The sequence below is a fragment of the Sporomusa rhizae genome (assembly GCF_041428845.1).
Taxonomy (GTDB): Bacteria; Bacillota; Negativicutes; order Sporomusales; family Sporomusaceae; genus Sporomusa; species Sporomusa rhizae.
In genome coordinates this window covers 2,493,872-2,551,542 of sequence record NZ_CP156925.1, presented here as the reverse complement: position 1 = coordinate 2,551,542, position 57,671 = coordinate 2,493,872, and the positions used below count along the sequence as shown (strand labels likewise).

At 40.8% G+C, this 57,671-nt stretch carries 66 protein-coding genes (2 of these 66 running past the window's edge); 1 reads left to right on the top strand and 65 read right to left on the bottom strand.

The window, feature by feature from the left end:
* The 53 genes from frr to folP all read right to left on the bottom strand — a co-directional run.
* Positions 1-328: the 5' portion of a ribosome recycling factor gene (gene frr / locus SRRS_RS11850; RefSeq protein WP_371369036.1), read on the bottom strand. 233 nt of this gene lie to the left of the window's left edge; 328 of the gene's 561 nt are visible here — the first part of the coding sequence; the start codon lies at positions 326-328; the stop codon falls past the left edge of the window.
* Complete coding sequence (gene pyrH / locus SRRS_RS11845; RefSeq protein WP_371369034.1) at positions 325-1,053, bottom strand: UMP kinase; 729 nt, start codon at positions 1,051-1,053, stop codon at positions 325-327. The genes frr and pyrH overlap by 4 nt, the downstream gene beginning before the upstream one ends.
* 98 nt (positions 1,054-1,151) lie before the next feature.
* A complete protein-coding gene (gene tsf, locus SRRS_RS11840) occupies positions 1,152-1,799 on the bottom strand; it encodes a translation elongation factor Ts (protein WP_371369032.1) in 648 nt (215 codons plus the stop codon).
* Positions 1,800-1,869: 70 nt separating this feature from the next.
* Positions 1,870-2,568, bottom strand: coding sequence for a 30S ribosomal protein S2 (rpsB, locus tag SRRS_RS11835; protein ID WP_371369030.1), 699 nt, complete (start codon positions 2,566-2,568; stop codon positions 1,870-1,872).
* Between the two features lie 186 nt (positions 2,569-2,754).
* Positions 2,755-3,330, bottom strand: a complete 576-nt coding sequence (locus SRRS_RS11830) for a DUF6115 domain-containing protein (RefSeq protein WP_371369028.1) — start codon at positions 3,328-3,330, stop codon at positions 2,755-2,757.
* Positions 3,331-3,347: 17 nt separating this feature from the next.
* Positions 3,348-3,692, bottom strand: a complete 345-nt coding sequence (locus tag SRRS_RS11825) for a hypothetical protein (RefSeq protein WP_371369026.1) — start codon at positions 3,690-3,692, stop codon at positions 3,348-3,350.
* A gap of 41 nt (positions 3,693-3,733) precedes the next feature.
* Positions 3,734-5,356: a DUF342 domain-containing protein gene (locus SRRS_RS11820; RefSeq protein ID WP_371369024.1), complete on the bottom strand. Its 1,623-nt coding sequence runs from the start codon at positions 5,354-5,356 to the stop codon at positions 3,734-3,736.
* Between the two features lie 47 nt (positions 5,357-5,403).
* Positions 5,404-6,165 carry a FliA/WhiG family RNA polymerase sigma factor gene (locus tag SRRS_RS11815; RefSeq protein ID WP_371369021.1) on the bottom strand — a complete coding sequence of 254 codons (762 nt, stop codon included), beginning with the start codon at positions 6,163-6,165 and terminating at the stop codon, positions 5,404-5,406.
* 20 nt (positions 6,166-6,185) lie between these two features.
* On the bottom strand, positions 6,186-6,506 hold the full coding sequence (locus tag SRRS_RS11810; protein WP_371369019.1) for a hypothetical protein: 321 nt from the start codon (positions 6,504-6,506) through the stop codon (positions 6,186-6,188).
* A 15-nt stretch (positions 6,507-6,521) separates the two neighbouring features.
* A complete protein-coding gene (locus SRRS_RS11805) occupies positions 6,522-7,007 on the bottom strand; it encodes a chemotaxis protein CheD (protein ID WP_371369017.1) in 486 nt (161 codons plus the stop codon).
* Positions 7,007-7,627: a chemotaxis protein CheC gene (locus SRRS_RS11800; protein ID WP_371369014.1), complete on the bottom strand. Its 621-nt coding sequence runs from the start codon at positions 7,625-7,627 to the stop codon at positions 7,007-7,009. Before SRRS_RS11800 ends, SRRS_RS11805 begins: the two co-directional genes overlap by 1 nt.
* 31 nt (positions 7,628-7,658) lie before the next feature.
* A complete protein-coding gene (locus SRRS_RS11795; RefSeq protein WP_371369012.1) occupies positions 7,659-8,123 on the bottom strand; it encodes a chemotaxis protein CheW in 465 nt (154 codons plus the stop codon).
* A 15-nt stretch (positions 8,124-8,138) separates the two neighbouring features.
* Positions 8,139-10,211 (bottom strand): chemotaxis protein CheW, encoded by a 2,073-nt coding sequence (locus SRRS_RS11790; RefSeq protein WP_371369010.1) that lies wholly within the window; start codon positions 10,209-10,211, stop codon positions 8,139-8,141.
* A 29-nt stretch (positions 10,212-10,240) separates the two neighbouring features.
* The gene (locus SRRS_RS11785; RefSeq protein WP_371369009.1) at positions 10,241-11,290 is read right to left on the bottom strand and encodes a chemotaxis response regulator protein-glutamate methylesterase; all 1,050 of its coding nucleotides are present in this window, start codon (positions 11,288-11,290) and stop codon (positions 10,241-10,243) included.
* A 23-nt stretch (positions 11,291-11,313) separates the two neighbouring features.
* Positions 11,314-11,958, bottom strand: a complete 645-nt coding sequence (locus SRRS_RS11780; protein ID WP_371369806.1) for a flagellar brake protein — start codon at positions 11,956-11,958, stop codon at positions 11,314-11,316.
* 47 nt (positions 11,959-12,005) lie between these two features.
* A complete protein-coding gene (locus SRRS_RS11775) occupies positions 12,006-12,887 on the bottom strand; it encodes a MinD/ParA family protein (protein ID WP_371369008.1) in 882 nt (293 codons plus the stop codon).
* A 2-nt stretch (positions 12,888-12,889) separates the two neighbouring features.
* The gene (gene flhF / locus SRRS_RS11770; protein ID WP_371369006.1) at positions 12,890-13,981 is read right to left on the bottom strand and encodes a flagellar biosynthesis protein FlhF; all 1,092 of its coding nucleotides are present in this window, start codon (positions 13,979-13,981) and stop codon (positions 12,890-12,892) included.
* 1 nt (position 13,982) lies between these two features.
* The gene (gene flhA, locus SRRS_RS11765; RefSeq protein ID WP_371369004.1) at positions 13,983-16,049 is read right to left on the bottom strand and encodes a flagellar biosynthesis protein FlhA; all 2,067 of its coding nucleotides are present in this window, start codon (positions 16,047-16,049) and stop codon (positions 13,983-13,985) included.
* Between the two features lie 18 nt (positions 16,050-16,067).
* The gene (gene flhB, locus SRRS_RS11760; protein ID WP_371369002.1) at positions 16,068-17,213 is read right to left on the bottom strand and encodes a flagellar biosynthesis protein FlhB; all 1,146 of its coding nucleotides are present in this window, start codon (positions 17,211-17,213) and stop codon (positions 16,068-16,070) included.
* On the bottom strand, positions 17,161-17,949 hold the full coding sequence (gene fliR, locus SRRS_RS11755) for a flagellar biosynthetic protein FliR (protein WP_371368999.1): 789 nt from the start codon (positions 17,947-17,949) through the stop codon (positions 17,161-17,163). Before fliR ends, flhB begins: the two co-directional genes overlap by 53 nt.
* Before the next feature lie 133 nt (positions 17,950-18,082).
* The gene (gene fliQ, locus SRRS_RS11750) at positions 18,083-18,352 is read right to left on the bottom strand and encodes a flagellar biosynthesis protein FliQ (RefSeq protein WP_371368997.1); all 270 of its coding nucleotides are present in this window, start codon (positions 18,350-18,352) and stop codon (positions 18,083-18,085) included.
* Between the two features lie 11 nt (positions 18,353-18,363).
* Positions 18,364-19,131, bottom strand: coding sequence for a flagellar type III secretion system pore protein FliP (gene fliP, locus SRRS_RS11745; RefSeq protein ID WP_371368996.1), 768 nt, complete (start codon positions 19,129-19,131; stop codon positions 18,364-18,366).
* 17 nt (positions 19,132-19,148) lie between these two features.
* A complete protein-coding gene (gene fliO, locus SRRS_RS11740; protein WP_371368994.1) occupies positions 19,149-19,718 on the bottom strand; it encodes a flagellar biosynthetic protein FliO in 570 nt (189 codons plus the stop codon).
* Between the two features lie 17 nt (positions 19,719-19,735).
* Positions 19,736-20,098 carry a response regulator gene (locus tag SRRS_RS11735; RefSeq protein WP_371368992.1) on the bottom strand — a complete coding sequence of 121 codons (363 nt, stop codon included), beginning with the start codon at positions 20,096-20,098 and terminating at the stop codon, positions 19,736-19,738.
* Positions 20,099-20,137: 39 nt separating this feature from the next.
* Positions 20,138-21,241, bottom strand: coding sequence for a flagellar motor switch phosphatase FliY (gene fliY / locus SRRS_RS11730; RefSeq protein WP_371369804.1), 1,104 nt, complete (start codon positions 21,239-21,241; stop codon positions 20,138-20,140).
* Entirely contained in the window at positions 21,234-22,238 is a 1,005-nt protein-coding gene (gene fliM, locus SRRS_RS11725) for a flagellar motor switch protein FliM (protein ID WP_371368991.1), read from the bottom strand. The genes fliY and fliM overlap by 8 nt, the downstream gene beginning before the upstream one ends.
* 76 nt (positions 22,239-22,314) lie before the next feature.
* Positions 22,315-22,791 carry a flagellar basal body-associated protein FliL gene (gene fliL, locus SRRS_RS11720; protein ID WP_371368989.1) on the bottom strand — a complete coding sequence of 159 codons (477 nt, stop codon included), beginning with the start codon at positions 22,789-22,791 and terminating at the stop codon, positions 22,315-22,317.
* 62 nt (positions 22,792-22,853) lie between these two features.
* The gene (locus SRRS_RS11715; RefSeq protein WP_371368987.1) at positions 22,854-23,051 is read right to left on the bottom strand and encodes a flagellar FlbD family protein; all 198 of its coding nucleotides are present in this window, start codon (positions 23,049-23,051) and stop codon (positions 22,854-22,856) included.
* A 75-nt stretch (positions 23,052-23,126) separates the two neighbouring features.
* Positions 23,127-25,076 (bottom strand): flagellar hook protein FlgE, encoded by a 1,950-nt coding sequence (locus tag SRRS_RS11710; protein WP_371368984.1) that lies wholly within the window; start codon positions 25,074-25,076, stop codon positions 23,127-23,129.
* 92 nt (positions 25,077-25,168) lie between these two features.
* Positions 25,169-25,567: a TIGR02530 family flagellar biosynthesis protein gene (locus SRRS_RS11705; RefSeq protein WP_371368982.1), complete on the bottom strand. Its 399-nt coding sequence runs from the start codon at positions 25,565-25,567 to the stop codon at positions 25,169-25,171.
* Positions 25,568-25,569: 2 nt separating this feature from the next.
* The gene (locus tag SRRS_RS11700) at positions 25,570-26,184 is read right to left on the bottom strand and encodes a flagellar hook capping FlgD N-terminal domain-containing protein (protein WP_371368980.1); all 615 of its coding nucleotides are present in this window, start codon (positions 26,182-26,184) and stop codon (positions 25,570-25,572) included.
* A 17-nt stretch (positions 26,185-26,201) separates the two neighbouring features.
* Positions 26,202-27,641, bottom strand: coding sequence for a flagellar hook-length control protein FliK (locus SRRS_RS11695; protein WP_371368979.1), 1,440 nt, complete (start codon positions 27,639-27,641; stop codon positions 26,202-26,204).
* A gap of 30 nt (positions 27,642-27,671) precedes the next feature.
* Positions 27,672-28,331, bottom strand: a complete 660-nt coding sequence (locus tag SRRS_RS11690; RefSeq protein ID WP_371368977.1) for a MotE family protein — start codon at positions 28,329-28,331, stop codon at positions 27,672-27,674.
* 18 nt (positions 28,332-28,349) lie between these two features.
* Entirely contained in the window at positions 28,350-28,892 is a 543-nt protein-coding gene (locus SRRS_RS11685; RefSeq protein WP_371368975.1) for a lytic transglycosylase domain-containing protein, read from the bottom strand.
* A 2-nt stretch (positions 28,893-28,894) separates the two neighbouring features.
* Positions 28,895-29,347, bottom strand: a complete 453-nt coding sequence (fliJ, locus tag SRRS_RS11680) for a flagellar export protein FliJ (protein ID WP_371368973.1) — start codon at positions 29,345-29,347, stop codon at positions 28,895-28,897.
* A gap of 21 nt (positions 29,348-29,368) precedes the next feature.
* Positions 29,369-30,685 (bottom strand): flagellar protein export ATPase FliI, encoded by a 1,317-nt coding sequence (fliI, locus tag SRRS_RS11675; protein WP_371368971.1) that lies wholly within the window; start codon positions 30,683-30,685, stop codon positions 29,369-29,371.
* The gene (locus SRRS_RS11670) at positions 30,682-31,455 is read right to left on the bottom strand and encodes a FliH/SctL family protein (protein WP_371368970.1); all 774 of its coding nucleotides are present in this window, start codon (positions 31,453-31,455) and stop codon (positions 30,682-30,684) included. The genes fliI and SRRS_RS11670 overlap by 4 nt, the downstream gene beginning before the upstream one ends.
* On the bottom strand, positions 31,448-32,458 hold the full coding sequence (gene fliG, locus SRRS_RS11665) for a flagellar motor switch protein FliG (RefSeq protein WP_371368968.1): 1,011 nt from the start codon (positions 32,456-32,458) through the stop codon (positions 31,448-31,450). Before fliG ends, SRRS_RS11670 begins: the two co-directional genes overlap by 8 nt.
* 16 nt (positions 32,459-32,474) lie before the next feature.
* On the bottom strand, positions 32,475-34,031 hold the full coding sequence (gene fliF / locus SRRS_RS11660; RefSeq protein WP_371368967.1) for a flagellar basal-body MS-ring/collar protein FliF: 1,557 nt from the start codon (positions 34,029-34,031) through the stop codon (positions 32,475-32,477).
* A gap of 93 nt (positions 34,032-34,124) precedes the next feature.
* On the bottom strand, positions 34,125-34,427 hold the full coding sequence (fliE, locus tag SRRS_RS11655) for a flagellar hook-basal body complex protein FliE (protein WP_371368965.1): 303 nt from the start codon (positions 34,425-34,427) through the stop codon (positions 34,125-34,127).
* Between the two features lie 12 nt (positions 34,428-34,439).
* A complete protein-coding gene (flgC, locus tag SRRS_RS11650; RefSeq protein ID WP_371368963.1) occupies positions 34,440-34,877 on the bottom strand; it encodes a flagellar basal body rod protein FlgC in 438 nt (145 codons plus the stop codon).
* A gap of 2 nt (positions 34,878-34,879) precedes the next feature.
* Positions 34,880-35,299 (bottom strand): flagellar basal body rod protein FlgB, encoded by a 420-nt coding sequence (gene flgB, locus SRRS_RS11645; protein WP_371368961.1) that lies wholly within the window; start codon positions 35,297-35,299, stop codon positions 34,880-34,882.
* A gap of 190 nt (positions 35,300-35,489) precedes the next feature.
* Entirely contained in the window at positions 35,490-36,266 is a 777-nt protein-coding gene (gene codY, locus SRRS_RS11640; protein WP_371369802.1) for a GTP-sensing pleiotropic transcriptional regulator CodY, read from the bottom strand.
* A 35-nt stretch (positions 36,267-36,301) separates the two neighbouring features.
* On the bottom strand, positions 36,302-37,702 hold the full coding sequence (hslU, locus tag SRRS_RS11635) for an ATP-dependent protease ATPase subunit HslU (RefSeq protein ID WP_371368959.1): 1,401 nt from the start codon (positions 37,700-37,702) through the stop codon (positions 36,302-36,304).
* A gap of 14 nt (positions 37,703-37,716) precedes the next feature.
* The gene (gene hslV / locus SRRS_RS11630; protein ID WP_371368957.1) at positions 37,717-38,247 is read right to left on the bottom strand and encodes an ATP-dependent protease subunit HslV; all 531 of its coding nucleotides are present in this window, start codon (positions 38,245-38,247) and stop codon (positions 37,717-37,719) included.
* A gap of 20 nt (positions 38,248-38,267) precedes the next feature.
* A complete protein-coding gene (xerC, locus tag SRRS_RS11625) occupies positions 38,268-39,212 on the bottom strand; it encodes a tyrosine recombinase XerC (RefSeq protein WP_371368956.1) in 945 nt (314 codons plus the stop codon).
* Between the two features lie 105 nt (positions 39,213-39,317).
* Positions 39,318-40,613, bottom strand: coding sequence for a methylenetetrahydrofolate--tRNA-(uracil(54)-C(5))-methyltransferase (FADH(2)-oxidizing) TrmFO (trmFO, locus tag SRRS_RS11620; RefSeq protein WP_371368955.1), 1,296 nt, complete (start codon positions 40,611-40,613; stop codon positions 39,318-39,320).
* Entirely contained in the window at positions 40,606-42,804 is a 2,199-nt protein-coding gene (gene topA, locus SRRS_RS11615) for a type I DNA topoisomerase (RefSeq protein ID WP_371368953.1), read from the bottom strand. The genes trmFO and topA overlap by 8 nt, the downstream gene beginning before the upstream one ends.
* A complete protein-coding gene (gene dprA, locus SRRS_RS11610) occupies positions 42,804-43,886 on the bottom strand; it encodes a DNA-processing protein DprA (protein WP_371368952.1) in 1,083 nt (360 codons plus the stop codon). Before dprA ends, topA begins: the two co-directional genes overlap by 1 nt.
* Before the next feature lie 160 nt (positions 43,887-44,046).
* The gene (locus tag SRRS_RS11605; protein WP_371368950.1) at positions 44,047-45,171 is read right to left on the bottom strand and encodes a glycosyltransferase; all 1,125 of its coding nucleotides are present in this window, start codon (positions 45,169-45,171) and stop codon (positions 44,047-44,049) included.
* Between the two features lie 14 nt (positions 45,172-45,185).
* Positions 45,186-45,686 carry a 2-amino-4-hydroxy-6-hydroxymethyldihydropteridine diphosphokinase gene (gene folK, locus SRRS_RS11600; protein WP_371368948.1) on the bottom strand — a complete coding sequence of 167 codons (501 nt, stop codon included), beginning with the start codon at positions 45,684-45,686 and terminating at the stop codon, positions 45,186-45,188.
* Positions 45,686-46,051, bottom strand: coding sequence for a dihydroneopterin aldolase (gene folB / locus SRRS_RS11595; protein ID WP_371368946.1), 366 nt, complete (start codon positions 46,049-46,051; stop codon positions 45,686-45,688). Before folB ends, folK begins: the two co-directional genes overlap by 1 nt.
* A 17-nt stretch (positions 46,052-46,068) precedes the next feature.
* Entirely contained in the window at positions 46,069-47,271 is a 1,203-nt protein-coding gene (gene folP / locus SRRS_RS11590) for a dihydropteroate synthase (protein ID WP_371368944.1), read from the bottom strand.
* 123 nt (positions 47,272-47,394) lie between these two features.
* Between folP and SRRS_RS11585 the strand changes: the two genes are divergently transcribed.
* The gene (locus SRRS_RS11585; protein ID WP_371368942.1) at positions 47,395-48,447 is read left to right on the top strand and encodes a nicotinate phosphoribosyltransferase; all 1,053 of its coding nucleotides are present in this window, start codon (positions 47,395-47,397) and stop codon (positions 48,445-48,447) included.
* A 55-nt stretch (positions 48,448-48,502) separates the two neighbouring features.
* Here the strand turns inward: SRRS_RS11585 and SRRS_RS11580 are convergent, their stop codons facing one another.
* From SRRS_RS11580 to trmD, 12 genes are all read right to left on the bottom strand, one after another.
* Positions 48,503-49,267, bottom strand: coding sequence for a YgcG family protein (locus tag SRRS_RS11580; RefSeq protein ID WP_371368940.1), 765 nt, complete (start codon positions 49,265-49,267; stop codon positions 48,503-48,505).
* A gap of 23 nt (positions 49,268-49,290) precedes the next feature.
* Positions 49,291-49,845, bottom strand: a complete 555-nt coding sequence (locus tag SRRS_RS11575; protein WP_371368938.1) for a LemA family protein — start codon at positions 49,843-49,845, stop codon at positions 49,291-49,293.
* 76 nt (positions 49,846-49,921) lie between these two features.
* Positions 49,922-51,451: a YifB family Mg chelatase-like AAA ATPase gene (locus SRRS_RS11570; protein ID WP_371368937.1), complete on the bottom strand. Its 1,530-nt coding sequence runs from the start codon at positions 51,449-51,451 to the stop codon at positions 49,922-49,924.
* A 16-nt stretch (positions 51,452-51,467) separates the two neighbouring features.
* On the bottom strand, positions 51,468-51,830 hold the full coding sequence (locus SRRS_RS11565; protein WP_371368935.1) for a YraN family protein: 363 nt from the start codon (positions 51,828-51,830) through the stop codon (positions 51,468-51,470).
* Between the two features lie 20 nt (positions 51,831-51,850).
* Entirely contained in the window at positions 51,851-52,141 is a 291-nt protein-coding gene (locus SRRS_RS11560; RefSeq protein WP_371368934.1) for an EscU/YscU/HrcU family type III secretion system export apparatus switch protein, read from the bottom strand.
* A 25-nt stretch (positions 52,142-52,166) separates the two neighbouring features.
* The gene (locus SRRS_RS11555; RefSeq protein WP_371368932.1) at positions 52,167-52,961 is read right to left on the bottom strand and encodes a ribonuclease HII; all 795 of its coding nucleotides are present in this window, start codon (positions 52,959-52,961) and stop codon (positions 52,167-52,169) included.
* A 445-nt stretch (positions 52,962-53,406) separates the two neighbouring features.
* Entirely contained in the window at positions 53,407-54,783 is a 1,377-nt protein-coding gene (locus SRRS_RS11550; protein ID WP_371366954.1) for an IS110 family transposase, read from the bottom strand.
* Between the two features lie 223 nt (positions 54,784-55,006).
* The gene (ylqF, locus tag SRRS_RS11545) at positions 55,007-55,867 is read right to left on the bottom strand and encodes a ribosome biogenesis GTPase YlqF (RefSeq protein WP_371368930.1); all 861 of its coding nucleotides are present in this window, start codon (positions 55,865-55,867) and stop codon (positions 55,007-55,009) included.
* Positions 55,868-55,910: 43 nt separating this feature from the next.
* Complete coding sequence (gene lepB / locus SRRS_RS11540) at positions 55,911-56,438, bottom strand: signal peptidase I (protein WP_371368927.1); 528 nt, start codon at positions 56,436-56,438, stop codon at positions 55,911-55,913.
* A gap of 91 nt (positions 56,439-56,529) precedes the next feature.
* The gene (rplS, locus tag SRRS_RS11535; protein WP_371368925.1) at positions 56,530-56,871 is read right to left on the bottom strand and encodes a 50S ribosomal protein L19; all 342 of its coding nucleotides are present in this window, start codon (positions 56,869-56,871) and stop codon (positions 56,530-56,532) included.
* 133 nt (positions 56,872-57,004) lie between these two features.
* Positions 57,005-57,580, bottom strand: a complete 576-nt coding sequence (locus SRRS_RS11530; protein ID WP_371368923.1) for an RNA methyltransferase — start codon at positions 57,578-57,580, stop codon at positions 57,005-57,007.
* Between the two features lie 2 nt (positions 57,581-57,582).
* Positions 57,583-57,671 carry the end of a tRNA (guanosine(37)-N1)-methyltransferase TrmD gene (gene trmD / locus SRRS_RS11525; protein ID WP_371368921.1) on the bottom strand. 658 nt of this gene lie beyond the right edge of the window, so only the last 89 of its 747 coding nucleotides appear in the window; the start codon falls outside the window, past its right edge; the stop codon is at positions 57,583-57,585.

Below are 57,671 nucleotides of genomic sequence, written 5' to 3'. Positions count from 1 at the left end.
GTTCTTGAGTAAGCTGCGGAATTGTCAACCTAATAACCGAACCGTCATTGTTAGGCATTAATCCCAAATCGGATTTTTGAATCGCTTTATCAATCGCGTTCAGCATTGCTTTTTCCCAAGGCTGAATCACAATCATTCTAGGCTCTGGCACAGAAACATTTGCGACCTGGTTAACTGGTGTTGGTGATCCGTAATAATCAACCATAACCTTTTCCAAAAGTGAAGGCGTTGCTCTACCTGCACGCAAACTGCCATACTCTTTCCGCAAAACTTCTAAAGCCTTTTTCATTTTGTCTTCATGGGCAGAATAAATCTCTTTAACGGTCATTTCTTTTCTCCCCCAACGATAGTTCCTATATCTTTGCCTAAAGCGGCTTTTAAGATATTGCCAGGCTCATCGATACTAAATACCACAATTGGAATTTTATTATCCATACAGAGTGAAGTAGCAGTGGAGTCCATTACTCCTAATCCGCGCTGCAAAACTTCGATGTATTCAAGTTCTTTAAACTTTTTAGCGTCCGGATTGTGACGGGGGTCAGAGTCGTACACCCCGTCGGCATTCTTCTTCGCCATTAAAATTACATCTGCTTCGATTTCAGCAGCTCTTAATGCAGCTGTCGTATCTGTGGAGAAATAAGGATTTCCCGTACCGGCGGCAAATATAACTACGCGTCCCTTTTCCATATGCCGTATAGCCCGGCGCCGGATATATGGTTCTGCAACCTGCTGCATATTGATAGCGCTCTGAACCCGGGAGTCAACTCCACAATGTTCTAGTGCATCTTGTAAAGCAAGTGAATTCATAACCGTTGCCAACATCCCCATATAATCAGCAGTTGCACGGTCCATTCCCTTAGCACTGCCAGCAAGGCCACGCCAAATATTACCACCGCCAACTACAATAGCAACATCTAAATTACTTGCCTTAATTTCTTTAACTTCTCTGGCAATAGAGTCTACAACAACAGGGTCTATGCCATAACCTTTATTACCAGCTAATGCTTCGCCACTTAGTTTTAAAATAACGCGTTTATATTTTCCAGCCACCAACAGGGAGAGCCTCCTTTGATTGTATTTCTACAAATACTGTACAAATCCTTTATTTGGATATAACTTTTTTTAGAAAAAAGAGAACACGAAGTGTTCTCTTATTTTTTAACAGCCGCCATTACTTCAGCCGCAAAATCATTAGACTTTTTCTCAATGCCTTCACCTAATTGATATCTGGTAAAGCGGCGAACTGAGATATTTTCACCAATCTTAGCTATACTTTCAGTAATTAGCTGAGTGATTGTTTTATCTGGATCTTTAATAAAAGTCTGCTCCAACAAACAATTTTCTTTATAGTATTTTTCCAGACGGCCTTCAATCATTTTTTCAACGATATGAGCCGGCTTGCCTTCGTTAAGTGCTTGAGCCCGAAGTATTTCTCTCTCATGGTTGAGTATTTCTTCCGGTACTTCCTGACGAGCAACATAGCTTGGGTTAGCTGCTGCTATTTGCATAGCTACATCACGAACTAATCCTTTAAATCCATCTGTTTTGGCAACAAAGTCAGTTTCGCAGTTCACTTCAAGCAACACACCGATGCGTCCGCCACCATGTATGTAAGACTCAACAAGACCCTCAGAAGCTACGCGGCTAGCTTTTTTTGCGGCAGCGGCCAATCCCTTTTCCCGCAAAAGATCAATAGCTTTTTCCATATCTCCATTGGTTTCACCCAGTGCTTTTTTGCAATCCATCATGCCTGCACCAGTACGTTCCCGTAGTTCTTTAACCATTTCAGCCGTTATCATTTCTAATCCTCCTACCTATTATTAAAGGTAAGAGGGCTAAAGCCCCTTACCTTTATTTTGCAATAGTAGTTTACTCTGCCATCTGTTCGCCTTGGCGGCCTTCCAGAACAGCATCGGCAACTTTTGCGGTAAGCAGTTTGACGGCGCGAATAGCGTCATCATTGCCTGGAATTACATAATCAATTTCGTCAGGATCGCAGTTAGTATCAACAATACCGACGATAGGAATGCCTAAATTGCGAGCTTCAGCAACGGCAATCCGTTCTTTGCGAGGATCAATGATGAAAAGAGCCCCCGGCAGTTTATGCATATTTTTAATACCGCCAAGGAATTTTTGCAGCCGTTCCATTTCATGGCGCAAAGTAATAACTTCCTTTTTAGGCAATACTTCGAACATGCCTTTTTCTTCCATATCTTCAAGTTCACGCAGTCTGTTAATGCGTTTTTGAATTGTTTGGAAGTTGGTCAACATACCACCAAGCCATCTTTCGTTGACATAGAACATGTCGCATCTGATAGCTTCTTCTTTAACAGCTTCCTGAGCCTGCTTTTTAGTACCTACAAACAACATAGTTTGTCCCTGGGCAGCTAGGTCGCGTACAAAATTATACGCTTCTTCTACCTTTTTAACTGTTTTTTGCAGGTCAATAATGTAGATACCGTTACGCTCCGTAAATATGTAGGGAGCCATTTTGGGGTTCCATCTTCTGGTTTGATGACCGAAATGTACACCAGCTTCCAGAAGTTGTTTCATAGAAATAACTGACATAAATATACACCTCCTGTTAATTACCGCCGCAATCCGCATTTTTTGCCGACACCAACACTTGGCACAGTGGCAAAATTGAATTGCGTGTGTGATAACACCGAAAAGTAGTATAGCATAACTTTTCCTAGATAACAAGTAAATTTCTATTATTAATTCTATTTTTCGCTTTTTAGTATGCCAACCGACTTATTTTTTATTCAGTTGTAACAGTAACATTACTTCGCCCTTCCCCATACCGGTTGCCTTTGCAATATCAGTTACACTATAGCCTTGATCGTACATCCCAATAATAAGGCGATGTTTCTCAAGGTTAGGTTCTCTATCTACAAGATCATCTTCATCGAATTTATCCGCAACCTCATCATTAACCGCGGCTACTTCCATTCTTAGAGAAGAAACAGGGTTCTCTGCGTCATCAATTTCTATTATTTCGTTTGTATCCTGGCTGTTGCTTTTCTCAAGCTTATTCTTTTCTTTTGGTAAATCTGTTAGTTGTTCTATAATCTTATTGGCATGCTCAACCTGTTGGCTAAGCATGCCAATTTTTTCTTCAGCTTCTTCTAGTAATAGTTCAAGCTGTGCCGCTTCAGCTTCAAGTCGTCTAATAATAGAATCTGCAGTCAATTCAAGCTGCTGATTAAATTCATTTGCCGAAGTAGACGCATTTAAAGTAAACATTTTTATTATCATTTCTTTTTTGTATATAAATAAGAAAGCTAATACCATCACAGTTAGTAATAAAATAATAACACCCGTAAGCAAAACTATCACCTCTGAAACTAGGTTTTTATATCAATAATATGTCCAAGTATAGGATCTCTACCCACTGAATTTTCTGTGTTTTCTTGATCTAACAGTTCTAGGGCCGCAGCTTTGTTAGTTTCCCCCGGGTTATCTTGCCGCTGACTATTGGACTTATCTTTTTGCTCATCCCGTTCGACTTTGCTGCCTTGACTTTTTGTCATTCCCTGAACTTGATGCTGACGCATTTCGGCCGTTTTTTGCATCTGTTCAGCAAATTGTTCCTGTTGGATCGTACTTTGTTGGGCAAGAGAATTTTGTTGTTTCCCCACCTCTGTCGCCTTAGGGATGAGCACTTGCATATCGATTGATCTGATACTCATTTATAAATCACCACCCAATCAAAGATTAGCTGATTGGAGTTTTACTTGTAAGATCCTGTTTTTATTTCACCATCTTCAGCATAGAAGTTTGCAAATTTAACAGAATCCCTAATTGGTCTAACTAAAGTTCCTACTACTAATTTGACTCCGGGATGAACGGTATCTGCTACTTTAATATGTCCATAACGCATCTCTTCCAGAGCTAATTCAATTTCGGCCAGTCGATTTCGCAAAGTCTCGATTTGCCCGATAAGATGAAATTGTGCTTTGGTTAGTTTTAACAACGTTTCCCGTTTATCGGCAGACATCGTCCGTTGGTCCATAGCTCTGAGTATATTTAGCGCTTTTTGAGTTTGGTCTAAATTAAGCTCAAGCTTTTTAATTTCTTTACGTGACTCTTGGTATTCTTCCCGTAACTTAGGATTCACGCCGACTTCTATATCTGTGCTTGTTGCTGAATTAGTACCTATAACTTTTGCTCTAATTTCTTCACCCGCAGATATGTGTCCGCCTACAATAAGACCACGACGCTCTTCAACTATTACCCGCTTCGCGGCACTTACTTTGCTATGTAAAATAACATCACTGACCTTAACGTCTTTTGCCGCATAAACAGTAGCATTTTCAATATATTTTGCGATTACATCTTCAGTTGCCTTGATGTATCCCCGATGCATTCCTTGAATCCCCATGCGGACGATAACATTTTTTCCTTCTACTGTGCCGCCGCTAACATTACCGGCAATCTCAATATTTCCCTCCGCTTTAACAGTAAAACCTGTCTGTACAGATCCTTTAACAATTACGCTGCCGACAAATTCAACATTACCTGTAGATAAATCAACGTCTCCCTTAATCTCGATAAGAGGTATTACACTTACTTTATTGTTGGCAATAAGAAGTTGCCCAGCCTGAGCAGCAAGTACCTTTAATCCCTCTGCGGCGTAAACATTTTTTCCCAGAGGCAAAACTACATCTCTACCCGGTTTGGCCGAGACTTCCTTGCCTAAAATATCCATTCCGGGTGTTCCAGACGTCGCAGGTATTTTCTCAGCCAATAATTCATCTTTTTGCACAGTAGTAAACATGTTAAGATTTTTAAAATCGACTCGGCCATCCTCTAATTCTACAGGCCTTCCCTTGCTTTCTAAATCGATTAAATAGGTAATACTAGCATTTGTACCATCAACCGGACGTAAGCCTTTGGCAATAACCACTTCAATGCCAGGTTTCTCAAGTGATAGTTGTACTGCTTCACTATCAAGGCCATAAACAATACCCGCTTTACTTATTTTTTCATTAACATCCTCAATAGTAACTGGTTTACAGCCTTTGGGCGCAATAATTTCCATTGTTGCTTCCATTCTGTCTTTAGAGACTGTAACATGAATCTCAGACTCCGGCTGAACGGGTTTATCTGCAACCTTAACAGGAGTACCTAAAGCTTCCTTTACTACTCTTACAAGCAATACATTATCGACTTTGCCAATACCCCGGCTTTCCAAGGCCTCTAACAGTTGGGGTATCTTTACTGGATTTCCAGTCCCTTGTGGAGGATAAACAACTAAAAAAACGCCATCTTCATCAATAGAAATGTTAAAATATCCATCAAGTGAACTAATCTTACCCTCTGTTTCTTCTAAAAAACGCTCATTTTCACTCATACGTTTGTCCCCCATCAATTTACAAGAATCATAAAACTCAAATCATTTTAAATAAAACTTGATTTTAATTTTGATAAAGCACCACGCAACCGAAAAATAGCTTTAGTATGCAGCTGCGAAATACGAGCTTCAGAAAGTTTTAGTATTAAACTAATTTCTTTTAGTGTTAATCCATCATAATAGTAAAGACTAACTACCAAACGTTCCTTTTCTGGCAGCTTGTCAATACTTTTTGCTAACATATCTTTTACTTCTTGTTCTTCGATGTGTTGGGAAGGATTGGGCGTATGCTGCGAAGCTATCTCTGTTCTAGCAAACTCTTCTAATGGAATAAGAGTACTGGCATTGAGATGATTAATAAGCGTATAAAGTTCATTGAGTGGAATTTTCATTGCCATTGCAATCTCTTCGTCTTTTACCGAACGACCAAGAGCACTTTCTAACTTTGCAACCGTTTGTTCATATTGCTTAGCCTTTTGACGAATTGCTGCAGGAATCCAATCCTGGGCCCGAAGTGAATCAAGAATAGCTCCTCTAACTCTAACTACTGCATATGTCTCAAACTTAACCCCTCTGTTTGTATCAAAGCGCTCAATAGCTTCCATAAGACCAAAAAAGCCATTACTAATTAAATCATCTTTATCTACATGCTGGGGCAGACTGACTGCAATACGGCCCGCCACTATTTTGACTAACGGCAGATAATTCTCAATAAGCTTCTCCCGTATTTCTAAGCTTCTGTTACTATGATACTCCCGCCAAAGTTTGAGTGTATTGGCAGCCTTCTCATCAGCATTGTTACCTGCCATTGGCGCTTACCCCTCCATTCTTACTTTTGCGTTAGCGTTATATTTTCAAAATTATCCGGACTCAGGGGTTTAAATTCTGAAACAGGCAATTCGGCTTCCTGGTCAACATTCGCTATAATGTCGAGATTTTGTCCCATCATTTCTGGTTTATCTACTTCTTGCTGTAAAAAGTGTTCTGCAAACTGTCCACATATATAACCTAAAACTGAGAAAAGAACCAGTGAAACCAACGTCCGGTATAATATGGCAGTAGTTGCAATACCATTGGAAAAACCGACCAATATAGTTAAAATACTGGTGGCAAATGCAAAAACTAAACTAACTCGCAACTTTAGTGCCATAATTACTCCTCCAAATTACAGTTCTTTTTCACCTTTATCAATAGTTTTCACCCTAAAAATACCAGTATCTAACTTAAGTTCTACAGTTCGTCCATAGTTTCCGCCTGTGTCTTCTGCTAATAAACGTATTTCAAGCTTTTTTAGAATCAATCGCACTGCCTCTGAGTTGCGTTCACCCACACGCATAATATCAGTGGTATTAGTAAAAGTAAACATTTGGGCTCCACCGGCAATTTTGGCAGTAACACGTGATTTAACAGCACCTAATTTAATAATTTCATTCAGCATTAAAGGCAACGCAGTATCTGCAAACTTGGCAGGATTATCGCTAGCCCGAGCCTGAGTGCTGTCAGGCAACATAATATGCGCTAACCCACCTACTTTAGCAACCGGATCAAATAGGGCAATTCCCACACAAGATCCTAATCCATAACTAATTAAACTAGCAGGATTACGCCCCACCTTGTAATCAGCCATTCCGACTTTAATGAGTTCCGCCATTATTCCTTCACCCCGATTGCCGCCAAAATTGTATTGAGGGAGCCGGGATCAGGAATAAGGAAAAAATGTCCTTTTACACCATCATTATCTGTTGTAAACTCAGTCTCTATTACCAACGCATGATCACCCATTTGTCCTAATTGAATCAGAATAACACTTAATATAGCTCCGGCCATATCAATAGCTAAAGCCGGAATAGATGGTAATAAAGTTAATTTGGTAAAGTGAGATAACGCATTTAAATAGGCCCCTGCTAAAATATTACCAATCTCCATTAAGGCTGATTCATCCATTGAATTAAGAAGCTGAGTCTCACCTTGAGCACGCCCCATTAGCATATCTACCAAATAGAAAGCACTTTCACGGGGAAGGAGAAATAAGATACTACCAGGTGCCGGACCAAAAACTCTAAGATAAACACCTGCAACCATTGCATCAGGCCCACCAACTACCTCAGGCACTTCGCCTAATGGAAGAATAGAGACCTCAGGTACGGTCATATCAATTTTGTGGTTAATGATTTGAGATAGTGCAGTTGCTGCGTTACCAGCACCAACATTACCAATTTCCCTTAAAGCATCAAGCTGCAGCGGGGAAAGTTTTAATATATCTTCAGACAAATTTCGCCCCCCCTTTGATAACTGAACCTAGTTAGCTTGCTTTAACTTCCTGACCAATACCAATAATTGCATCAGCATTAAGTAAAATTAAAAGTCGGTTTTCCATTTTTCCCACGCCACTTAAATAATCAGCTGCAATTCCTCCGACTACGTCTTGTGGCGGTTCAATACTCGCCTGGTCAATGGTAGTCACTTCTGAGACTGCGTCGACAATCATACCTACAGTTACATCTTCTACTTTTATAATGACTATTCTTGTATCTTCGGTATAATCTTGTGGTGGCAAATTGAGCCTTTTCTTTAAATCAATAACAGGTAAAACACTGCCGCGCAAGTTCATAACTCCCTTAATATAATCGGGAGAATGAGGTACACGCGTAATTTCTGTTATCCGTTTGATTTCCTGAACCTGCAGAATGCTAATACCATATTCTTCTCTACCCAGCTTGAAAACTACTAACTGAATTTCGTTCCCGGAATACGTTAGTTCAGACATGATTTTCCCTCCCGCTTATTGCTTCAATGCGCCGACATCCAGGATAAGTGCTACCTGGCCGTTGCCTAAAATAGTAGCACCAGCAATAACTTTAATACCAGCCAACAGTTTGCCCATAGATTTTATTACTATTTCTTGCTGTCCAATAAGTGTATCAACAATAATTCCGGCACGATGTTCGCCCATATGTACAATAACGACAAATAACTCGTCCTGAGTATCGCTAGTAATTTCTGGGACATTAAGCACATTTGCCAAACGAACTATAGGAATAATCTGCCCTCTAAGAAGAATTACCTCTTGATTTTGGATAGTTTTAATATCTTGCGGAGTAATATTAATAGTACTATCAATGGTACCAAGCGGAATAGCGTAAATCTCTTCACAAACTTTTACTAACAACGCCTGGATAATTGCTAAGGTTAGCGGTAACCGAATCTTAAATTTACTACCTTCATTAATTTTTGTCTCGACGTCCACCATGCCGCCCAAAGATTCAATTTTAGTTTTTACGGCATCCATTCCTACCCCGCGCCCAGATACATCTGTAACTGTTTCTGCGGTAGAAAATCCTGGTAAGAAAACAAGTCTGATCGCTTCAGAAGGTTCAAGTTTCTCAGCTTCCGCTTGGGTAATAAGTCCCTTTTCCACGGCCTTCTGTTTAATGATATCAGCATTAATACCTTTACCGTCATCTTCAACCATAATAATGACGTTGTTGCCTTCATGCCGGGCAATCAGTCGAATCTCTCCGACCGGGTTTTTACCCTTCGCTTGTCGCTCTGCCGGATGTTCAACACCATGATCAATGGAGTTTCTCAAAAGATGAACTAAAGGATCACCAATCTCGTCTATTACGGTACGATCAAGTTCAGTTTCCTCACCTTGGATAATAAGGTTTACTTCTTTATTCAATTCCCGTGATAAGTCGCGTACCATACGGGGAAAACGATTAAATACTTGTCCGACTGGTACCATACGAACTTTCATAACTACTGCCTGTAAATCAGTAGTTACTCGATCCATCTGCTCGATAGTCTCAACAAGTTCTGTTAGCCGGTGTGTTAATCCGATTTGTTCAAGTCTGGTTTTATTAATAACCAACTCGCCTACAAGATTTAACAAGCTATCAAGTTTATCAATATCAACCCTTACAGATTGACCACTCTTAAGTTTTTTATCAGGAGTCGAAGCCGTGTTTTCATTTGAAGATTTTTCAACCTTATTTACAGTAGGTTTTTTATCTGCTTTATTAGCAGGTGCAAGTTCAGGCTGAGAAACCGAAACTGTAGTCTTTTTAGGAGCAGTTTCTAAAATAGCAGACGGAACAACCACCACTTCTTCAACTTCTGAAATATTGGTAACGGTAGCTTCAATTTTTTCAGAGTCGACAGCAGTTAAGAGAACAACTTGGAAACTATAATCAAAGTTTTCCTTCTCTAGTTCCTCAACAGCGGGTATGCTTTTAATGACTTCACCGAGTTCTTCTAAAGCATTCATTACCATGTAGGCTCTTGCGGATCTTAGTAAGCATCCGTTCCGAAGCCTTACATGAATTTCATAGCATTCAATCCCCTGCTTTTTAGCAGCTTTAACAACATTGACTTCAGTATCATCTAATTTTATAGTTTCGACTGAATTGGATTCTACTACTTCTTCTTGCTCTAATTCAGGTTGTGCCTGTTGAACCTTAGGTTCCGCAGAAAATTCACCTTTAGCAATAGCTGAAAGCTTAGAAATTAATGGTTTAATTTCAATCGTTGCATCAGAATTTGAAGCTACACTCTCAACCAGCTGTTCTAACGTATCAACACACTTAAATAAAACATCGGTAATATCGTCGTTGGCAAGAAGTGCGCCCTTACGTAATAAATCAAGAACATTTTCCATTTCATGCGTTAGCTCGGCTATGGTAGTAAATCCCATAGTAGCAGACATGCCTTTTATGGTATGAGCACTTCTAAATATTTCGTCAAGTACAGCCAAACTACCGGGGTCGTTTTCAAGATCGAGCAAACAATTGTTCAAAGTCTGCAAATGCTCACGTGATTCTTCCAAAAACATTCCCATGTACTGATTAATGTCCATTCCTCTACACCCCCGTATACATCTTATGGTTATTGCTTAGATAAGGCTCTAAGTATTTCAGCGGCTATACCAGTAATAGGCGCAGTTTTGTCCACTACTCCCATTTCAATAGCTGACTTAGGCATTCCGTATACAACTGCTGTTGATTGATCCTCGGCTATAGTCTGACCATTTTGCTGTTTTATCGCTTGGATACCTTTAGCCCCGTCATGGCCCATACCAGTCAAAATGACGCCTATTGTTTTGCTGCCAAAGACCCGGGCTACCGATTCCATCATGGGATCTACCGCTGGTCTGTGACCGCCAATTGGCGGATTCTGATTAAGCTTAACAACAGCTTTTCCACCTTCCCTCTCAATCAACATATGATAATCCCCCGGCGCAATCAGGACAAGTCCAGGGCGAATAACATCATTCTGTTCTGCCTCTTTAACCGTCACTGAGGACAAGGAATTTAATCTGTCCGCTAACGACTTAGTAAATCCCGGCGGCATATGTTGTACAACAAGAACTCCACAAGGAATATTGCCCGGAAGCTTAGTTATCACTTCTTGCAACGCTCTAGGCCCGCCTGTAGACGTTCCAATAGCAACAATGCGTTCATCTTGCAGTCCCATAGGTGTTGAATGGGTTTTCTGAAGTAAAGATACCGTACTGGTAGCCCGAGCTTTTGTAAGTTGAAGAACATTAGCGCGAGCTGCAGCCCGGCACTTATTTAATATTTCATTTTTTATCCCCGAAACACTAGAAATAGGTCCTGCCGTCTTGGCAATAAAATCGACGGCTCCTAATTCCAGTGCCTGAAGCGTAGCTACAGCACCAGCTTGTGTTAAGCTGCTTATCATAACAACTGGTGTAGGGCATTCCTTCATAACTAATTCTAACGCCTTAAGGCCATCCATAATTGGCATTTCAACGTCCATTGTGACTAAATCCGGTTTAAGCTTTTTTACCTTATCAACGGCTTCTTTGCCATTACGGGCAGTATCAATAACAGTAAAATCAGCTTCACCAGCAAATAAGTCACTTAAAAGCTTACGCATAAATACAGAGTCGTCAACAACAAGTAATCTTATCATAAATTCACCACCACACTCTGTAGTTACTCTAGACCTTTGCGGCGTTGCTCAAGCTGCTTTTTAAATATAAACTTAATAATATTGCCACGGTCTCTCTCACTAATTTCAAGAAATTTAATTCCCACCCAAAATAATACACGGTCCGGTTGTGGCTGCTGCACTCTAACAACTTCGCTTTTCAGAGTGATTGCTCCAATATCTTGGTAATCAACGGTTACCAATAATTTACTACCAATCTGCCACTCATTGGTAGTGGCAATTTGAATGCCGCCACCACTAATATCTTTGGTAACAGCATTAATTACTGGTTCATCAATGACTTGACCATCTTCCATCTTAGCAATTTGCACAGGCAGTGCTACATCAAGCCTTACAAAAGCTCTTTGTTGGATCTTTTTTATATTATAGGGTACAGCAACAATCCAAATAGGTAATGGATTTATTTGTTTAGCAAGTAAAGCACTGGTAAATTCAAATGCCAAACTGTTTATCACCGTACGGCCGAAAAAGATCTCACCCCGGCGCATCAACACCGGTAGGCCTTTGCTCATCGGCATGGCAATAGTCATATTTTCGGTAGTAATATCTTCAATACGACTGCGATATTGCTCAGCAAGGCCATCTCGCCCGGGAACTATAATTTCAATTCGCTGATTGACTTTGAAAATTTCTTCCAGCTTAATACTAATGTTAACCCCCCCTCATTTTGAGGAATCTAATACATATATTCTAAAAATTTATGGAAAAATCCTCTCATACCACGAGGCTGCTGAATATTTTCACCATAAAGCATCCGTTGAGCAATACTTTCAATACAACGGGACGAAATTGCGTCCGGAAAAGATACCAGCAGTGGTATTTGATTTTTTACGGCTTTTACCATTTTTCTGTCCTCATAAACATAGCCTAGGCTATTGATTGATAAATCGAGAAATCGTTGCGAAACTCGCATTAATTTATCAACAACCAGCTGTCCTTCGTCTCTATCTAAAATACGATTAACTACTAGCCTTAAAGGCGCCTGGCCACTTTGCCCGGCATAAGCTTTCATCATTGCATAAGCGTCAGTAATGGCTGTAGGTTCAGGTGTTGTAATAATAATAACTTCATCAGCAGCCATAACAAAATTTAATACATTGCGACTCAAGCCAGCCCCTGTATCAATAAGAATAAAGTCGGCCCAATTATCAAATAACGATATTTGTGCTATTATATGCTTCAAGTTGGCATCACTCAGGTTAGCTAATTGATAGATGCCTGAACCGCCGGCCATAAACTTAATACCGCGTGGTCCCTCAGTAACAACATCCGAGATATTTAGTCCATCTTCTAATAAATTGAGAATATTATATGGCGCGGAACAGCCTAAAATAACTTCCACATTAGCCATCCCCAAGTCGGCATCAATAACTAATACCTTTTGTTCAAGAGCAGCTAAGGCCAATGCTAAATTTACGGTAAAATTAGTTTTTCCTACGCCGCCTTTTCCACTAGTAACTGTAATTACCCGGCTTTTAGGCGTTTGTTTTATAATTGGACTTTTCGGGATTGAGGATTTTAGTGTCATTTGACGTAATTTCTCAGCTTGATCACACATAGTTAATCCCTCAAAATCATATTTGCTAATTTTGCAGAGCTAGCCAACTCTATATCATCTGGAACGCTTTGTCCAGTAGTAATATACGATAACGCTGTGGGAAAGTGGTATAACAAGTTGAAGACTGTTCCCAAATTGCTGGCTTCATCAACTTTTGTAAATAAAAACTTTTGCGGAGAACAAACCATAAATTTGTTTACTATCTCCAACGCATCCTTGTATTTCGTCGTAGTACTTAGAACAAGATGTATCTCAATCTCAGAATCGACTGCTAAAAGTTCCTGAAGTTCAGCTAGTTGATCCTGATTACTAGGACTTCGTCCTGCAGTATCGATCAAAACTAAATGCTTGTCGTTATGACGATAAAGAGCCGCCTTTAGTTCATCCGGAGAATATACTATATCAATAGGCACACCAATTATATCCCCATAAATTCTTAGCTGTTCAACTGCTGCGATACGGTAAGTATCAGCAGTAATTAAAGCTACTTTATACCCTTCTTTTAATGCAAAGTTCGCAGCCAATTTGGCAATGGTTGTTGTTTTACCGACACCAGTCGGCCCAATTAAGGCAACAGTCTTGCGTCTTGACGGCGAAATTTTAATCCCATCAACCTTTTTTAAATAATTAATTATGCGATCAGCTAAGAGTTTGCGAACTATACTTTCATCGCTACCGGCAATTGTTTTTTCAGCAGGTAGTCCTTTAATAAGATTAGCTGCAATAACTGGATCAATATCATTTTTAATTAATAAATCCATGAGAGGAGATGACTGTTCATCATTTTTGGGAATTTGACATAATATTTGTTCCATCGTTTTCCGCATATTAGACATTTCAAACTGCAACGCAGTCATTTTAGTAGCATCAGTATTTATAGCGGAAGAATTAATTTGGTGCTTATTTTGTGAAATAGAAGCAGTTGCAGAATCTACAGCAGCCATAACCTCTACCATGTCTTTGCCAAAAAAGCCGAGGAATCCGCCTTTTTTAAAACGGCGGGTATGCAAGATAACAGCATCACGCCCTAAGTCTTGCTTAACTTGTGCCATAGCTTCAGCCATATTTTGTGCTTTAAACAATTTAACTTTCAAACTAAATCTTCACCATCCCTAGTGCTTGCACTTCAATTTTGGAATCCAATTCGGCATAAGACAAAACTGTCAAGTTTGGTGCAACTCGTTCTGTTAACTTGCGGAAATACAATCTTGCCCCTGGACTTGTAAGCACTATTGGCTGATAACCCATGTTGGTAAGCTTCGGCAATTCATTTGTGAGACAATTAATTACCGACTGCACTGTTTGCGGATCTAATGCCACATACGAACCTTGTTCTGTGCGCTGCACAGAATTAATAATTGTATTTTCTAATTCCGGATCAACAGTGAGACAAGTTAAACTATTATTATTGACAAATTGACGCGATATTTGTCGAGCTAATGCATGGCGGACATATTCAGTTAGAATCTCAGTGTCTTTTGTTAATTGCGCATAATCAGCTAGTGTTTCAAAAATTGTTACTAAATCTCGAATAGAAATTTTCTCCCGCAACAAATTACCTAATACTTTTTGAATTTCGCCTAAACCGAGAAGATTTGGCGTTAACTCATCGACAACTGCAGCATTGCTTTGCTTGACTGATTCAACCAATGTTTGAACCTCTTGACGTCCCAAAATTTCCGCAGCATGAGATTTTATAATCTCAGTTAAATGTGTAGCCAATACGGATACTGGATCAACAACTGTATACCCCGATAGTTCGGCTTGTTCGCGATAAGATTCCTGAATCCAAAGAGCAGGAAGTCCAAATGCTGGTTCGACAGTTTCAATTCCAGGTACCGGCTCAAATGCCGCGCCAGAATCCATTGCTAAAAAATGGTCAAGCATTAGCTCTCCCCGAGCAATTTCAATACCTTTTAGCTTTATTACATAAATATTCGGTTTTAGTTGAATGTTATCACGTATCCGGATTGTCGGAACGATAAGACCAAGTTCCAACGCACACTGGCGGCGGATCATAACCACACGGTCTAAAAGATCGCCACCTTGACTTACATCAACAAGAGGAATAAGACTATAGCCAATTTCGAGTTCCATTGGATCGACCTGTAATAAAGAAACAATGTTCTCCGGCTTGCGTACTTCTTCTTTTTCTTTTTCCTCTTGCTGCGACATTTCCATTTGCACTTCTGAACGTTGTGTTCTAATCAGTGCATAACCAATGCCGCCAGTAATTAAGCTCATTGAGAAGAATGGGATACCAGGTAGACCAGGAATTAATCCCAACAATGCTAATACACCGCTTGCAATAAAGAATACACGCGGATTATTAATGATTTGATTTGCCAAATCGGTGCCTAAATTAGACTCGGAAGCGGCGCGTGTTACAACGATACCAGTAGCGGTAGAAATCAATAATGCTGGTATTTGGTTAACTAACCCCTCACCCACAGTTAGCAGTGTATAGGTTTGTAAAGCCTGTAAAACATCTAAATTACGCTGCAGCATCCCAATAACAAAGCCACCGACGATATTAATTACGATAATTATAATAGCAGCAATCGCATCGCCTTTAACAAATTTACTCGCACCATCCATAGCGCCATAAAAATCTGCTTCGCGCTGAATGTTCTTTCGGCGGTCGCGAGCTTCTTTATCAGTTATGAGCCCAGCATTGAGGTCAGCATCAATACTCATCTGTTTGCCTGGCATTGCATCTAAAGTAAACCGTGCTGCTACTTCAGCAACACGTTCAGCACCTTTGGTAATTACAATAAATTGAATAATAATCAAGATAACAAAGACAATAAAACCAACTACCGCATTACCACCAACTACAAAATTACCAAATGCAGCAATAACTTCGCCAGCATGACCATCTAGCAAAATAAGCCGAGTTGATGACACGTTAAGCGCTAAACGAAATAACGTAGTTATTAAGAGTAGCGATGGAAATACCGAAAAATCTAATGGCTCAATATTATAGATAGCAACCATTACAATAACTAAAGCCAATGTTATATTAAGCGTCAATAGTAAATCAAGAAGCATTGTTGGCAGCGGTATAATCATCATTACGACAATCGTAATAATCGCTACCGCTATCATAACGTCACTATATTTTGTTAACCTAGTAAGCACTGCAGATTGTTGAGCAGCCATTTATAAATCGCTCCTTCATTAGGACAAGCGTTTTTTCAAACGGTATACGTAAGCTAATACTTCTGCTACCGCTTGATATAACTCCGGTGGGACGACGTCACCAATTTCTACTATCGGGTATAACGCACGTGCCAGCGGTTTATTTTCTACAACAGCCACCCTATTTTCTCTTGCCACTTGTTTGATACGTTCAGCTACAAGGTCTTGCCCTTTAGCTAGAACCACAGGTGCCGCCATATTTTTTTCATATTTTAAAGCAATTGCTAAGTGAGTAGGGTTGGTTACTACAACATCGGCTTTAGGAATTTCTTGCATCATTCGCCTCATAGCAATCGCCCTTTGTTTTTCCTTGATTTTACTCTTAATTTGCGGATTACCCTCAGTTTGTTTAAATTCTTCTTTGACTTCTTGTTTAGACATTTTTAAACTTTGGTTATGTTGCCACCACTGATAAAAGTAATCAAAGGCAGCTAAAACCATCATAACGGCAATGATTTGAAAAGCCAAATCAATAACTAAAGATCCGGCAAGCTTAAGGGAGTCTATTAACTCCATCTTAATAAACCTAGGAATATCATCTGTTTTTATAACAGCAAATCGATAGATGAAATAGCCTATAATAGATACCTTAAAAAGGGCCTTAAAAAGTTCAACAAGTGAACGTTTAGAAAATAGTCGTTGAAATCCTGACAACGGATTAATCTTATTAAAATCCGGCATCAAAATTTCAGTTGAAAACATAAATCCTACTTGCATATAATTTACAGCCATTGATATTATCATAATCACTAAGAGAATTGGCAATATAGTTTTTAATAAAACTATAATTACGTTTAAAAATAATAGTTGCACAGAATTAATAGTAAAATCTGTTGTATATATACTAGAAAAAATACCTATCATATAACGGGATAACTCATCATATATGCTGACACCTAACAATTTTAGCGAGTAGAAAGAAGCCATTATCACGAATACCGAACTAATTTCAGTACTTTTGGCAACCTGGCCTTTTTTCTTGGCTTCTTCTTTGCGTTTGGGAGTTGCTTCCTCGGTTTTTTCGCCATTAAACAACTGCAAATCAAAAGTATTTAACTTATACTTACTATCATTATTTTGGCGCAAAGCTTTCAAGGAGGCGGTACATGTTATGAAAAATATCATTAAAAATTACCTCCAGAAAAACTATATAAAATGGCAAAGCCAAAGATAGTACAAAAATGCCGACAATGATCTTGCCCGGCACACCAACAACAAAAATATTCATTTGCGGCATGGTTCGGGCTAAAATACCTAATGCAACATCAGTAAGAAGTAACGCCACTAATATGGGCAAACTAATTTTAAGAGCGATAACAAAAATGGAAGCTACCATATCTACTACAATATAGGCCGCCATTTCCGGCCTAAATATGCCCTGCGTTACAGGAATGGTTTTAAAACTATAAACTATTGCTGATAAAAAAAGATGGTGACTATTGCTAGCAAAAAAAACCAGCATGGCCAAAATATATTTGAAATTACCAACAAGCGGAACCTGCTGGCCAAACTGAGGATCCAAGACATTCACAATTCCAAACCCAATTTGTGTATCTAATAATGAGCCAGCCATCTGTATTCCATAAAAAATAAATGAGCAAGCGTAGCCCATAATCAGACCGATTAAAAATTCGCCAATTACTACGGCACCGTACGCTAGTATCGATTCTGGAATAATAATATCATTATGAAACAGTAAAGGTAGCAAAATAAAAGAAATTAATAAGGACAACCCCGCTTTGACTATTAAAGGAACATTGCGGGAACCAAATACAGGCGCCACAGAAAATATTCCACTTATTCGTACAAAGATTAACAAAAAAAATCCTAACTGGCTTTGTAGCAAAGTAAACAAATCCAAATTGCTTACCACCTATCTATTATAAAGAAAACATGGCTTGCGCCGAGCCTTTATCAACTAACGTAAGTCATATTGCAGTATCCTGTCTCTAAAAAATATACTATATGTAGGGTAAATCGCTTTGCTATTCCAGTTACCGTATCATATTAGGCAAACTCATAAAAAGATTTCTAGTGTAATCCACAATTAAACTTAACATCCATGGACCAAAAACAAGTATAGCAACAAAAACAGCAATTATTTTAGGAATAAACGCAAGAGACTGTTCTTGTATTTGCGTAGTCGCTTGAAAGATACTTACCATAATACCAACAATCAAACCAAGAATCAGCATAGGGGCCGACACCAGCATAACCATGGCTAAAGCATCACGACCAATCTGGATAGCCATATCTCCTGACATAAAAGCCCCCCTTAACTAAAGGTGCTGACTAATGAACGAACAATTAAATGCCATCCATCCACCAGTATAAATAGTAGAATTTTAAATGGTAAAGAAATCATTACCGGCGGCACCATCATCATTCCCATAGCCATAAGGGTACTGGCCACCACCATATCAATTACAATAAAAGGAATATAAATCAAAAACCCAATCTGAAAAGCGGTCTTAAGTTCACTAATAATAAATGACGGAATTAAAACAGATGTGGGAACATCTTCCGGTGAATTAGGGCGCGGCATTTCAGATAAATTCACAAATAAAGCCAAATCGTTTTCGCGGGTTTGCTTAAACATAAACTCGCGCAGGGGTTTCATTGCAGCAGATAATGCAGTTTCCTGATCCATCGTGCCCGCAATCATTGGTTGCAAAGCAGTTGCATTTACCTGATCAATGTACGGAGACATTGTGTAAAAAGTTAAAAACAAAGCAAGTCCAACTAAAATCTGATTCGGAGGCATCTGTTGAGTACCTAAAGCACTTCGTAAAAATGAGAGTACTACGATAATCCTCGTAAAAGATGTCATCATAATTAAAATAGACGGTGCCAGCGAAAGCACCGTTAAAGTTAACAGAACTTGCAAGCTAAGCGCAACATCTTTGGGGTTATTTGCTTGTTCTACTCCAATATTTACATTCGGAATAGGAATTAGCGGAGCTGCTTCAGCAGTTGCCGAAAAAAACAGTATGACCGTAGTTAAAATTAAAACATGGTATTGCCATGTTTTTAAATTTTTCATCCATCGTGACACTCTATTTACCTCTTCCTACTATCGTTCTGAAACTCCTTCTCGCGTATTTCGGGAGTGTCTAAACCGAAAACAAGGGGAAAGTTATTTTGCATATTCTTCAGCGAGACAATCTGACGTTGAAAAATATTACTAAACGGTTCAGGTGATACAGAAGCATCATTCATAGATTTAAGTTGCTCAATCTCGGATAGAGAGGTGATTTCGCTGAGCAACGTTATATTCTGTTCGGTAACTCCCAACACTAGAAACTTTCCTGCTATCTCAACAACATAAATAGCACGATTAGGCCCCAAAGGCAAAGTAGTGTATATTTTGCTGTTGGGGTTTTCTCTGATCCCTGTCATTTTTTTTGCCAAAAATCGAGAGGTAAGATAAGCCAATCCCAGAACAACTGCAAAGGTTATTAATAGCGATATAATGTAACTAGTAGTTGAAAGCCAAGATGACGTCGTCGGTTGAGGTTCTTGATATTTTAAGTATTCACCTGCTTCCGCCGCTGCCAACCCTTGGCCTGTGACTAGTACTAAAACCAGAATCAGTAAAATACTGCCTTTAAAGCGAACATAATTAAACATTTATTAGATAGTCCCGTCTAGCCAACAGCTTTGCGGACAGCTTCAAGAACCCGGTCAGGCTGGAAAGGCTTAACAATAAAATCTCTTGCCCCTGATTGAATTGCTTCAATAACCATAGCCTGCTGACCCATAGCACTACACATAATGATTTTAGCATTAGGATCAATTTTCTTGATCTCCTTAACGGCAGTAATTCCATCCATTTCCGGCATAGTAATATCCATAGTCGTTAAATCCGGTTTAAGTTCCTGATATTTTTCCAGAGCTTTAAGACCGTTTTCAGCTTCTCCAACTACATCGTAGCCGTTTTTGGACAAAATATCTTTAACCATCATTCTCATAAAAGCGGCATCATCTACAACTAGAACTTTAATGGCCATATAACTTATCTCTCCTATCTCAAATAAAATTTAGAATTATTACTGTAGGTTATTAGCACGTTCCAAAGGACTAATTATATCGGTAATCCTCACACCAAAGTTTTCATCAATAACTACAACCTCTCCTTTAGCGATGAGCTTACCATTAGCTAGAATATCCACAGGTTCACCAGCCAGTTTATCCAATTCAACAACAGAACCTGGTGTCAACTCTAGAATATCGCGAATTAATTTGCGAGTACGTCCTAATTCTACAGTTATCTGTAGCGGAACATCCATAATTAGGCCAATATTTGTATCTGCACCAGGTATACCTGCCGGCTTTAAAGGTGCAAACTGAACAGGTTGCACAGCAACATTCTGCGCAGACTGCGGTTTCGGTGCAGGTTGAGCATAAGTTGTAGTAGATGTCGAAGTTGCTGATTTAGGAGATGCAACTGGCGGAGGTGGTGCTTGTGAAGCTTGCTGCTGAACAGCATTCATCAAATTTTCTACCATTTCCTTAGCAACATTCAGGGGTAGTATTTGCATAAGTTCACTATCAATTAGATCTTCTACTTCCATGCGGAAGGATACCCGTACTAAAGGCTCATCACCAGGAACCACATTGGTGATATCAGTATCTACAGCAAAATCTAATAAGTTTACTTTTGGCGGCGCGATATCTACTTTTTTCTTGAAAATTGTAGATATTGATGTAGCTGTTGATCCCATCATCTGATTCATAGATTCACTAACAGCACTCATATACAGTTCATTTAATTCAGACGGAGGATTAGTACCATCCCCACCCATCATCAAATCAGCAATGATTAAAGCATCTTGTTCACGTATCGCTAAAATATTTGTTCCTAAGAGTCCCTGGGTATATCCAACTTCAATCACCAAGTAGGGTAAAGGATATTGCCGTTTTATTTCGTTTAAAGTGGATATCGAAACCTTCGGGGTAGTAATTGATACTCGTCTGCCTAAAAGCACAGATAACGTAGTGGCAGCCGTACCCATTGATATATTACCGATTTCACCCAAAGCGTCTTTTTCAATATCTGACAAATCTTGCCCAGCTGGAGATGGGGAGGCCGCAACTGGTTCGCCTCTTAGTAAAGCGTCTATTTCTTCCTGGGACAGAAATCCGTCACTCATCATTATCATCTCCTTGGGAAATTACTTGAGTAATTTGTATCGCAGTTCTATGTCCAACCAGACCTGGTTTACACTTAAACTTTTCTCTGTTACCAACAAGTATGTTTAAGTCCTCTTCAGCTTTAGTTTCAAGTTGCAGCACATCGCCTACACCCAAATCCAATAGTTCATGGACAGTAACTGTGGCTCGCCCCAATTCAACGATAGCCGGAATCAGAGTTCTTTCCAGTTTACGTTGCAAAACATTCATAATTTCCGGCGAGGATTGCTTAGCTGCAGCGGAAGACACCCAAAAAGTTGTTGTTAATTTAGACATTATAGGTTCAAGCACTAAATAAGGTATACAAATATTCATTAGTCCTTCAGCCTGACCTATTTTTGCTTGAAGTGTAATAAGTACCACCATATCATTTGGGGGAACAATTTGGGTAAATTGAGGATTGGTTTCCAATGCCTCCATCCGTGGTTCAATTGCTACTACTTGTTTCCATGCTTCTTGCATACTCTCTAAAGCTTTATTAATTACTCGGCGGATAATAGTTTCTTCGATATCAGTTAAGGATCGTGCCTTAGCCGGCGGTAATCCCGGCCCACCAAACAATCTGTCAATGATTGCCAAAACAATATTAGGATTTATCTCTAATATTGCGTTCCCTTTGAGTGGCTTCATTTGGAAAATACTAATAACACTGGGGTTTGGCATTGACCGGATAAATTCTTCATAGGTAAGTTGGTCAACAGAAGCAACATCAATATGAATAAGCGTCCGAAGATGCGCCGATAGGTAAGTATTAATCAGGCGCGCAAAGTTTTCGTGCAACATATAAATTGTGCGAATTTGATCTTTTGAAAATTTGTCAGGACGTTTGAAATCATAGATTTTAATCTTGCGCTGTTTCTCTTCTGTTTTTATCTCTTCAGCAGTAACGACACCAGTAGACAAAGCGGATAGTAAGTCGTCGATTTCCGTTTGTGATAAAACATCAGACCCTGCCAATCCTCCCCCTCCTTTCACCCCAAAAGAATTTAAATAACAAGTTAGTTATCATATTATACTATTTTTTCCCGCTAATTTACTGAAGAACAAAATTAGTTATGTAGATGTCGTAAACGCGTTCTTCACCAAGAATTTTATTAATTTCGTTCTTCAATAATTCCTTAAGTTGATCTTGCTTGCTAGGATCAAAATCTTCAATTTTTTGCGATCTTAAAACGTAAACTGCAGTATCCAATATCTTTATTTCCTCGGGTGACATCGTTTTTCCTTCTTTTTGGGTTTTATTATCATTTTTTAATTCGACAATCAAACCAATTTTAAGATATCGACCGCTGTTTACACCACCAATATTGAGGACAAGTCCATCTTTAGGATCGCCAAGTTTAATGAATTGGCCTGGCTCGTGTGTTGAAGCTCTTTTTTCAACTGTTTTATCAGAAACAACCCTGGTAGCAATTAAGTACGAAATACCACCGGCTAAAATTAAGCCCAGCACTATTAAAATGATAATTACCATCATCGACATTTTCTTGGGTTTTTCCTCTTCAGCCACTGGTGCACCTCCTTATAATTATTTTGTTATAATTAATTGCATGCTAACGCAGACATTAATAATTATCTCATGTTTCTAAACAAAGCTCTGCGATAATCCATTACTTTTCTTACAATCTCATCCATAGACTCTTCTACAATTAATTTTTTACCACTTGTTAAAGTAATAACAGTATCCGGCGTCTCTTCGATCGTTTCGATCAATTCGGCATTAACTACAAAATCACGATCTTGGGATTTAAGTTTTGTAACCTTTATCACGCTAATTCACCCCTTAAGTCGTTATAAAATGTATAGCAAGCGGGAGGCTGCCCCTCCCGCTGCCCCTTTCTCTAATTACCGCTTAAGATTAGCTAACTGCTCCAGCATTTCGTCTGTTGTTGTAATAATTTTAGAGTTAGCTTGGAAACCTCTTTGAGTAATAATCATGTTACTAAACTCTTGCGCTAAATCGACGTTGGACATTTCCAAAGTACCACCAGAAAAAGTACCGCGTCCGCCTGTACCACTTTCACCAACATCAGGCAAGCCTGAGTTATTTGATGCTGAGTACATATTTGAGCCGTTTTTCATTAATCCGGCGGGGTTATTAAATACTGCTAACGCAACCCTTGCTAAATCCTTGGTTTTACCATTAGTAAAGGAGCCAACAATAGTCCCTGACGAATTAATAGAAACGCCATTAAGAGTTCCGTCACTCCAACCATCTTGCCCTGTTGCTTTGGCGGTCGACTCGCTTCCAAACTGTTGCATCGTAGCGAAATCAAGCTTAACCGTAAATGGGCCGGCACCTGAGTACGGACCACCTGCCGGATCAATCGTTATGCTATTAGTTATCGTATTTAATGAATCATATGCACCGTTTGCATCGAATTTGATTGTTGACGGGGTACCAGTTACATTAGCAACCGTATTACCATTTTTGTCAACGATTTTCCCGGAAGGGGTAAATGTCCATGTATTATCGGCAGTCTTCATGAAATTGCCGCTCAAATTATATGGGTTTCCTTGCGAATCATACACAGAAACCTGCATGGGAACATTCGATGATTCATCATACGCTGCTTTAACTGCTGCTGCCGCTTTTTCCGCATTATCTTTTGCAGTTGCAGCAGCTAAAGCTGCCGCCTGTTGGGTCGCTACTGCACCCTGTTGAGTTGTTATTGCTCCTGTCACTACTGCGTCCGCTGCAATCTTAGCTCCATCAGCAGTATTTGCTGCTGTTTGAGCTGTTGTTTGAGCTGTACCTATTCCGTAGCCCTCAGCAGTATTTGCTGCTGTTTGAGCAACATTTGCAGTTGGACCATCTGTCGGATTTGCTACTGCTGCATCAGCAGCAGTTTTCAAGGCACCCACGAGTGTTTTAAGTTGATTTGCAACAGTTGCAGTATCAGTTGTGGAAAGCATAGCAGCAGCATTTGCTTTTGCTACTGCCGTAGCTGCAGCAGTTTGAAGAGCATTTGCATTGGCGAGGTTTGGAGTTCCAACCTGTGTGTTAGCAGCATTCACTGCAGCAGTTATAGCAGCTACTGCTAAATCTATAGCAGCTTTGGCATCGTCAGCAGCTTTTTTCGCCGCAGCCGCATTAGCCGCTGCCACATCGGCATTTGATTTGGCAGTGTTAGCCGCTGCCAAATCGGTATTTGCTGTTGCCAAATCAGCATCGGCTTTTGCTTTAGCAGTATCTGCCAATGTTTTCGCATTGTCAGCTGCCGTCCTTTCGGCGGCCGTCCCCGTTTTAGTCGCACTTGCTGATAAGTTTTTACCAAAAGTTATTGAGCTTGTCTTTTGCGCCTTCATCATACTTCCAACAGGAATCTGAATGGTGGTTGGATCTGCATTAGTCTTAATGACTCCCGTTCCATCCGGCATCCAGCCCATTACCTTTAAACCAGTCCCAGGAACCAAATAGTTGCCGTCAACATCAAAATCAAAATTACCGGCTCTAGTATAAAACCGTTGATTACCATTCGCTAAGATAAAAAACCCATCGTCCTGGATGGACAAGTCTGTCTGTTTACCGGTAGTCTGATAACTGCCAGGAGTAAAAAGAGTATCAATGCTGGCAATACCCACACCCAGACCGACTTGCATAGGATTTGTACCGCCGCGATTTCCTTGTGGCTGTGAGGCTCCCTGCATGGTTTGACTTAAAATATCTTGAAAGTTAACTCTACTTGCTTTAAATCCGGTGGTATTAACGTTGGCAATATTATTGCCGATAACATCCATACGAGTCTGATGGTTTCTAAGACCGGATACTCCGGCAAACAATGAACGCATCATAGTTACACACGACCTCCTAATTTCTGTTCAGTAACATCGTGGCTGCGTCTGTCAATCAGCAGCCTGTTGGGCTTCCTCAAGAGGTCCAGCCCTTAAATAATTACCGCACTGTCAATGTTAGTAAATACATTGTCTTTAATACTGGCGCCGTCCATGGCCGTTATAACAGTCTTATTTTTTACACTGACAACAAAGGCCAGACTGTCATTCATCAGGATGAGAGACTCTTTAGCGCCTTTTTGCGCCGCCTTTTCCACTGCCTGACTAAGTTTATTCAATTGAGTACTGTCGAGTTGGATTTTACGGCTGGTTAATCGTTGCAATGCATGTTGAGAAAACTTGACCCCTGCGATTTCCTGTTCCAGAATTTGATTAAAACTGGTTCCGGCAGGTGGCTGATTTGTCACTGCCCCTGCTGGCTGCTTAGTTGACGATACTGGCGCTATCTGCGGCAAAGGCTGATATTGCGGATAAATACGGTTATCAGACATCGTTAGGCTCCCGTGGAACTACTCTTGACGCTTGTAACTTCACGCAACCCTACAGTGTTATCGCCAATGACCAGTTTTGGTACCCCGTCGACTAGTTTTACGGCATTCACTACGCCAAAAATCTCTTTATCGTCCTTCATCCAGCCTACTGTTTTGCCGATTAGCGCGCTAGCCTGAGTCATCTGCCCGGTAGTATTATCTACAGGAATATCTGTTACTCCTTTTATATCATTCAATGGTACAGTAACGCTGTCGCCAATGTTCAGTTGAACTTCTCCGTCGACCAGTTGTACGGAAGATACCACACCATAGGCTGGCTGCCCTTTCTGCATCCAACTTACAACTTTACCAATCATACTGCTAGCCTGGCTCATCTGAATCGAGGTGTTCATATTTTGCATCTGCTCCAGACTGGAAAATTGCGCCATTTGCGCGATAAAATCTTTATCTTCCATAGGATTCATTGGATCCTGATATCTAAGCTGAGTGATAAGCAGTTTTAAAAAATCATTTTTACCAAGAGTATCATTTTTTTTGGTAGTAGTTTTGGTTTTATTCTGAGTATTGTCTGTTGACGAAGTTTGGGTATTATTGTTGACTGCAGTTGTATCAGCCATTAATGCACCTCCCCTTTCTAAATACGGTAATCCACACCCGTTTCTGAATTACCAGTTAACTTTTCTGTACTCATTTCATCATCAATTGCCTCAACGAAATCCTTACCTGCTTTTTTATTAGTAAACTTAATAATTTGCTGGCGAGAACTTCTATCTTGATCATGATTAGGTAAGAACTGACTCAACCCAGCATAGACACTGACATTATCCACTTTAAGACCGCTGTTAGACATATCTTGTTTTAGCTGAGGTAAAGAAGCCTCTATAATGTTACGTACTTCGGAATTGTTAGAATGAAAACTAGCATTTACTGCACCATTTTCAATAACTACTCTAAGAGTAAGCTCACCAAGATGCTCCGGCTTAAGTTTGATAATCATTTCGGTATTTTGCGGCTTAGTAATTAATCTTGTTTGTTCGACTATCTGCTTAGCAACTTCATGAACATCAGCAGGCAGGTTTGGTTGTTGAACTTCAGCAGTATTAGCTACACTTGGTGTATTATTAGATGTAACCGGTGCAACGTCGAGCCCTTGAATCATGTGTCCGGGAAATGCTTCATTGTTGACACTGGCTATTTTCTGCAACTTGGCTTCCTTTAACAAAGCCGCTTCGAACAAATTCTCCTTATGGCCCCCGCCAGTAGAATCTTTTTTCGTCTCTCTAGCAAGCGCACCTGGTACAACAGATTGGTTGGATATTGCCGACTCTGCTTTCCCTTCAGCCTCACCCTGCACTTCGACAGATTGTGTACTTTGTTTCGTGCTCCCAACTGGTTTCGCAACCGTTTCTACTAGAGTCTGATTGGCATCAGTAGTTAAAATACCGTTGGCTGCCGCCGCTTCATTCGACTTCATATCACTTTTTTGAACTATCGGCAAGGAATTCGCAGGTACCGGTTGTTCCTGACCAGTCTGGTTGGGAGTAGTTTCATTGTTAGGCATAGATTCAGAAGTCAATTTGTCTTGTTCTGGCAGTACAGGTAAAATACTTTTATACTGGGAATCTTTTTCCACTGAAGCACCTATTGGCGAAATTGCTTGCTCTGCCGGTGTCATATTTTCGCTAGCTGTTGTTTCTTGCAGCAATGGCATCACCTGCAGAACCAAAGCGCCAGCGTTAATATTTGCCGTCAAATCCATATTTGGTTGATTCAAACTATTGTCTTCAGGTTTTACAGCCTCGGGCGAAGGGTTATCCGGTGTTACTGGAAGAACCACATCGTTAGCAGAACTGATACTGTTTTTACCGTAACCTAAAGGCATATTAGGCAAGGCAGGTTTGGTCTGTTCCTGATCATCAATAGTTTGTTTAGCAGCTTGCTTCGAAACAGCATTACTTAAGGTATCGCTAAAGTTATTTTTCTGTTCGTTTTTCGGCTTATTGTAACTTGGTGCTGGCGTCGTTTGTGGAGAAGCCGAATTTTTCGTCGACAATAAATTAAGCGCCAAATTCATTTTTTCACCTCCTTTCAACAAGCTATTATGCTATAGGCTGGGTTGTTGAACCCGGCCTTTCAACATATCGGAAGTTATACGAGCTGCGCGTTTAGACTCAAACATGGATAAAATTTTTGAAACTTGCTCTTCCTCCATTTTGCCAAAAATAGCAATTATTGTAGGATCATCAAGTTCTTTCATTATCGATACAGCCGCTTCCGGCTTCATTCCTCCATATAGCCTGGCTAGCTTAGAAACACGCTTAGCTTCTTGCTGTTGTTGGAGTTTAGCCTGCTTTTCCAGATCTTCCTTAGTAATCACAGTAGGGGTATCTGACTGCGGCATCGACATTAGTTGTTGCTGCTGTATAGGAGATTGCTGTGCCGGCATCTGCTGTGTAAGAGGCAGTTCTGGAACAGTGCTGCCATCTTCCTCTAGTTCTACCGGCTCAAAATTGGTTTTAGGCATAAACCGACCAACTACCGGATTCTGCGACAAGTTCATATCATTGGCAATTTTCTCTACGTTAATTAATTTTAAATAAATGCCTGCAGCAAAACCTATGGCAACTAGAATACATAATATTAAGCCTATGGCTATTACTTTGAACGCTAAACCAAACTTAGATTTCGGTACCTCCGGTACGGGTGGCGGTACAACAGGTGATCGTTTTGAATTGGCAGTAGAAGTTTTAGGTTTTTCAGCCATAATTAGTTATAGACTCCTCTACTTAGCCAGTGATAGCACCCTGGCTACATAGTTACGTGTTTCGCTATAGGGGGGAACCCCATTATAGTTCTTGACTGCTTGCGGCCCTGCGTTATAAGCGGCTACAGCTTTAGTAACATCCCCGCCAAACGTTGTTAACATTTGCTTAAGGTAATGAACACCACCATCAATATTTTCACGGGCATCATTAATATTATGAACCCCTAACGAGCGGGCTGTCTCTGGCATCAATTGCATTACTCCGACTGCACCAACCGGTGAGACAGCGTCTTGAGACAAGCCTGACTCGACTTCGGCCACAGCCATGGCCAACTTAGGATCGACACCATATTTAGCAGCAGCTAAGTGAATCATCTTCTGAATGTCGCCGCCCTGGACAACCCCCGAAACACTCGTAGTTTTTTCATTTGTTTGTTGACTAGTAGCTGCTGAAAGCGCAGTTGCAAAATTATCATTGGCGTGTCCTGAAGGAGCGACTGGCACAAAACGCCGCTCTATTTCTTCAATTCTCTGCTTAACTTGATTAACACCCTGTAACACTTTTACACACTCTCCCTGTCACGCATGTAGGCCTGCGTTCCAAGCTCATCAAGAATTTTTTGTTCTTCATGCAATAATTCATCGTTATATTGCTCTAAACGCTTTGTTCGCAAATTATCAACAAGTTTTCTTTGTTTCATTGCGTCTTCCATTACAACAAGACATTCTTGACGGTATGCCGCTGCCTTAGCCACTTCTTCCTGTTGAGCAGTAATATCGCTCTTTATTTTATCGATATAATAACTATAGGTCTTAAGAGTTTCTATTGTTGGAGAATTTGTTTGCTTTTGATTTAAAAGCAGAAAGATATCTGCCTGTTTTTTTCGCAAGTCCTTTAGTATGTCCTGTTCTTTACGTAACTTAATGTTAGCTTCGGCTAACTTAATTTGAGCTTCTTCTTCGCGCATTTTGCGAAATTTTAGCAGCGTTTCAAGGCGAAACCGAAATTTTTTCATGGTCTACCACCTTTAACCGCTTTAAGCAACAAGCGTTTTTAAACGCTCAATAGTTTCTGTCATTGGCGTATTTTCATCTACCTCTTGCTGAAGAAAATTCTTTATCTCGCTGATAGCAGCAATTGCCTGGTCAATAGTAGGATTACTGCCGTGAGCATAGGCACCAATATTAATTAAATCCTCAGCCTCACGATAGGTAGCAAGCAAGGTTCGCAATCGTTGTGCGCATTGAATATGCTCCTTATCAGCAATTTCAGTCATTACCCGGCTTACACTGGCTAAAACATCAATGGCCGGATAATGATTTTGTGCAGCTAGGCTCCGCGTCAAAACAACATGACCATCTAATATACTGCGGACGGCATCAGCGATAGGTTCATTCATATCATCGCCATCAACGAGTACCGTATAAATCCCCGTTATCGAACCACGGTCGCCTGTCCCGGAACGTTCCAGCAATTTAGGCAACAAGGCAAATACCGAAGGGGTATACCCACGGGTTGCCGGAGGTTCTCCAACTGTTAACCCGATCTCGCGTTGCGCCATGGCAAATCGAGTAACAGAGTCCATCATGAACATGACATCCATGCCTTGGTCGCGGAAGTACTCTGCAATAGCAGTAGCCGTCATAGCGCCCTTAAGTCTTACCAGCGCAGGCTGGTCGGAAGTTGCAACCACTACAACAGATCGTTTTAGCCCTTCTTCTCCCAAATCGCGCTCAATAAATTCCCGGACTTCACGCCCGCGTTCACCTATAAGGGCAATCACACTAATATCTGCCTCAGTATTTCGGGCTATCATTCCTAACAAAGTACTTTTTCCTACGCCGCTACCGGCCATAATTCCTACACGTTGTCCACGTCCAAGAGTTAACAGACTGTCGATAGCACGAACGCCCACACCAAGTTCTTCCGAAATTCGCCGCCGTGTTAATGGTGGCGGCGGTGTTGCAGTAAGCGGATATTGCGTATTGCTAATCAACGGTCCTTTTCCATCAATCGGATTGCCAAGACCGTCCAATACACGCCCTAAAAGCTGCCGTCCCACACTTACCTTAAGCGTCCTATGAGCCGACACTACTTCACAGCCTGGCCCAATCCCCTGCAATTCACCGATTGGCATTAATAAAACTCGATTTTCACGGAACCCTACAACTTCGGCGGGAATTGGTTCGCCTAGGTTACGTGGATGAATATAGCACAATTCTCCTAAGTTTACATGAGGCCCCTGGGATTCAATTACTAAGCCAATGATTTGTGTAATCCTGCCATTTAGCTTCATAGTATCTGTATTATAAATAGCGGAAAGATAGTTGGTAGGATCAAATACCTTACTCATGGCAAAACTTCCCTAATAGCTTTATAGACTAACTCCAGTTTTGTATCCAATCTTGCATCTACTGTCCCCAAAGCGGTATCGATAACACAGCTGCCAACAGATATAATATGATCAGCAGTTATAGTAATAGCATTTTCCCGGCCAACCATCAGTTGAAGATCTCGCCTGGCTAAAAGAACCATTTCATAATCTTCAGGATTTACTCTTATTACAATTTGATCCTGGTCGCGGACTTTTGCCAACGCTTCTTTAACGATCGGCAGTATGGTTGTTGGATTTTCTTCAATCTCTCTGGCCAACACCCTGCTAACTATGGCAAGAGCAATTTCAACTATTTGGTGTTCGGCATCATTAATCATTTGACTAGCTTCTAGTTCAGCTGACTTTATCATCCGTTCTGCCTTTTCGAGCGATTGTTTCATTGCTTGTTGCATCTCTGCTAACGCCGTTTGGTTACCCTGTTCAAAGCCTTCCTGAAAGCCTTGATTAAGTCCGTCCTCACAGCCTTTGCTATAAGCCTCGTCATAAGCCTGCTTCGCCATTTCTTGTGATTTTTTTTCAGCTTCCGTCATGCATTGCGCTGCCGCCGACTGGGCATTGGCAATAATAGTTTCTGCCTCGGCCCGTATGGCCTCCAGATCTATTTCTGGAACCTGGACCTTCGGTTCAGGTTCATGCACATGCACTGGCTCGGGTACTGGCATAGGTTTAGGTTTGATAACAACCACGGCATTTCTTTCAAACAATACACTCTTTATAATCTTAGACAATTATTTCGTCTCCTTTACCACGCGAAACAACAATTTCGCCGGACTCTTCGAGACGACGGATATTATTTACAATTTTTTGTTGTGATTCTTCTACATCCCTGATGCGTACCGGACCCATATACTCAATTTCTTCTTTGAGCATTTCAGCAGCACGTTTTGAAATGTTTTTATAAATTTTATTGGCCACTTCACCGGAAGTTGCTTTAAGCGCTAAAGCCAGGTCTTTATTATCAATTTCTCTAAGTACAAGTTGGAGCGATCTGTCGTCGAGAAGAACAATATCTTCAAAGACAAACATGCGTTTCTTAATTTCTTCCGCTAATTCAGGATTTTGTACTTCCATATTTTCAATTATGGTTCGTTCGGTAGTACGGTCAACACGGTTAAGGATTTCAACAATGGAATCAACACCACCGGCAGCGGTGAAATCTTGCGTAACCAGAGAGGAAAGTTTTCGTTCAAGTATTCTTTCAACATCTCTGATAACGTCAGGTGAAGTACGATCCATTGTTGCGATCCTTCGCGCAACGTCAACTTGCCGTTCAGGCGGTAAAGACGAAACAATCGCGGCCGATTGTTCCGGCTGAAGATACGCCATGATTAAAGCAATTGTTTGCGGATGCTCATTCTGTATAAAGTTAAGCAACTGACTTGGGTCGGTTTTACGGGCAAAATCGAAAGGACGAATTTGCAAGCTAGTGGTTAAACGGTTAATTATTGATACTGCTTTTTCCGATCCCAAAGCCTTTTCTAATACTTCACGGGCATAGTCTAAACCACCATTAGAGATATACTCTTTGGCTAAGCACATTTGATGAAATTCCGCCAACACTTTATCTTTTTGTTCTTGAGATAGTTTACGTTGATTGGCAATTTCCAGCGTCAATTTTTCAATTTCATCTTCACGCATGTGTTTCAATACTTGGGCTGAGATGTCAGGCCCTAAAGCAATTAACAAAATTGCCGCTTTTTGCTTGCCTGTCAATTCATTTGACTGGTACATAGCCCCGACACCTCCATCATTCTTCTTCTAACCATACTTTAAGGACTTGTGCTACATCTTCAGGACGCGACTTGGCAAATTTTTCGATTGAATTGCGCTGCTCTGTACGTTCTTTTTCTTGGGCACTTAATTCTTCTTTAGCAGCCGCCTCTTCTTCCTCAGCCTCTAGAGGCTGAGGCTCAAGAGCAAGAGCCTCCAGCGCCTCTTCTTCTTCACGCTTAAGAGCCCGCTTCCGATAGAAGTAATAAAGAATTGCCAAGATAACAAGAACAACAAGTCCGACTTTGAGCATCATTAACTGCTGCTGTTGCTTAGCATTATCTTCTTCTTCTTTTCGCTGCTTATCAGCAAAATCTGTATTAAACTGAATATTTTCGACGGCAATAGTGTCACCACGTACCGGATTAATACCAATTGCAGATGCTACGGTTTTTGTAAGACTTGCTTGCTGTGCCTTGGGAAGAGAAGCGTCAACAAGTACCGCTACGGTTACCCGCTTAATCGACCCCGGTGTACTAATAACTTTCTCTTTTGTTTCATTTATCTCATAATTTCGGATTGAGTCTTTCTTTTCGTAATTCGATTGCGTATTGTTATTAGCAACATATCCAGGAATATTAGATGTTGTTCCCGGAACACCCCCTGGAGCATTAGCAGAATTTCCTTGATAGCTTTCGTTCGTATCTTGAGAACTGCGAACAATGCCTTTATCATCAACCACAGGTTCAAAAACTTGACGATCTAAAGTTCGTTGGTCAAAATTAAGTTCAACATTAACCCTAGCAGCAGCTTTGCCTGGACCAAGTGTCTGATCAAGCAAAGATTGAACATTTTTCTGTAAATCTTCCTGAACCTTTTTGGTCATTTCGAACTGAGTAAGTGCAACAGAACCTGCCATAGGTGGTGTTTCTGACTGATCATTTAACACTCTGGCGAAACTGTCTACAACGGTAATGTTTTCCGGTTTCAATCCTTGTACACTATGAGCCACAAGGTTGACAATCCCTTTTACTTGTTGCTGTGATAATTCAGTTTGAGGTTTCAATTTAAGCATAATGGAAGCGGTTGCCGGCTTCTCTGTTTTCTTATAGAGACTATCCTCTGATAATACTATATGAACACGGGCTTTTTCTACTTCTCCCATTTGTTCAATAGTTCGTGCTAATTCACCCTGGATAGCCTGGAGGAGTTGAACCTTATTTTGAAACTCCGTTGTCCCAAACTTATTTTGGTCAAAAATTTCAAACCCTTTGTTTCCTCTCGGCAAGCCCTGACTGGCTAGCTCCAGTCTTAGTTTATGTACATCCTTAGACGGGACTAATATGACAGTACCGTTACTGCCAGTTTGAACTTCATAGGCAACCTTCATTTCTTTTAATTTTGCAGTAACTTTACCTGCGTCTTCGGCTTCGAGTGTAGTAAACAAAGGTACATTGTCCGGCCTGCTACCCCACCAATAACTCCATGATAAAATAGCAATAAAAATAAATGCAGCTACACCAGCAATTATGTACTTATGTTTATTATTCATATTTTGCCAAAGGCGCAGAGACTGTTCTTTCAAATCAGCCATGTCTCCACCCTTTCAGTTACGGAAAATCCTATACACCTAAAATAAATTATAATAGCACATAGTTGGCAACATCGAACGTTTCTAGTAAAGAACTTACACTTGCATTCTCATAACTTCCTGATATGCATCCACAACTTTATTGCGAACCTGCATCGTAAGTTGCAGCGCGATGGTAGCCTTTTCCGCAGCGATTGTTACTTCCGCAACATCTTCAACTTTACCTGCAGCTAGATTTAGCGAGGCTTTCTTAGATTCGTTCTGTAAGTTATTTACGTTATTTAACGCATCTTTTAAAAACTCGCCAAATGACTTTTCCGGTTTCTGAATACTGTCAGCTTGCTTTGTTTCAGGCAGCGTACCTTTGACAGGCATTAATTTTAGAGCTTCAACTCGCATTTTTTATGCCTCCTATTTTCCTATCTCTAGGGCTTTCAGTGCCATATTTTTGGCTGCGTTTACAGCTGCTACATTTGCCTCATATGCTCTAGAAGCTGTTATCATATCAACCATTTCACTTACAATGGTAACATTGGGCATTTCCACATATCCATCGCGATTGGCGTCAGGATGGTTTGGATCGTATACCAATTTTGAAGGAGCGTTATCTTTAATAATCCCGGTAACCCTAACTCCCTCTCCCGCATCATTCATTTGTTTAGACAGCATTTGACTAAAAGAAGCTTGGCCGGAGCGTGGTTCAAACACTACCATTTGACGCTTGTACGGACCGCCGTCAGCAGTACGGGTGGTATTTGCATTCGCTATATTATTAGATATGACATCCATACGAAGCCTCTCGGCTGTCATACCGGAACCGGCAGCATCAATAGCTCGAAATAATCCCATAATCAGCTTCTCCCTCCATTAATTGATGATTTTAAATTCGAAAAATATTTATTGATTTGTTGAGCAACCGCGTCATAATAAATTGAATTTTTCGCCAGACTCGCCATTTCAATATCGATATCAACGTTATTGTCATCACTTCGGAAAGAAGTAGTGTTAATGGTCTTGACAGTAGGCTCAATATCAATATCTTTTCCAATCGACTTTATCGGTAAATGCCGTGGATGAGTCCTGGCGATTGGTGTTTCTTTTTCATTCATAGCGGATTCTAACTGATCTTCAAAACTAACTTCACTTTTTTTGAATTTAGGTGTGTTTACATTAGCGATGTTATTGCTAATTACTTTATGACGAAGTGAGGCTGCGCTCAACGCTTTTTCTAAAATAGAAACCTGAGTTGACTTTAATAGTGAGTTTAGCACTTCGCTGGACCTCCTAATAATCTTTTAGTTACGCAATTACACAAATGTCATATAAGACATTTTAACCTTATGCATAGTTCTACAAAATAAACTAAAATCCTTTAAAATTATTTCATAAAAGGATACGGTTTTCTCGAACAAAAAATCCAGCTGCTTAGTAGTAGCAGCTGGATAATCTACAACCTTCACTTTACTTTTTAAGCTTTTTTAGTTCTTCCAACAAACGTTCATTAAGCACCTTTATGTATGTGCCTTTCATACCAAGAGACTTCGACTCGATTACGCCTGCGCTTTCAAATTTACGCAACGCATTAACAATTACTGAACGGGTTATACCTACACGATCTGCTATTTTACTAGCAACCAGCAGACCTTCATTTCCTTCAAGTTCACTCAGAATATGCATAACCGCCTCTAATTCCGAGTAAGATAATGTGCCTAAGGCTACTTGTACAGTAGCCTTTTTTCTGGCTTCTTCTTCAATTTTTTCGCTACGGTCACGCAGCATTTCCATGCCTACAACTGTTGCACCATATTCAGCTAAAATAAGATCATCGTCGACAAATTCAGCACTAAATTTTGCAACGATTAGCGTACCTATTCTTTCACCAACACCATGAATCGGAACGATAGTAGTATATTTATCATGGAACAAGCAAGAAGTACCTTCACTAAAAGTACATAACCCGCCTTCCAACCGAAGATTAGGAGATGTTTGGTCAATTTTTCTTAACCATTGAACATATCTCTCCGGAAATTGCCCCAATCTCAGTACTTTATCACGCATGAGATCGCATTCAAAATCATCCAGCAAAGCATAACCTAAAACAGTACCATCTTTACTAACAATATAAACATTCGCAGCCATAACAGTACTAAGCACTGTTGAAACTTCGCTATACTCAACCTTTTCTGATTTTTGGAGCAGTTTGTTAATTGCGCGCGTACGTTCTAACAATGATGACATCATATTCCCACCTTTCAAATTTTAAAGCAAATATATTATAAAATGTAATGGCTCAAATCTTGATTAACAACGATGTGATCGAGTTTTGATTTTACATATTCGCGATTAATGACAACTTGTTGCTCCTCGACATCGGGTGCATCAAATGCCAAGTCTTCCAGTAACTTTTCTAAAATTGTATGCAACCTGCGGGCGCCAATGTTTTCTGTTTGAACATTAACCCGGCAGGCAATATCTGCAAGCTCATCAATAGCGTCCTCGGTAAATTCAACTTTTATACCCTCGGTTTCCAGTAAGCTAATATACTGTTTTATTAGTGCATTAGCCGGTTCAGTAAGTATTTGTCGAAAATCTTCCTTAGACAGATTTGTCAGTTCAACCCGAATGGGAAAACGCCCTTGTAATTCCGGTATTAAATCGGAAGGCTTCGAAACATGAAAAGCACCGGCGGCAATAAATAAAACATGATCAGTTTTCACAGGTCCGTATTTTGTAACAACAGTGGAACCCTCAACAATCGGTAATATGTCGCGCTGCACACCTTCACGCGAAACGTCAGGCCCCGAATTATGACCCCTACCCGCTATTTTATCGATTTCATCAAGAAATATTATACCATAATTTTCGGCCAAACTAACCGCATCGGTAGTGACTTCATCCATATCAATTAGTTTTTGTGCCTCTTCTTGAATGAAAATCTTTCTGGCATTGGCCACTGTCACTTTACGCTTTTTTTGTTTCTTAGGCATTAAGTTTCCAAGCATATCTTGAATGTTCATGCCCATTTCTTCAATTCCTGTACCGGCAAACATACCCATAACCGGCTGACCGCTATCTTCTACTGTAATTTCAATCAGATCCTCCTCAAGTTCTCCAGTAAGAAGGCGTTTACGCCACCATTCGCGGCCTGCACTGGCTACCTGAGGTTCTTCCGGATCTGCAGTTTTTTCTTGCGTAGCATTTATCCCACCGGAAAAAAGCATTTCAAACGGATTGCGCGTAGTGTCTTTTTTTGAGGGTGGAACAAAATGATCGATAATACGTTCGTTAGCTAAATCACGAGCCTTGTCGTTTACCTCAAGCATTTTTTGCTGCTTAACCATTCGAATCGATGTTTCGACCAAGTCACGAACCATGGATTCTACATCACGGCCAACATAACCTATTTCCGTAAATTTAGTCGCTTCCACTTTAACAAAAGGTGCGTTGACAAGTTTTGCCAAACGCCGGGCGATTTCTGTTTTTCCCACACCAGTAGGCCCAATCATTAAAATGTTCTTAGGGATAATTTCATCCTTAAGCTCTACAGGCAGCCTTTTGCTGCGCCAACGGTTTCTAAGTGCCACAGCTACTGATTTTTTTGCCTGCTGCTGACCTATTATATATTTGTTTAATTCATTAACTATTTCTCTTGGAGTAAGTTCCAGCAAAATCATCCCCCCCTTCAACTTTATAACTCTTCAACGGTAATGTGATCATTGGTATAAACACAAATACCGGCGGCAATTTCTAGTGCTGTATGGGCAATATGAGCGGCATCCAATGTAGAATGCTGCACCAAAGCCCTCGCTGCTGCCAAGGCATATGGCCCACCGGAGCCAATGGCAGTTACCCCGTCATCTGGTTCAATAACTTCACCGTTTCCAGATATGATAAGAAGATGTTCAGCATCAATAACAATGAGCAGCGCTTCTAATCTTCTTAAAACCCTGTCTAAGCGCCATTCTTTGGCAAGTTCTACTGCTGCTCTCATCATGTTGCCATTAAATTCTTCTAACTTTCCTTCAAACTTTGAAAATAAAGTAAATGCATCTGCTACCGAACCAGCGAATCCTGCCAAAACTTTACCATGATAAAGACGCCGCACTTTTTTTGCATTGTGCTTCATCACAGTATTTTGGCCAAAAGTAACTTGTCCGTCACCAGCAATAGCAGTCTTTCCCTGATGGCGAACAGCAACAATTGTTGTAGCATGAAACATGATATCACCTCCAAGGAATCTTATGCACGTGGGTGAGACTTTTTGTAATTTGCTTTAAGTCTCTCTGTGGTTACGTGAGTATAAAGCTGAGTTGTCGACAAATTAACGTGCCCCAAAAGTTCCTGCACTGATCTAAGATCGGCTCCATTATCCAGCAAATGAGTGGCAAAAGTATGGCGAATGGTATGTGGGCTGACATTCTTTTTTAGTGCCATTACTTCTACGTACTTTTCAATAATCCGACGCACACTTCTGTCGGTTAAAGAACCACCCCGGTTATTAACAAAAAGATGATTATTAACCGTTCCCGATTGCTGGCCATAATTGCCGGAATTAGCGCATAATACAGGCCGCGCATGATGTAAGTACCTTTTTATTGTTTCCTCAGCTATACGTCCCATTAGGACAATTCTCTGTTTAGCCCCTTTACCAGTAACAATAACAGTCCGTCCGGTAAAATCAATATCAGATAATGTAATATTGACAAGTTCGCTTACTCTAACACCAGTCGCGTACAACATTTCTAATATGGCTTTATCTCTAAGACCCAAGGGACTGTTATCAGGCAACGAGACTAACTCGCTAACTTCGTTAGTATCAAGAAAAACGGGCAGCTTTTTATCCAGTTTTGGTGTCCTTATTGCATTACACGGGTTTTCAGGTAAAATACTTTCCCGGCATAAAAACCGGAAAAACGACCTAAGTGCTGCAATTCGTCGCATAATGGTCGCCTTTGCATACTGTTGTGATTTTAGCGATGCTAAGTAACTACGAATTAACAGAGGATTGACGTGAACCAACGATCCCTCGGCTACACCTTGACTTGTCATGAAGTCGAGAAATTGAAAAATATCTCGTTGATAATTATGTATGGTGTGCGGCGAGGAGTTTTTTTCAATTTTTAAGTAGAATAAGAATTGATCTACAAGAATATTTGTTTGACTTAATTGGACATTTTTCTGCATAATTATCATTCTTTTCGACAAAAATCAGCATTTATAGGGATTTTGCGGAAATTACTATTATACTAACATACCTATGAAAATTCCGCAACATTATTGTCATATTATTCAAAAAAATTCTTTTAGCGCCGCTACAGCCCGGTCGGCAATGGTTTTATTCTTAAGCTTCTTGTCTCTTATCTTTTGTCCCAATGGTGGCAGTAACCCGAAATTAATGTTCATGGGCTGAAAATTCGCCGGATCAGCTTGGGTAATATACCGGCATAAAGCGCCATGAGCCGTTTCTTCAGGAAAAATAAGCGGTGCAAGCCCCTGCGCTATTTTGCCGGCGTTAATACCAGCTATCAGGCCGCATGCTGCTGATTCAACATACCCCTCGACACCAGTAATTTGCCCGGCAAACAATATCTGCAAATGGTTTTTCATTTGTAATGTCGGAAGCAATATTTTAGGAGAATTAATAAAAGTATTTCGATGCATGACCCCATAGCGGACAAACTCAGCATTTTCTAACCCGGGTATAAGCCTAAATACCCGTTGTTGTTCGGGCCACTTGAGGTGAGTCTGGAAGCCGACAATATTATAAAGAGTAGCTGCGGAGTTATCCTGCCGAAGCTGTATAACGGCATAGGGTATTTCCCCGGTCTCAGGCTGCCTTAGACCAACTGGCTTCATAGGGCCGAAACGCATGGTATCAATCCCCCTAGCTGCCATGGTTTCTATTGGCATACAACCTTCAAATACTATCATATTTTCAAATTCTTTTGTAGGTGCAGTTTCTGCATGCGTTAATTCTTGCCAAAAAAGTTCGTATTGTTCTTTGGTCATTGGACAATTTAAATAGTCGTCGTCACCCTTACCGTAACGTGATGCCCGATAGATAACGTTCATATTTAAAGATTCTGCAGTAACTATAGGTGCAGCTGCATCGTAAAAATACAGATAGTCATTGCCGGTAAGTCTGCCAATAGCCTGCGATAGCCCAGGAGAAGTCAATGGCCCAGTAGCAATTATTAGTGGTCTGTCTTCAGGTATTTCCTGCATTTCAGCATTTATTATTGAGACTCGCGGATGGTTTGTAAGAGTTTCAGTAATGAATCGGCTAAAATCATTCCTGTCAACAGCAAGCGCTCCACCTGCAGGTACATATGTACTATCGGCAGCTTTCATGATTAGTGAATTGAGATTTCTCATCTCTTCTTTCAAAAGACCAACGGCATTTTCTATCGCAGCAGCTCTTAATGAGTTACTGCATACCAGCTCGGCAAACAAAGGGGTATGATGAGCTGGAGTCATAACTTTGGGACGCATTTCATACAATTCCACATCGATACCAGCTTCAGCCAGCTGCCAAGCAGCTTCACTGCCGGCTAGCCCAGCGCCTAAGACGGTTACTTTAGCCACTTTTCTTCCTCCGGTTAGCAGAACTTTTTTTCTGCTTTGTCGTAGTAGACTCTTCTTTTTCTTCCTTAATTGTGCTTTCTTTATTCTCAGCGACCTGCCGGGATGAACATTTTTCATTACTGCAAATGGTTGCAAAACCACCATTTTTATATTTATGCCGAACCATAAAGGCCCCACACACCTGGCAATTCTCTTTTAATGGCACATCCCATGTGTTAAAATCACACGTTGGATAGTTTTCACAGCCATAAAAGACTTTTCTGCGCTTAGTCTGTCGTTCAACAATGGCGCCCCCGCATTTAGCGCATTTTACGCCGGTATCTTTTAATATCGGCTTTGTATTACGGCAGGCGGGAAATCCCGGACATGCCAAAAAGTTGCCATATCGTCCTTGCTTTATGACCATCATTCGTCCACAATTTTCACAGGGAATATCAGATACTTCTACAGGCAGTTCCACATGCCCGATGGCCTCGTCTGCAATACCTAAGTCTTTCGCAAAGGGATCATAAAAATTCTGCAGCACAACAAGCCAGGATTCTTCTCCTTCTGCTATATCATCTAGCTGATCTTCCATTCCCGCAGTAAATTCAACGTCAACGATCTTTTTAAAGTATTGTTTCAGGAGATCGAGAACGACAAAGCCCAATTCCGTAGGTTGAAACTTTTTATCAATACGCTCCACATACCCTCGTTCAACAATTGTTTCAATAGTCGGTGCATATGTGCTTGGGCGTCCAATCCCCTTTTCTTCCATTACTTTTACTAAAGATGCTTCTGTATACCGGGGCGGGGGTTCAGTAAAATGTTGTTTGGCATCTACCTTGGCTAACTGTAATACCTGCCCTGTTTTAAGCTCAGGTAATGTCGTTTCATTATCCAAGTCACTGTCCGCGTTTTGTTCCACTTCTTTGCCTTTGCCGATAGCACCGCTAAAAGCAGCCAAAAAACCGGAAAATTTCAGTTGTGAACCAGTAGCCTTAAGTTTATAACACCCGGCCATAATTTCAATGGTAAGAGTGTCATAAACAGCAGGTGCCATCTGACTTGCAATAAATCTTTCCCAAATAAGAGTATATAGCTTTAACTGATCTTTGGTTAAGTTTGCACTAATAGTGTCAGGCGGTAAATCCAGAGTGGTAGGTCTAACGGCTTCATGGGCATCCTGCGATTTTTTATTTAAGTATACTGGACTTTTGGCAGGCAGATAGTCCAAGCCGAATTTGTTTTCAATATAACTTCTAGCTTCCTGCTGGGCAATTTCTGCCACCCGAGTCGAGTCAGTACGCATATAAGTTATTAGGCCTACTTGGCCGGCCTTACCAATATCAAGACCTTCATACAATTGTTGTGCAACCATCATTGTTTTACGGGAAGTAAACCCAAGTTTCCTAGCCGCTTCCTGCTGTAAGCTGCTAGTAGTAAATGGTGGATATGGGTTACGCTTTCTCTCCCTTTTTTTTACGTCACTTACAATATATTTGGCTTGGTTTAATTCGCTAACTATTGTATCAGCCTGTAGTTGGTTTTCAACATCTAATTTATCGCCGTTTTTTGAAACAAGTTCTGCACTAAAGGCTTTTGCATTACTCTTTTCTTTTAAGTTAGCTGTAATCGTCCAATACTCTTCCGGTATAAAGTCCTGAATTTCTTTTTCCCTGTCACAGATTAACCGAACGGCAACAGACTGTACTCTGCCAGCGCTTAACCCTTTTCTCACTTTTCGCCAAAGAAGAGGGCTGAGTTTATAACCGACAATTCGGTCAAGTATCCTTCTAGCTTGTTGGGCATAAACTCTTGGCAGATTTATTGGACGCGGCTTTTTTACGGCCTGCTGGATAGCAGGCTTTGTAATTTCATTAAATTCAATACGACAAGTAGTATTCTCTGGGATATTAAGTATATGGGCTAAATGCCACGCAATTGCTTCCCCTTCACGATCAGGGTCTGTCGCCAGATAAACAGTATCGGCGTTTCTTGCTGCATCTTTTAAACTTTTAATTAATTCGCCCTTGCCTCTAATGTTGATATATTTAGGTGAAAAATCATGCTCAATATCAACACCAAACTGGCTTTTAGGCAAATCGCGCAAATGTCCCATAGAAGCCTTAACCGTATAATTCTTTCCAAGAAATTTTTCAATTGTCTTGGCTTTAGCCGGGGATTCTACTACAACTAGAGCTTTGCTCACTAAATTCCCTCCCTAGCGGCGCGAATATAGCGTTGGGTGCTATATTCGACCGTCAAACCCCGTAATGAAAGTTGCAATAATATATATGCAGCTCGTGCCGGCAGTACCTTTACTTTTGTTACAATTTCTTCAATTCCAATAGGTTCTTCATAATCCAATAAGTTATACACTGCCTGTTCTTCAGATGAGAGATTAGGCATTGGTTTAGAATTCGCTATGGACCCCCATCCATATTCATCCAATATATCTGATGCATTATCCACAAGTTTTGCCCCCTGTTTGATAAGACCGTTAGCCCCTTTACTGCTGCCAGCAAAAATACTGCCTGGCACTACAAATACATCGCGGCCTTCTTCCAAGGCAAAGTCAGCAGTTATTAGTGCCCCGCTCTTTTCAGCGGCCTCCACTACAACAACTCCATGTGCCAAACCATTAATAATGCGATTACGGGCGGGAAACTGCCTTGGATGGGCATTTGTGCCGGGTGCATATTCAGAGATTACTAACCCGCTTTCGGCAATATTAGCCAACAGCTTAGCATTTTCAGGTGGATAAACAACATCCACACCTGAACCAAGTACGGCTACTGTATACCCCTTGCCCACCGCCCCTTGATGGGCGGCAGTATCAATTCCGCGTGCTGCCCCACTAACAATCCCCACACCGGCTTCAGCCAAAGTCGCCGCAAGCATAGTCGCGGCATTCTTACCATAGGCTGTCGCTTTGCGCGACCCGACGATGGCTATAAGCTTATCATCTGCTGGCAAAGTTCCACGATAATATAACACGTATGGTGGGTTATAAGTGTTTCGTAACAAAGCTGGATAATCATCTTCAGATAAAATACATATAGATATTCCTTTTTTGAGTAAGGATTCAGCCAGTTTATGTATATCTATCTTGTCCCGTTGAGCAAGTAAATTATTACAAGAAGTGCTATCAAGACACTTGGATAAAAATAAATCGCCCTGGTCAGCTAACCAAGCCTGCCGGGCGCTACCAAAATAATCAACCAAGGCCTTAATGCGTGAACTGCCAATACCTGACATCCTTTGTAATGCAGCCAAGTAATATTGCTCCATATCCAGTTCCTCCACATTTAGCTAGCATTGAAACGCCAAAAGCATATGGTAAGTACTTGGTAAAAATCGTAATACTAGCAATTATAACTGGGTTAAATTCCATTGGTCAAGAGTAAAAAGGCCTAAATTATATATTTTTTTATAATATTTTTGTTTTTTATTAATAAAAATAGGCTTTAACTAGGAATTCGGCTATGTCGTTTGCGGCATTGGGACGCCCAATCCGCACCGCTTGTTGTTGCAAATTAACAAGTTCATCATTATCTGCAAACAAAAGGTTTCGCATAACAGCCATTAGTTCCGGTAATGAGTCCGCCCGTAACGCCGCTTTATTATCTAATAAATAGCGTGTGTTGGCTTCTTCCTGCCCTGGTATTGGCCGGTAAATAATTAGCGGCAGTCCTAACGCTAAGGCTTCTGAAGTACTCATACCACCTGGTTTTGATATCAAAATATCGGCAGCACTCATTATCTCATTTACATTATCTACATAGCCCAGAACTTTAATAGGATGTTTAGAGTTTGATTCAAATTTACTAAGTTTGTTATAAAGCTGCTTATTTTTCCCAGCTATAGCAATAAACTGCAAGGGCTTATCGAGCTGATCGCACATTTCGAGAATTTCATCCATCGGCAAAATACCGGCTCCACCACCCATAATCAATATGGTTTTTCTGTCTTGATGAAGCGTAAGACTTTTCAAAACCTCAACTCTATCACATGGCCGACTAAATGATGTGCCCACTGGTATACCAGTGATTGTCACGGATTTCCGTGCAATTCCATACCCATTTAAGTACTCAACCATGTTCTCATGAGAGACGAAGTAGCGATCCATTTCTGGATAAACCCATAACCTATGTATAACAAAATCGGTGATTATGGCCGCCGCAGGAACACTAAGCAAGCCTTTTCTCTTACTCCAAGCAACCAATCCAGCTGGAGTCGCGTGGGTGCAAACAATAACCGATGGTTGAAATGAGTCAATATAATTCACCATACGCCGGGCAAGAAACCGGCTAACTATTTCTCTGCCATAGAGCGCCAGTTCGCTTTGATTCCCCCAACTATACATAGCGCCATACGCCTGCGGAAATATACCCAGTATTTTCAAATACGTCTTAAGTATAGTATTACCAATAATAGGATGAAAAAAATCAAACACATTGCATATTTCAGTCTGTAAATCAGGATGACTCGCTGTAACTGTTTGACTTACGGCTTGTGCCGCCTTAATATGCCCGGCACCAATAGGTGCAGTAATAAATAGTATTTTCTTAGCCAAAAATGTCCCCTGCCTTAGACAGTAATTGTCCCGTATACAGTAACTTTACTGTCGTCTATAGTGGCATCTAATAGCTCTTGTACTTTTTTGCCCTTGTAAATAGACTCGTTTCCGACAATCTCTAGTAAAGGAATTAAAACAAATTTCCTGTCAGACATACGGGGATGCGGCAATTCCAGTGCATTTTCATTCATTTCTATCTCATGATAGATTAAAAGGTCGATATCAATATTTCGTGGACCCCATCTAAATTCCCGTACCCGCCCCATTTCACGCTCAATGGACAGACAAACAGCGAGTAATTCCTGCGGCGTCAAGCTTGTAGTTATCGAAACTACCGCGTTAAGAAAACTAGGCTGCTCCTTCAATCCTACCGGTTCTGTTTCATACAGCGAAGAAATCTTATCAATCTTAATTTCAGGATGCGCTTCTAAATGCCTAATGGCAGAAGCAATGCTATCTTCCCGAGTGTTTTTTTCGCTACCTATATTAGAACCGAGTCCCAATACAATCATTAGTTCCGTCTCCGTACAGCTTCAACTTCTACACAATCTAAAGCTGCCGCAATGGGAACAGATGGTTTACGTACCCGTACTACGGTCTCTTCCACTAACGGATGCATCCGCAAAACTTCGTCAGCAATATGGTATGATAATGCCTCTAGTAACTGAAACCGCTTATTTTCCACAATATTCTTTGTAAGGTTATATACTGCAACATAATCAATTGTATCTTCTAATTGATCGCTTTTTCCTGCCTTCTCTAAGTTGGCCGTCATGTCAACATCAAGAAAAAAACGCTGGCCTAATTCACGTTCAAATTCGTATACACCATGAAAACCGTAAAACACCATGTTTTTTAAAGATATTTTATGAGTCATTTTCTATTCCCCCTAAATTAGTGAAATCTAGCATTTAGCATAGCGTCTGTCATATGCGCAATACGAGCTATAGCCTTGACATCATGCACTCGGACAATATTAGCTCCCTTAGCAATCCCCAATGCTACCGTCGCGCCAGTGCCTTCAACCCTGTCTTGCGGTGGTGCATCTAATACTTCACCTATAAATTTTTTGCGAGAAGTCCCTAAGAGAATTGGGCAACCCATGGATTGAAGCTCTTCCAGCCGGGACATAACGACCAAGTTATCCTTCGTTTTTTTTCCAAACCCAATTCCGGGATCTATAATAAATTTGTCTGGGTTAATTCCTGCTGCTTGCCCAATTTTTATACTGTTACGCAAAAATTCAAGCATATGAGCCATAATATCCCGCCGATATTCAGTGCCATCCTGATTGTGCATCATAATAACCGGAACATCGTATTCAGCTGCTACTTTGGCCATCTCCGGATCTATTTGCAAACCCCAGATATCGTTGATAATATGCGCTCCTGCGTTTAGTGCTTCTCTAGCAACAGTTGATTTATAAGTATCTATAGAAACAGGTATACTAAAGTTTGCCAGCACTTTTTCCAAGACTGGCATCAGCCTGTCCAGTTCTTCAGCATCTGTAATTTTCTCAGAACCATAGGGTCTAGTAGACTCAGCACCAATATCAATAATATCGGCACCATCTTTAATCATTTGTTCAGTATGCTTTAATGCTTTATCCAAATCATTAAACTTACCGCCATCAGAGAAGGAGTCCGGTGTAAAGTTAAGGATCCCCATAACCAAGGTTTTTTCCGGCGTAATGGATAATTTATGCTTACCAAGGGTGTATGTACGATACGGAAACTTTTCGGTAGCAGTTATTATCGCTTCTAATTCCTCTGCCAGCTTTTTTAAGCCCCACGGTTGAGCTTTCAGCGTAGAAATACATTGAGTATAGTGCTTAAGGCTGCCACTTAGTAATATGTCAGTATATTCCGCGCTAAAATCGGCTGTCCCTCTTGTAACGGAAGCTTCTCCTCCCTTAGAAAGAAAAGTTTGCTTTAAAATATTTGCAGCTTTATTACGCACTTTTTCAACTTTTATAGTTTTATAGACGACTTTATTAGACATAATAGCGGTTCCAGGAGCATCACAATTAATTCTTGCCAGTTCTTGGCAAGCCTGTTCGTGATTTTTTACCTCAATTATTCGCATATTATATTGCATAGACGCCCTCCCCTATTGCAGAAAAATATAATTTTATTGTATCATAAAATTATGTAGAATAAAGATTATTATGCAAATTTTAGAAATTTATCATCGGATTTACAATATCTAGGAGGCCTATTGATGAAACAACGCCTATCGCCTGACCTTTTTTCTATTCCTGTAGAACAAATTAAAAGCGGTTTTTTTAGTGATAGTTATTTTTTACGTACCCAAGAAATTCTAAACGGTGATAATCATCACCCCAAAGTTGTTATGCAGATTTTTCAACGTCAAAGTGCTGTTGTGTGCGGGCTTGACGAAGCGATTGCCATTATTAAAAAGTGCGCCCATAACCCGGATAGTTTAGTTATCCATGCACTACATGACGGCGACTTGGTTGAGCCATGGGAAACGGTAATGACTATTGAAGGCGATTTGGTTGACTTTTCGCATTTAGAAACTGTCTATCTGGGGATATTATCCCGTCAAACTAAAATTGCCACCAATGTACATAAAGTAGTTACCGCCGCCAACGGCAAGCCTGTGTTATTTTTCCCTTCTCGCTTTGATCATTACGCCGTTCAAGCATCTGATGGTTATGCTGCTCATATTGGCGGCGTTTACGGCGTCTCAACTCCGGCTAACGGCTCGCTGTGGAATGCCGAAGCGTTAGGTACTATACCGCACGCTTTAATTGCCGCATATAATGGTAATACAGTTAAAGCATCTAAGGCGTTTGATACGTATATTGATCCTAAAGTCAACCGCGTAGCCCTTGTGGACTTCTCGAATGACTGCGTTGGCACTGCGCTTGCTGTGGCTAGAGAGATGAAAGATACGTTGTGGGCAGTTCGCCTGGACACAGCCGACAACCTCGTAGATGTATCTGTCTTACCTCAAATGGGCACCTTTAAACCTACCGGCGTCTGCGCTCAACTGGTTTTAAATGTGCGTAAAGCGCTTGATAGCGAGGGCTTCAGCCATGTAAAAATAATGGTATCCGGAGGGTTCAACGCAGATCGCATACGCCAGTTTGAAGCTGCTAATATTCCCGTTGATACTTATGCAGTAGGCGGCAGTCTATTTAATGATAATATTAACTTTACCGCAGATATTGTTATGGTAGATAGAAAACCTTGTTCCAAAGTCGGTCGAAATTATCGTCCTAATCCACGGTTATCCTTGGTCAAATAAAGAAATCGTGTTGAAACAAAGTTTCAACACGATTTCTTTTGTTATTATCAATATACTACCATTTACGACTTGAACCACCGCCGCCTCCAGAACCTCCGCCATAACCACCGCCGCCTCCTCCGCCACCACCGCGAAATCTTAACAGCGAGAGAAGTAAATATGTGATACTTCCACCAAGAAATACCCAGTCAAAGATCAATAAACCTAATAATCCGGCAGTTATTGCAAGTTGTGCCCACCAAGGAAGAGTATCCCACCATGATTGGCTGGCAGCCGAGTGTGTTTTAGCAGGTTTCGCATCAGTACTAATATCCGCATTATATTCTTTTGCAGCTATACTAACTAATGCCTGATAACCATTCCAAACCCCATTATTATAATCACCATTGGCAAAGTAAGGTATCATATATTTATCTTGAATAGAACCGGCTTTGGCATCATTGAGTGCCCCTTCCAAGCCATACCCTACTTCTATTCTTGATTGCCGGTCATTTACAGCTACCAACATCAGAACACCGTTATTTAATTCTTTATCTCCAATCTTCCACTGTCTAAGTACTCCTAAAGAATATTCTTCTATGGGAAAACCTTCTAGCGATTTAACTGTCAACACTACAATTTGGGCTTTAGTTTTAGCGGCTAGCTTACTTCCCAGGCTATTAATTCGCTTTTTCGTCTCGTTATCTAATACACCGACCTGATCTTGAACATATATGCTTTGGGTTGGTGCCGGAGGGATTTGAGGCTGGGCCCAGGCCACCGTTACGGTTACTAGTAGCAGGTATAATCCTAAAACTAGCCAAGCTACTCTTTTATTCATAAGTTATCCCCTCGCTTGGCAAACTAAAATTTTACTTGGGGAACTTGTTTTGCGCCTTCTTCTGCTTTAAAATATTCTTTTGGACCAAAACCCATCATACCCGCAAACAGGCTTGTCGGCAATGATCTAATTTTCACATTATATACCTGCACTGCATCATTATAATCTTTGCGGGCTACGGCAATTCGGTTTTCTGTACCGCTAAGTTCATCCATAAGCGCCCTAAAATTGGCGTCAGCCTTAAGATTCGGATAATTTTCCGCTACAACCAATAATCTACTAAGGGCTGAATTAAGTTCGCCGTTGGCTTGTGCCTTGTTTGCCGGGCCCTGTGCCCCGGCAAGTTTAGCTCGTGCGTCAGCAACTGCTTGAATAGCTTGCTGTTCATGAGCAGCATATCCTTTTACGGTATTAACAAGATTCGGAATCAAATCAGCTCGACGTTGCAGTTGATTTTCAATTTGACTCCACTTACCATTTACATTTTCATTCATATTTACTAGCGTATTGTAACTAAACATGGAACTGACCAATAGTGCACCGACTATAGCAATAACAATCCATATTGATTTATTCATGTTAGCCTCCTCTAATTTTTGAAAAGATTTTTATTTATTATTCTAGACACTTTAAATATATAATATTTTTTGGTATTTATTTCCTGGAAATAAATTGGAAATCATTTCTAAACTGAATAGCTTCTGCTATATGTTCAACCGTAATTTGAGGCGAATTGCCTAGGTCAGCGATTGTTTGGGCTACTTTTATTATTCGATCATAGCCGCGAGCGCTTAGACTCATTCTGGTAAATGCTTGTTTCAAAAGACTAGTTGCATCAGATGTGAGCTGGCATAAGGTTTTTATATGTTTATGATTCATTTGAGCATTGGCATACAGTCCAAACTTTTTAAGCCGCTCCTGCTGAATTAGTCTGGCAGAAGTTACTCTCTGCCGAATCGCCGCCGACGACTCTTGTGGTGTATCTTTAACCAGATCGTTATATTCAAGTCGTGGTACATGAATAGTAATATCCAGCCTGTCGAGTAATGGTCCCGAAATTTTCTTCTGGTACCGGTGAATATCCGCCTGTGTACACGAGCACTCCCTTGACGAGTCTGAAAAAAAGCCGCAAGGGCAAGGATTTAAAGCACAAATAAGCATTATTTTCGCGGGGAAAGATAGGGTGGCGTTAACCCTTGAAATGGTAACCTCCCCATCCTCAAGCGGCTGACGCAAGACCTCAAGCACCGTCCGGGGAAACTCGGGTAATTCGTCCAAGAACAATACACCATTATGACTTAGAGTAACTTCCCCTGGTCTAGGCATTGTTCCGCCGCCAATCATCCCCGCAACTGACACAGTGTGATGCGGACTCCTAAAAGGCCTGTCAGTGATTAAGCCAATATTATTTTTTAGCATACTGGCAACACTATAAATTTTTGTTACTTCTAAGGCCTCCTGAGGCGTCATATCCGGCAATATAGACGGAATGCGCTTAGCCAGCATAGTTTTGCCTGACCCGGGCGGCCCTACCAACATAACATTATGAAAGCCCGCAGCAGCAACTTCTAACGCCCGCTTGGCTACAATCTGACCTTGAACATCAGCAAAATCAAGCGAGGAATCTATATTTTGACTTTGCGGTAGTTCTGGAGTTACCGGAGTTATTAATTGTTCGCCAGTAAGATGGCCAACAATTTCAGCCAAAGTTTCCGGAGCATAAACCAGCATTTGCCCGGTTAACAATGCTTCCTGTGCATTTTCCGGTGCTATTATCATTTCTGAAATGTCGTTACCTTGGCAATTGGCTGCTATTGATAATATTCCCGAAATAGCCCGTAGTCTGCCTTCTAGAGATAATTCGGCGGCAAATACTTGCGTCCGGCAGTTTGCCGGATTAAATTGCCCACTTGCGGCTAGTATGCCTATGGCTATCGGCAGATCAAGCCCGGAACTGTCTTTCTTAATATCTGCCGGAGCTAAATTTACAGTAATTCGCCGTGCAGGAAATTCAAATCCGCTGTTTTTGATAGCTGCCCGTACGCGTTCCCGTGATTCCCGTACGGCTGTATCAGGCAAACCAACAATTTCAAGGCTGGGAATGCCATTTGCAATATCAACTTCGACTGTTATTAATATACCATTTAGACCTAACGTTGTTGAACCAAAAGTTTGCGCAAACACTGATTACCCCCACAAGTTAGCTGCCAAACGCATTAATAATATGATTTAAGCGAGCGGCATCTTGAGATTGAGATATATGTACCTCTAATATATCAAACCTACAGGCAGCATCTAACAGGCCGTGCTGATTAAGAAAACATAGCGCAGTATTAATTATCTTATGTTGTTTTTTTCTGTTAACAGCTTCAGCAGGATACCCATATATAATGCTTCGTCTGGTTTTAACTTCAACAAAAACTATACAGTCTTTGTCTTTCGCGATAATATCTATTTCGCCAATCTTCGTCCGATATTTAGTGGTAATAATTGTGTAACCAATGCTGCCCAAATATTTTACTGCGGCGTATTCGCCCTTATCGCCAAGATCAATGTGGTTCATGTTATCCTCCACGATTAATGTTACTTAAGTCGTCTGCCCAGTTGCTGATCCAAACGGTAAATATATGCCAAAACTTCCGCCACCGCTTGATATAGCTCAGGCGGTATTTCTCTGTCTAACTCAACAGCCATAAGCATACTTGCAAGTGTCTTATTCTGATATATTGGAACGCCATGCTCTTTGGCCGCACTCAGAATCTTATCCGCGACACCGCCTGCTCCTTTAGCCACAACCAAAGGAGCTTTATTGCCCTCAACATCATATTTGAGTGCAACTGCTTTAGCTATCTCGTCACGTTCTTGATCTGACACAATATCTCTCCTTCGTAAGATCCAGTTACCCTATTATGCCAACTGCTTCGACAGCCGCCTTCACAGGCGCAAAGCTTTTGCGGTGGTAAACACATGCCCCGTATTGGCTGAGTGCGTTCATATGTTCCTCTGTGCCATATCCCTTATTACGGCTAAAACCGTACATCGGATAACTAGAGTCAAGTTCATTCATAATTTGATCCCGCTCAACTTTAGCAATAATCGAGGCTGCAGCAATAGCTGCGCTTAGTTGGTCACCACCAATAATCGATTTATAAGGCATCTTAAGCTTGGGTAACGGCACGGCATCAATAAGCACAGCTTGCGGTACGAGTGCTACTTTTTCAACTGCCTGATACATTCCTAAAATGGTCGCCTGATAAATGTTAATGTCATCAATTGTCTCGACACTGACAACACTACTGCTAACAGCGATAGCGGCATTTTTTATTTGCCCATACAGCTTTTCTCTTTGCCCGGCCGTAAGCTTTTTAGAATCATTTAATCCTGGCAAATAGCAGTCCAGGGGTAATATAACGGCTGCTACTACCACAGGGCCTGCAAGCGGTCCTCTACCAACCTCATCAACACCTGCCACCAGCGTATATCCTTGGGCACATAACTGTCGTTCATTTTCAAATAAAGTATGTAGTCTTTCCTTTTCTTGTTGAACTTTTTGCTGGTTACTTTCCCACTTCGTCACCAGCCGCTTAACAGAAAGTCGTACGTCGTTTTTTAGTGTCTCTATTATATCTAATGTAATATTTTTTTGTGATAACAACGACGTAATCTGTCCGACTGTCATTTTTGTGGTGTCCAAAAAATGCTACCTCCAAACTATAATTGGTTTAGTTATTCTTGATAAAGGAGACAAATCCTCCTAAATAACAATAATAAAAACGGCTAACAAAATTGTCAGCCGTTCTTTTTTGTCCTGATAGCGTACTATGTCAAATAATTTTTTATGAAATCTGAGCATAGCAAATACGCCTGTTGCCTTAATCGATTAACAGAAATTACCATTAAACATACAGTAACTGACGAAGAACAGAATAAAAGAGCTTTTCCCCTCTCGGACTTGAACCGGGAAAATACCTCGTTTCAATCACTGTAGGGATGCAATCTAGCAAAAGTACAAGTTCATATTAACGTACAATTCGCATTTACAGGACGAGGTGGATAATGCTATCAGACGAGGTCATAGCCTCAAGAAAGTATTCGATCTCCGCTCTGTCCCAGAGCGAAAAAGCTCTATGTTGTCGTGCTTACGCAGATAATAGTTCGAGGGATTTTTGGTGCCTTAGCTTTTTTAACACTTCATTTTTGATAATCGTTTTTGCTGTTTTTGAGTGAAAAGGCTGTTTTTTTGTTAGCATGGCAAATACGATCTTGAGCAGTTTGTTACCCATGGCAATGAAAATTACTTTGGAATGCTTACCTTTTTGTTTCAAACGGTCAAAGAACGGTTTCAAATCAATATTATGACGACATATGTTGCGACCTGCCTGGTAAAGTACGTAACGCAAATGCTTGTTACCTTGCTTTGTAATACGCCCATAGTAACCTTTTTGGCCGCCGGATTGTCTTACCATTGGATTGGTTCCCGCCTTTTTAATGAGTTGACTTGCTGAATCAAAATTAGAGATATCGCCAATTTCACTAAATAATTCGGCTGCAGTAACAGCACCAATTCCCGGAATTGTTAATAGCAAATACCCATCTGTCTGAAGAAGGAGTATCTCCATTTCCTTTTCAAGTCGGTCAATATTATCATCTAATCGCGTTAAATCACTTAGTTTAAGTTGCAGCAAAAGAAGTTCTGGTTCTAATTCTGCTTTTGAGAGTGAATAAGCGCATTGTGCCGCTTGTAAAAGTTTCTGAATAGTTGTTTGACGCAGTTTTAAATTGTGCTCTTTAGAAATGCGCCGCAAGCCTGGTTCACCAAGTCGGAGGATATCTGATGAATGGGGGGCGTTCTTCAAGAACCAAAGTGATGATTTTCCAAAAAAATCGCTAAAGATACGGACCTTTTTGGGACGGTTATGATGCAAGGACACTAAACCTTGAAAGGGACGGAAGATTTTGTCCATCAAATTTCTGATTTCAATGCGAATTACGGAACGCTTTCTAATTTCTTGTCTTCTAGCTCTGGTTAAGGCGAGTAATTGTCGGTAATGTCCCGTAGGGAGCTGTGATTGGGTAGCCTTATTATTCTTTAAGGAATAAGCGATAGCAACTAAATCACGATCATCTGTTTTACACCAATTGAGAGCACTGGAACGTTCTTCATGGGTAGTAGCAGCATTAATAATAGCTACGGTATACCCATGGGAAGTAAAGAAGCGAACTATATCTTCATAATAATGCCCGGTGGCTTCGATACCGATAAATACTCTCTCAATGTTAAATGTCGCCTTAGCCTTCTCCAATTTAGCGAGACATAGATTCAAGCCAGGTTTGTCGACAGAGAAAAAGAACGAGTGATCAATAATGTCACCAAAGTAATTACAAATAAGTGCTTTAGGTAGAAACTTAGCCGCATCAATTGCTACTAACAAAACCTGCTCAAAATTTACTCCACGAAGGAGTTGAGAGAATTGACAACCTTTCTTACCTTGAATATTATTTGATGTAGAACCCATTGACTTCAACCTCCTAGGGGTAGTAGGTAGTAAGAATGAAGTTCTTCGTCAGATACTTTCATCTTACACGAAGTCAATGGGTTTTTCCTGTTATATTCACTATATCACACACTAGAAAGTATAACTTTCGCCTGGATAAGGGCAACACCGACTTCCGCTTTCGCCAAAGGCTCGGCGCAAGCCGTGTTTTCTTTATAAATCAAACCTCAGTAAACATGTTTCTCTACTGATTGTTATAAGGAATATCTAGAGTAAACTTACCAAGTTTCCCTGACCGGAAATCAGTCAATATAATTCTTCTGACTTTCTCGTAATCTACTATACCGCCGCTTCTTAAGCAACCTCGTTTAGCTCCGATTAAGGCTAATAATTCTGCGGCATCTTCCGGTAAATCCTCTTGTTGCAATTTATAACGCTCACACAAACGGTCACTATAATTTTCTTTAAGTAATGCTACAAGGCTGGAAATAACCTTTTCCATATCATAAATATCATCTTTGATAGCTCCCGTAACTGCCAAACGGAAGGCTACTTCCTGATCATCCATTTTAGGCCAGAGAACGCCTGGTGTATCCAATAATTCCAGGTTTTTACCTACTTTTAACCACTGTTGTCCGCGTGTTACTCCGGGTTTATCACCAGTCTTAGCGGTTGCCGTACCTAACAGGCGGTTAATTAACGACGATTTCCCCACATTCGGAATACCCAAAATCATCGCTCTTACTGCCCGGGCTTTTATTCCCTTCGCAGTAAGCTTAGCAATCTTTTCGCTTGCCTCCTGTTCTACCTTACTAACTAGTTCTTTGGTTCCCTTACCGCTGGAAGCATCTAAAGTAACCGTGGTAAATCCCATACTACGGAAGTGGTTAAGCCATTCAGTTGTCTGAGCAGTTTCGGCTAGATCAGATTTATTAAGGGCAATCACCCGCGGCTTAGCACCAATTAGCTCCGTAATGACAGGATTAGCGCTGCTTGCAGGTATACGAGCATCTAGTAATTCAATCACTACGTCAATAAGACCTAACTGCTCACGTATCATACGCTGAGCTTTGGCCATATGACCAGGAAACCAGTGAATGTGCATAAATCACACTCCTTCATCAAAAACACAGATACTATATTGTTAGTTACGGCAATGTTTTTATGTGGTCAATCGGCCAAAAAACAGTGACCGCCTTACCTTTTATCAGCTCTAAGGGAACAAAACCAACGTCTTTAAACCGACTATCTTCCGAATTATTGCGGTTGTCACCCATGACATAGATATGCCCTTCAGGCACTGTGACCAATGGATAAGAGCCACGGGTGCGTTCTAATATATAAGGCTCATTTAATAGCTGACCATTGAGAAAAACTCTGCCGTCCTTAATCTCAATGGTATCACCGGCAACGCCGATAACACGCTTAATAAAATCCCGGCTCGGATCACGCGGGTAACGAAATACCAGCACTTCACCCCTTTCGGGTGATTTAAACCGGTAAATAAATTTATTAACAACAAGACGTTCGCCATTTACTAGTGTTGGCCGCATTGACGGCCCCTCAACCATGTATAATTCTACAATGAAATACCGGATAAAAAACGCCAATACTATGGCTATGAGAATAGAAATTATCCAGTCTTTTATTTCTTCTCCCAGGTTAGCACTACTCACAGCCTTCCTCCTTCCAAAATATGATGCACTAGGCATCATCTATACGGAGATATGAAGAAAAGGGACTGAAATCAGTCCCTAGTAGGTCATATTAGCGTTTTTCTTTGATACGAGCAGCTTTACCAGTAAGGTTACGGAGATAGTAGAGCTTAGCTCTGCGAACAATACCGCGACGCATTACTTCAATTTTTTCAATACGAGGAGAATGTACCGGGAAAGTACGTTCTACACCTACATTATAAGACACGCGTCTTACAGTGAAAGTTTCGCGTACTCCGCCGCCTTGACGGTTAATAACTACACCTTCAAAAACCTGGATACGCTCCCGGCTGCCTTCAACAACTTTTACATGCACACGCACGGTGTCGCCTGCTTTAAAGGATGGGATGTCCTGGCGCAGTTGTTCTTGTTCTAAAATTTGAATAATATTCATTTGTTTTCCTCCTTATATCAGACGTTCTTACCATACGCAGAGGACCGTCCGTATTACACAAAAGGTATTATATCATATATTACCCAACAACTCAACTAAGATTCCGATTGAGCTGTGGAAAATGTTCAAATCTTTATTCAACCCACCAATGCTCGCCTAATAGCCGATCAAGTATAATGGCTACTGCCGCACGAACAGGCAAATGGTTGTACGGGCCAGGGCCATAAATCGGCTCTAATATGTAATCAAACTGTTTCATTAGCGAGTTTTCCATTCCCCAGCCAGTGCCAAACAAAAGTAAGCATGGCCGTCCAGTCTCTTCCAGTTCCTGCTGCAGCCTCTTATAGGAAACAGTATTATCATACTTACGGGCATCAGTAGTTACAATCAAGGGTTTTATACCTTCTTTAGCCGTAATATAATCGACCGCAGCCTGAATATCAGGAAGTATTTCTACTATACTTAACGCTTCTTTGCGGTCGGGATTATATTGCCCCCCATAACCTTCCTGCCAATAGCTGACAATTTCTTCAGCTAACGCTTTTTGGCTGTCATGCGGATGAATAATAAAGTACTTTACCAAGTCATATGTCCTGGCAGTACGGGCAATATCATGAATATCAAAATTGGTAATTGCCGTTGTAACTATTGCATTATTTTTATTGTAAATAGGATAATGCACCAAACCTAAATATACAGGCAATGCCATAGTCAGCCTCCAGCCTGCTCAGACTTTACTTCCTGCAAAAGTTTTTGATCACGTGGACTTAACTCCACTCCCTCTAATAAATCCGGCCTGC

Bases quoted from the DNA above. Each gene is read 5' to 3' on its own strand.
- tsf (WP_371369032.1), bottom strand. From the start codon at position 1,799: ATGATAACGGCTGAAATGGTTAAAGAACTACGGGAACGTACTGGTGCA.
- rpsB (WP_371369030.1), bottom strand. From the start codon at position 2,568: ATGTCAGTTATTTCTATGAAACAACTTCTGGAAGCTGGTGTACATTTC.
- SRRS_RS11825 (WP_371369026.1), bottom strand. From the start codon at position 3,692: ATGAGTATCAGATCAATCGATATGCAAGTGCTCATCCCTAAGGCGACA.
- SRRS_RS11820 (WP_371369024.1), bottom strand. From the start codon at position 5,356: ATGAGTGAAAATGAGCGTTTTTTAGAAGAAACAGAGGGTAAGATTAGT.
- SRRS_RS11815 (WP_371369021.1), bottom strand. From the start codon at position 6,165: ATGGCAGGTAACAATGCTGATGAGAAGGCTGCCAATACACTCAAACTT.
- SRRS_RS11810 (WP_371369019.1), bottom strand. From the start codon at position 6,506: ATGGCACTAAAGTTGCGAGTTAGTTTAGTTTTTGCATTTGCCACCAGT.
- SRRS_RS11805 (WP_371369017.1), bottom strand. From the start codon at position 7,007: ATGGCGGAACTCATTAAAGTCGGAATGGCTGATTACAAGGTGGGGCGT.
- SRRS_RS11795 (WP_371369012.1), bottom strand. From the start codon at position 8,123: ATGTCTGAACTAACGTATTCCGGGAACGAAATTCAGTTAGTAGTTTTC.
- SRRS_RS11790 (WP_371369010.1), bottom strand. From the start codon at position 10,211: ATGGACATTAATCAGTACATGGGAATGTTTTTGGAAGAATCACGTGAG.
- SRRS_RS11785 (WP_371369009.1), bottom strand. From the start codon at position 11,290: ATGATAAGATTACTTGTTGTTGACGACTCTGTATTTATGCGTAAGCTT.
- SRRS_RS11775 (WP_371369008.1), bottom strand. From the start codon at position 12,887: ATGTGTGATCAAGCTGAGAAATTACGTCAAATGACACTAAAATCCTCA.
- flhA (WP_371369004.1), bottom strand. From the start codon at position 16,049: ATGGCTGCTCAACAATCTGCAGTGCTTACTAGGTTAACAAAATATAGT.
- flhB (WP_371369002.1), bottom strand. From the start codon at position 17,213: ATGATATTTTTCATAACATGTACCGCCTCCTTGAAAGCTTTGCGCCAA.
- fliQ (WP_371368997.1), bottom strand. From the start codon at position 18,352: ATGTCAGGAGATATGGCTATCCAGATTGGTCGTGATGCTTTAGCCATG.
- fliP (WP_371368996.1), bottom strand. From the start codon at position 19,131: ATGAAAAATTTAAAAACATGGCAATACCATGTTTTAATTTTAACTACG.
- fliO (WP_371368994.1), bottom strand. From the start codon at position 19,718: ATGTTTAATTATGTTCGCTTTAAAGGCAGTATTTTACTGATTCTGGTT.
- SRRS_RS11735 (WP_371368992.1), bottom strand. From the start codon at position 20,098: ATGGCCATTAAAGTTCTAGTTGTAGATGATGCCGCTTTTATGAGAATG.
- fliY (WP_371369804.1), bottom strand. From the start codon at position 21,241: ATGAGTGACGGATTTCTGTCCCAGGAAGAAATAGACGCTTTACTAAGA.
- SRRS_RS11710 (WP_371368984.1), bottom strand. From the start codon at position 25,076: ATGATGCGTTCATTGTTTGCCGGAGTATCCGGTCTTAGAAACCATCAG.
- SRRS_RS11705 (WP_371368982.1), bottom strand. From the start codon at position 25,567: ATGTCTGATAACCGTATTTATCCGCAATATCAGCCTTTGCCGCAGATA.
- SRRS_RS11700 (WP_371368980.1), bottom strand. From the start codon at position 26,184: ATGGCTGATACAACTGCAGTCAACAATAATACCCAAACTTCGTCAACA.
- SRRS_RS11695 (WP_371368979.1), bottom strand. From the start codon at position 27,641: ATGAATTTGGCGCTTAATTTATTGTCGACGAAAAATTCGGCTTCTCCA.
- SRRS_RS11690 (WP_371368977.1), bottom strand. From the start codon at position 28,331: ATGGCTGAAAAACCTAAAACTTCTACTGCCAATTCAAAACGATCACCT.
- fliJ (WP_371368973.1), bottom strand. From the start codon at position 29,347: ATGAAAAAATTTCGGTTTCGCCTTGAAACGCTGCTAAAATTTCGCAAA.
- fliI (WP_371368971.1), bottom strand. From the start codon at position 30,685: ATGAGTAAGGTATTTGATCCTACCAACTATCTTTCCGCTATTTATAAT.
- fliG (WP_371368968.1), bottom strand. From the start codon at position 32,458: ATGTACCAGTCAAATGAATTGACAGGCAAGCAAAAAGCGGCAATTTTG.
- fliF (WP_371368967.1), bottom strand. From the start codon at position 34,031: ATGGCTGATTTGAAAGAACAGTCTCTGCGCCTTTGGCAAAATATGAAT.
- fliE (WP_371368965.1), bottom strand. From the start codon at position 34,427: ATGCGAGTTGAAGCTCTAAAATTAATGCCTGTCAAAGGTACGCTGCCT.
- flgC (WP_371368963.1), bottom strand. From the start codon at position 34,877: ATGGGATTATTTCGAGCTATTGATGCTGCCGGTTCCGGTATGACAGCC.
- codY (WP_371369802.1), bottom strand. From the start codon at position 36,266: ATGTCATCATTGTTAGAACGTACGCGCGCAATTAACAAACTGCTCCAA.
- hslU (WP_371368959.1), bottom strand. From the start codon at position 37,702: ATGATTTTGCTGGAACTTACTCCAAGAGAAATAGTTAATGAATTAAAC.
- hslV (WP_371368957.1), bottom strand. From the start codon at position 38,247: ATGTTTCATGCTACAACAATTGTTGCTGTTCGCCATCAGGGAAAGACT.
- xerC (WP_371368956.1), bottom strand. From the start codon at position 39,212: ATGCAGAAAAATGTCCAATTAAGTCAAACAAATATTCTTGTAGATCAA.
- dprA (WP_371368952.1), bottom strand. From the start codon at position 43,886: ATGGAGCAATATTACTTGGCTGCATTACAAAGGATGTCAGGTATTGGC.
- folK (WP_371368948.1), bottom strand. From the start codon at position 45,686: ATGATTGTATTGGGACTCGGTTCTAATATAGGTAGCGAAAAAAACACT.
- folB (WP_371368946.1), bottom strand. From the start codon at position 46,051: ATGACTCATAAAATATCTTTAAAAAACATGGTGTTTTACGGTTTTCAT.
- folP (WP_371368944.1), bottom strand. From the start codon at position 47,271: ATGCAATATAATATGCGAATAATTGAGGTAAAAAATCACGAACAGGCT.
- SRRS_RS11585 (WP_371368942.1), top strand. From the start codon at position 47,395: ATGAAACAACGCCTATCGCCTGACCTTTTTTCTATTCCTGTAGAACAA.
- SRRS_RS11580 (WP_371368940.1), bottom strand. From the start codon at position 49,267: ATGAATAAAAGAGTAGCTTGGCTAGTTTTAGGATTATACCTGCTACTA.
- SRRS_RS11575 (WP_371368938.1), bottom strand. From the start codon at position 49,845: ATGAATAAATCAATATGGATTGTTATTGCTATAGTCGGTGCACTATTG.
- SRRS_RS11565 (WP_371368935.1), bottom strand. From the start codon at position 51,830: ATGAACCACATTGATCTTGGCGATAAGGGCGAATACGCCGCAGTAAAA.
- SRRS_RS11550 (WP_371366954.1), bottom strand. From the start codon at position 54,783: ATGGGTTCTACATCAAATAATATTCAAGGTAAGAAAGGTTGTCAATTC.
- ylqF (WP_371368930.1), bottom strand. From the start codon at position 55,867: ATGCACATTCACTGGTTTCCTGGTCATATGGCCAAAGCTCAGCGTATG.
- rplS (WP_371368925.1), bottom strand. From the start codon at position 56,871: ATGAATATTATTCAAATTTTAGAACAAGAACAACTGCGCCAGGACATC.
- SRRS_RS11530 (WP_371368923.1), bottom strand. From the start codon at position 57,580: ATGGCATTGCCTGTATATTTAGGTTTGGTGCATTATCCTATTTACAAT.